This window comes from Methanoregula sp. (assembly GCF_041645475.1).
GTDB lineage: Archaea > Halobacteriota > Methanomicrobia > Methanomicrobiales > Methanospirillaceae > Methanoregula.
Genome location: NZ_JBAZQA010000006.1, coordinates 1 through 57671, shown reverse-complemented (window position 1 = coordinate 57671; position 57671 = coordinate 1). Strand labels below are relative to the sequence as shown.

At 53.9% G+C, this 57671-nt stretch carries 50 protein-coding genes (1 of these 50 running past the window's edge); 24 read left to right on the top strand and 26 right to left on the bottom strand.

Annotated features, from left to right (window positions below; all coding sequences use genetic code 11):
* The 10 genes from WC598_RS06860 to WC598_RS06815 form a co-directional block, all read left to right on the top strand.
* A protein-coding gene (locus WC598_RS06860; protein WP_372960736.1) for a CHASE4 domain-containing protein crosses the window boundary here: on the top strand, positions 1-535 show its final stretch. 1586 nt of this gene lie to the left of the window's left edge; the window shows 535 of its 2121 coding nt (coding positions 1587-2121); the start codon falls outside the window, past its left edge; its stop codon occupies positions 533-535.
* A 267-nt stretch (positions 536-802) separates the two neighbouring features.
* On the top strand, positions 803-1261 hold the full coding sequence (locus WC598_RS06855) for a 30S ribosomal protein S15 (protein WP_372960735.1): 459 nt from the start codon (positions 803-805) through the stop codon (positions 1259-1261).
* Positions 1262-1292: 31 nt separating this feature from the next.
* The gene (locus tag WC598_RS06850; protein ID WP_372960734.1) at positions 1293-2522 is read left to right on the top strand and encodes a DHHA1 domain-containing protein; all 1230 of its coding nucleotides are present in this window, start codon (positions 1293-1295) and stop codon (positions 2520-2522) included.
* A complete protein-coding gene (locus WC598_RS06845; protein ID WP_372960733.1) occupies positions 2519-2761 on the top strand; it encodes a KEOPS complex subunit Pcc1 in 243 nt (80 codons plus the stop codon). The genes WC598_RS06850 and WC598_RS06845 overlap by 4 nt, the downstream gene beginning before the upstream one ends.
* A 4-nt stretch (positions 2762-2765) precedes the next feature.
* Positions 2766-3371 carry a 30S ribosomal protein S3ae gene (locus WC598_RS06840; RefSeq protein WP_372960732.1) on the top strand — a complete coding sequence of 202 codons (606 nt, stop codon included), beginning with the start codon at positions 2766-2768 and terminating at the stop codon, positions 3369-3371.
* A 91-nt stretch (positions 3372-3462) separates the two neighbouring features.
* Positions 3463-4881 carry an MFS transporter gene (locus WC598_RS06835; RefSeq protein WP_372960731.1) on the top strand — a complete coding sequence of 473 codons (1419 nt, stop codon included), beginning with the start codon at positions 3463-3465 and terminating at the stop codon, positions 4879-4881.
* 289 nt (positions 4882-5170) lie between these two features.
* Positions 5171-6406 (top strand): 2,3-bisphosphoglycerate-independent phosphoglycerate mutase, encoded by a 1236-nt coding sequence (locus WC598_RS06830; protein ID WP_372960730.1) that lies wholly within the window; start codon positions 5171-5173, stop codon positions 6404-6406.
* 17 nt (positions 6407-6423) lie between these two features.
* Entirely contained in the window at positions 6424-7272 is an 849-nt protein-coding gene (locus WC598_RS06825) for a polymer-forming cytoskeletal protein (protein ID WP_372960729.1), read from the top strand.
* Positions 7269-8105 (top strand): hypothetical protein, encoded by an 837-nt coding sequence (locus WC598_RS06820; RefSeq protein WP_372960728.1) that lies wholly within the window; start codon positions 7269-7271, stop codon positions 8103-8105. Before WC598_RS06825 ends, WC598_RS06820 begins: the two co-directional genes overlap by 4 nt.
* A gap of 91 nt (positions 8106-8196) precedes the next feature.
* Complete coding sequence (locus WC598_RS06815; protein ID WP_372960727.1) at positions 8197-9036, top strand: GyrI-like domain-containing protein; 840 nt, start codon at positions 8197-8199, stop codon at positions 9034-9036.
* 63 nt (positions 9037-9099) lie between these two features.
* On the opposite strand, the gene WC598_RS06810 is transcribed toward WC598_RS06815, so the two are convergent.
* The 4 genes from WC598_RS06810 to WC598_RS06795 all read right to left on the bottom strand — a co-directional run bounded on the left by WC598_RS06810 (position 9100) and on the right by WC598_RS06795 (position 12805).
* Complete coding sequence (locus WC598_RS06810; protein WP_372960726.1) at positions 9100-9309, bottom strand: hypothetical protein; 210 nt, start codon at positions 9307-9309, stop codon at positions 9100-9102.
* A 115-nt stretch (positions 9310-9424) separates the two neighbouring features.
* Positions 9425-11503: a DEAD/DEAH box helicase gene (locus WC598_RS06805; protein ID WP_372960725.1), complete on the bottom strand. Its 2079-nt coding sequence runs from the start codon at positions 11501-11503 to the stop codon at positions 9425-9427.
* Positions 11500-12309 (bottom strand): winged helix-turn-helix transcriptional regulator, encoded by an 810-nt coding sequence (locus WC598_RS06800; protein WP_372960724.1) that lies wholly within the window; start codon positions 12307-12309, stop codon positions 11500-11502. Before WC598_RS06800 ends, WC598_RS06805 begins: the two co-directional genes overlap by 4 nt.
* On the bottom strand, positions 12293-12805 hold the full coding sequence (locus tag WC598_RS06795; protein WP_372960723.1) for an ArsR family transcriptional regulator: 513 nt from the start codon (positions 12803-12805) through the stop codon (positions 12293-12295). The genes WC598_RS06800 and WC598_RS06795 overlap by 17 nt, the downstream gene beginning before the upstream one ends.
* Before the next feature lie 57 nt (positions 12806-12862).
* On the opposite strand from WC598_RS06795, the gene hypF reads away from it, so the two are divergent.
* Complete coding sequence (gene hypF / locus WC598_RS06790; protein ID WP_372960722.1) at positions 12863-15097, top strand: carbamoyltransferase HypF; 2235 nt, start codon at positions 12863-12865, stop codon at positions 15095-15097.
* Positions 15098-15171: 74 nt separating this feature from the next.
* Positions 15172-15606: a primase-like DNA-binding domain-containing protein gene (locus WC598_RS06785; protein WP_372960721.1), complete on the top strand. Its 435-nt coding sequence runs from the start codon at positions 15172-15174 to the stop codon at positions 15604-15606.
* Positions 15607-15664: 58 nt separating this feature from the next.
* Here WC598_RS06785 and WC598_RS06780 read toward each other — a convergent pair whose 3' ends face one another.
* The 6 genes from WC598_RS06780 to WC598_RS06755 all read right to left on the bottom strand — a co-directional run bounded on the left by WC598_RS06780 (position 15665) and on the right by WC598_RS06755 (position 21190).
* On the bottom strand, positions 15665-17974 hold the full coding sequence (locus tag WC598_RS06780) for a PAS domain S-box protein (RefSeq protein WP_372960720.1): 2310 nt from the start codon (positions 17972-17974) through the stop codon (positions 15665-15667).
* A 284-nt stretch (positions 17975-18258) separates the two neighbouring features.
* Positions 18259-18564, bottom strand: coding sequence for a 50S ribosomal protein P1 (rpl12p, locus tag WC598_RS06775; RefSeq protein ID WP_372960719.1), 306 nt, complete (start codon positions 18562-18564; stop codon positions 18259-18261).
* 28 nt (positions 18565-18592) lie between these two features.
* Positions 18593-19441 (bottom strand): 50S ribosomal protein L10, encoded by an 849-nt coding sequence (locus WC598_RS06770; RefSeq protein WP_372960718.1) that lies wholly within the window; start codon positions 19439-19441, stop codon positions 18593-18595.
* Positions 19441-20085, bottom strand: coding sequence for a 50S ribosomal protein L1 (locus WC598_RS06765; RefSeq protein WP_372960717.1), 645 nt, complete (start codon positions 20083-20085; stop codon positions 19441-19443). The genes WC598_RS06770 and WC598_RS06765 overlap by 1 nt, the downstream gene beginning before the upstream one ends.
* 52 nt (positions 20086-20137) lie before the next feature.
* Positions 20138-20614: a 50S ribosomal protein L11 gene (locus tag WC598_RS06760; RefSeq protein WP_372960716.1), complete on the bottom strand. Its 477-nt coding sequence runs from the start codon at positions 20612-20614 to the stop codon at positions 20138-20140.
* Between the two features lie 90 nt (positions 20615-20704).
* The gene (locus WC598_RS06755) at positions 20705-21190 is read right to left on the bottom strand and encodes a hypothetical protein (protein WP_372960715.1); all 486 of its coding nucleotides are present in this window, start codon (positions 21188-21190) and stop codon (positions 20705-20707) included.
* Positions 21191-21380: 190 nt separating this feature from the next.
* On the opposite strand from WC598_RS06755, the gene WC598_RS06750 reads away from it, so the two are divergent.
* The 4 genes from WC598_RS06750 (at position 21381) to WC598_RS06735 (ending at position 28146) form a co-directional block, all read left to right on the top strand.
* Entirely contained in the window at positions 21381-21638 is a 258-nt protein-coding gene (locus WC598_RS06750) for a hypothetical protein (protein ID WP_372960714.1), read from the top strand.
* Between the two features lie 722 nt (positions 21639-22360).
* Complete coding sequence (locus tag WC598_RS06745; protein ID WP_372960713.1) at positions 22361-26677, top strand: PAS domain S-box protein; 4317 nt, start codon at positions 22361-22363, stop codon at positions 26675-26677.
* 146 nt (positions 26678-26823) lie between these two features.
* Positions 26824-27381: a ferredoxin domain-containing protein gene (locus WC598_RS06740; protein ID WP_372960712.1), complete on the top strand. Its 558-nt coding sequence runs from the start codon at positions 26824-26826 to the stop codon at positions 27379-27381.
* Between the two features lie 270 nt (positions 27382-27651).
* Complete coding sequence (locus tag WC598_RS06735) at positions 27652-28146, top strand: ROK family protein (RefSeq protein WP_372960711.1); 495 nt, start codon at positions 27652-27654, stop codon at positions 28144-28146.
* A gap of 50 nt (positions 28147-28196) precedes the next feature.
* Here WC598_RS06735 and WC598_RS06730 read toward each other — a convergent pair whose 3' ends face one another.
* From WC598_RS06730 to WC598_RS06720, 3 genes are all read right to left on the bottom strand, one after another.
* Entirely contained in the window at positions 28197-28748 is a 552-nt protein-coding gene (locus tag WC598_RS06730; protein WP_372960710.1) for a GNAT family N-acetyltransferase, read from the bottom strand.
* 230 nt (positions 28749-28978) lie between these two features.
* Positions 28979-31618 (bottom strand): PGF-pre-PGF domain-containing protein, encoded by a 2640-nt coding sequence (locus WC598_RS06725; protein ID WP_372960709.1) that lies wholly within the window; start codon positions 31616-31618, stop codon positions 28979-28981.
* A gap of 352 nt (positions 31619-31970) precedes the next feature.
* Positions 31971-32387: a nuclear transport factor 2 family protein gene (locus WC598_RS06720; RefSeq protein ID WP_372960708.1), complete on the bottom strand. Its 417-nt coding sequence runs from the start codon at positions 32385-32387 to the stop codon at positions 31971-31973.
* Positions 32388-32544: 157 nt separating this feature from the next.
* Here WC598_RS06720 and WC598_RS06715 point away from each other — a divergent pair, with 157 nt between their 5' ends.
* Both WC598_RS06715 and WC598_RS06710 read left to right on the top strand, forming a co-directional pair.
* Positions 32545-33738, top strand: coding sequence for a M24 family metallopeptidase (locus WC598_RS06715; protein WP_372960707.1), 1194 nt, complete (start codon positions 32545-32547; stop codon positions 33736-33738).
* A 121-nt stretch (positions 33739-33859) separates the two neighbouring features.
* On the top strand, positions 33860-36133 hold the full coding sequence (locus tag WC598_RS06710; protein WP_372960706.1) for a PAS domain S-box protein: 2274 nt from the start codon (positions 33860-33862) through the stop codon (positions 36131-36133).
* A gap of 59 nt (positions 36134-36192) precedes the next feature.
* On the opposite strand, the gene WC598_RS06705 is transcribed toward WC598_RS06710, so the two are convergent.
* The 4 genes from WC598_RS06705 to WC598_RS06690 are packed head-to-tail and all read right to left on the bottom strand — an operon-like array spanning position 36193 to position 39349.
* The gene (locus tag WC598_RS06705) at positions 36193-36720 is read right to left on the bottom strand and encodes a transcription elongation factor Spt5 (protein ID WP_372960705.1); all 528 of its coding nucleotides are present in this window, start codon (positions 36718-36720) and stop codon (positions 36193-36195) included.
* A gap of 11 nt (positions 36721-36731) precedes the next feature.
* Positions 36732-36941, bottom strand: coding sequence for a protein translocase SEC61 complex subunit gamma (locus WC598_RS06700; RefSeq protein ID WP_372960704.1), 210 nt, complete (start codon positions 36939-36941; stop codon positions 36732-36734).
* A 6-nt stretch (positions 36942-36947) separates the two neighbouring features.
* The gene (gene ftsZ, locus WC598_RS06695; protein WP_372960703.1) at positions 36948-38039 is read right to left on the bottom strand and encodes a cell division protein FtsZ; all 1092 of its coding nucleotides are present in this window, start codon (positions 38037-38039) and stop codon (positions 36948-36950) included.
* Positions 38036-39349, bottom strand: coding sequence for a D-aminoacyl-tRNA deacylase (locus WC598_RS06690; protein WP_372960702.1), 1314 nt, complete (start codon positions 39347-39349; stop codon positions 38036-38038). Before WC598_RS06690 ends, ftsZ begins: the two co-directional genes overlap by 4 nt.
* Before the next feature lie 87 nt (positions 39350-39436).
* Between WC598_RS06690 and WC598_RS06685 the strand changes: the two genes are divergently transcribed.
* A complete protein-coding gene (locus WC598_RS06685) occupies positions 39437-39613 on the top strand; it encodes a hypothetical protein (RefSeq protein ID WP_372960701.1) in 177 nt (58 codons plus the stop codon).
* A 15-nt stretch (positions 39614-39628) separates the two neighbouring features.
* Here the strand turns inward: WC598_RS06685 and WC598_RS06680 are convergent, their stop codons facing one another.
* From WC598_RS06680 to WC598_RS06665, 4 genes are all read right to left on the bottom strand, one after another.
* The gene (locus WC598_RS06680; RefSeq protein ID WP_372960700.1) at positions 39629-40093 is read right to left on the bottom strand and encodes a TIGR00725 family protein; all 465 of its coding nucleotides are present in this window, start codon (positions 40091-40093) and stop codon (positions 39629-39631) included.
* Positions 40094-40182: 89 nt separating this feature from the next.
* Positions 40183-41616, bottom strand: coding sequence for an aldehyde dehydrogenase family protein (locus WC598_RS06675; protein ID WP_372960699.1), 1434 nt, complete (start codon positions 41614-41616; stop codon positions 40183-40185).
* Between the two features lie 227 nt (positions 41617-41843).
* Complete coding sequence (locus WC598_RS06670; RefSeq protein ID WP_372960698.1) at positions 41844-43370, bottom strand: PKD domain-containing protein; 1527 nt, start codon at positions 43368-43370, stop codon at positions 41844-41846.
* 130 nt (positions 43371-43500) lie between these two features.
* Complete coding sequence (locus WC598_RS06665) at positions 43501-44505, bottom strand: mechanosensitive ion channel family protein (RefSeq protein ID WP_372960697.1); 1005 nt, start codon at positions 44503-44505, stop codon at positions 43501-43503.
* 153 nt (positions 44506-44658) lie between these two features.
* Here WC598_RS06665 and ileS point away from each other — a divergent pair, with 153 nt between their 5' ends.
* A complete protein-coding gene (gene ileS, locus WC598_RS06660; RefSeq protein WP_372960696.1) occupies positions 44659-47841 on the top strand; it encodes an isoleucine--tRNA ligase in 3183 nt (1060 codons plus the stop codon).
* A 541-nt stretch (positions 47842-48382) separates the two neighbouring features.
* Here ileS and WC598_RS06655 read toward each other — a convergent pair.
* Entirely contained in the window at positions 48383-48514 is a 132-nt protein-coding gene (locus WC598_RS06655) for a hypothetical protein (protein WP_372960695.1), read from the bottom strand.
* A gap of 627 nt (positions 48515-49141) precedes the next feature.
* On the opposite strand from WC598_RS06655, the gene WC598_RS06650 reads away from it, so the two are divergent.
* From WC598_RS06650 to WC598_RS06635, 4 genes are all read left to right on the top strand, one after another.
* The gene (locus WC598_RS06650) at positions 49142-50614 is read left to right on the top strand and encodes a radical SAM protein (RefSeq protein WP_372960694.1); all 1473 of its coding nucleotides are present in this window, start codon (positions 49142-49144) and stop codon (positions 50612-50614) included.
* 47 nt (positions 50615-50661) lie between these two features.
* The gene (locus tag WC598_RS06645; protein ID WP_372960693.1) at positions 50662-51768 is read left to right on the top strand and encodes an SPASM domain-containing protein; all 1107 of its coding nucleotides are present in this window, start codon (positions 50662-50664) and stop codon (positions 51766-51768) included.
* Complete coding sequence (locus WC598_RS06640; RefSeq protein WP_372960692.1) at positions 51761-53434, top strand: ABC transporter ATP-binding protein; 1674 nt, start codon at positions 51761-51763, stop codon at positions 53432-53434. The genes WC598_RS06645 and WC598_RS06640 overlap by 8 nt, the downstream gene beginning before the upstream one ends.
* A gap of 156 nt (positions 53435-53590) precedes the next feature.
* The gene (locus WC598_RS06635) at positions 53591-54439 is read left to right on the top strand and encodes a UbiA family prenyltransferase (protein WP_372960691.1); all 849 of its coding nucleotides are present in this window, start codon (positions 53591-53593) and stop codon (positions 54437-54439) included.
* Here the strand turns inward: WC598_RS06635 and WC598_RS06630 are convergent.
* The 4 genes from WC598_RS06630 to WC598_RS06615 all read right to left on the bottom strand — a co-directional run bounded on the left by WC598_RS06630 (position 54417) and on the right by WC598_RS06615 (position 57603).
* The gene (locus tag WC598_RS06630) at positions 54417-55208 is read right to left on the bottom strand and encodes a helix-turn-helix transcriptional regulator (protein ID WP_372960690.1); all 792 of its coding nucleotides are present in this window, start codon (positions 55206-55208) and stop codon (positions 54417-54419) included. The genes WC598_RS06635 and WC598_RS06630 overlap by 23 nt on opposite strands.
* A gap of 77 nt (positions 55209-55285) precedes the next feature.
* Complete coding sequence (locus WC598_RS06625; RefSeq protein WP_372960689.1) at positions 55286-56131, bottom strand: helix-turn-helix transcriptional regulator; 846 nt, start codon at positions 56129-56131, stop codon at positions 55286-55288.
* A gap of 402 nt (positions 56132-56533) precedes the next feature.
* The gene (locus tag WC598_RS06620) at positions 56534-57265 is read right to left on the bottom strand and encodes a tRNA(His) guanylyltransferase Thg1 family protein (RefSeq protein WP_372960688.1); all 732 of its coding nucleotides are present in this window, start codon (positions 57263-57265) and stop codon (positions 56534-56536) included.
* A gap of 71 nt (positions 57266-57336) precedes the next feature.
* Positions 57337-57603 (bottom strand): PRC-barrel domain-containing protein, encoded by a 267-nt coding sequence (locus tag WC598_RS06615; protein WP_372960687.1) that lies wholly within the window; start codon positions 57601-57603, stop codon positions 57337-57339.
* Positions 57604-57671 lie beyond the last annotated feature (68 nt).

Genomic DNA, 57671 nt, shown 5'->3' with positions numbered 1-57671 from the left:
AACCATAAACCGTCAGATCTGTTTCACCCGCGATTACCAGGGAATGGGGGACAAGAAACCCGTCTGGCAGAACGTTTGTACAAGTATCATAGCAATATCCCACACGCTTCCCTTGGGATCAGTAAAGATCAGGGTCGGGTTTTCAGACCTGGAAGTCTATGCAGACCCGATGTTCGAGAAAGTCTTCTACAACCTCATCGACAATACCCTCCGGCATGGCGGGAAAAAACGCTCAGTTATGACATTCTCGTGCGAACGTTCCGGAACGGGCTGCGTAATTATCTGCGAAGATGACGGCATCGGGGTTCCTGACGAAAACAAGAACAGGATTTTCGAACAGGGGTTTGGCAGCAATACCGGTCTTGGGCTCTTTCTGTCTAAAGAGATCCTCGATATAACGGACATTTCTATAACCGAGAACGGGATACCGGGGAAAGGTGCACGGTTCGAGATCCTGGTACCGGAAGGCAGGTTCCGGTTCACCGGGGCTGAGGGTGAACACCCGAACTGCTCGCTCGACAACAGGGTACGATAAGACGTGGTTCAGCACCACAGGGATAGTGCCACATAATGGCCCCGGGTCGGAGCAGTATACAGAACGCGGAGCCGTCCCGTTCAGATACCCTTATTATACCTCCCGTCGAACTATGGTAAGCACTTTTCATATGTGCTGACAGATGTAAGTCCGACGTGCGACACCGCACTGCCTCAAAACTTCAGGCTTTGGGATTACAGGGAGTCAGTAACCAATACTCGACTTTTCTGGACTTACGTTCTCGTCTTATCTAGGAGGCTACAGACAATGGCACGAATGCACGCCCGCAGAAGGGGCAAGTCATGCTCCGTGCGCCCCTACCGGAAACAGGCACCCGCGTGGTCCAACACGGACACAAAGGCGATCGAGAAGATCATCCTGGAGCTGAGAAAGGAAGGCGCATCGAGCGCAAAGATCGGACTGGTTCTCCGGGACCGCTACGGCGTTCCTGATGTAAAACTTGCCACCGGCAAGCGCATCGGGGAGATTCTCCGGGAGAACAAGGCCGCATCCGAGATCCCCGAGGATCTCCGCGACCTGATGATGAAGGCACTGGGGCTCAGGAAGCACCTTGCCGAGAACAAGAAGGATCTGCACAACAAGCGCCAGCTCCAGCTGGTAGAGTCCAAGGTCCGCAGGCTTGTCAAGTACTACACGGGAAGCAAGAAGCTGCCCAAAGAGTTCGTATACAAGCCAGAGAACGCAGAAATTCTGCTGTCCCGCTAAACGTTCATCAGATCATCCACGAGAACCGCCCATGTTGCTTGAAACCGCCGCAGAGACCGTTGCCGGGAAGATCCGGAGGCAGGAGTTTGTCGAGGTGTTTGCTCACCACGACGCAGACGGCATAGCCGCTGCCTCGATCCTCTGCCACGCAATGCTCAGGGCGGGCATCCGCTTCCGGCTCCGGGTCCGCTCAGAGGTCACGGCAGCGGACATCACAGGTGACACAGCATACCTTCTCTGCGATATCGGATCAGGTATCAAAGACCTGCCGGAAACAACGATGGTGGTTGACCACCACCTGCCGGAATTCGGAGGCGAGTTCCACGTCAACCCGCGCCTCGCAGGAATCGATGGCGACCGGGAGCTCTCGGGAGCCGGCACCGCGTATTTCGTTGCCCAGCAGCTGGGGGACAACCGGGACCTTGCCGGTCTCGTGATACCGGGTATCATCGGCGACGGCCAGGAAATGGCAGGCAAGAACCTCGAGATCTTCAATGAGGGCATAGCAAACGGGATCATCGTCCCTGACCGTGGGCTGAAGCTTCCGGGCCGGGACATGACCGAGCGGTGGTACATGGCCACAAGCCCGTACCTCGACGGTATCAGCGGTGCCGAACCGGTCATTACCGGCATCCTGGACCAGGCCCGCGATCTGGCAAAAGGCCAGAACGAGACGAGGCTCGATACCCTGCTCTCACGGGTGGTACTCGAAACAGCCCAAAAAACGACCCTGCCGAGCCTGATGGCGCTCTATGGCGACACCTTCCACCTCCAGCGCGAGGTGATAGAGGACGCCCATGCGCTTACTGCGGTCATCGATGCCTGTGGTAAGACCGGTCATGGCGACATAGGGGCAACCCTTTGCCTCCGGTCCTCCCGCGACCTCGACGCTGCCTGGGAGATCACCCGCCAGCACCGCGTCAGGGTCATCGACGCAGTGAAAGGTGCACGGCCGCACGAAGGTGCAGCCGGGGTGTTCGAAGTCCAGGGCGCCACGCTCTCAAGCGATGTCGCGGACATCCTTGCACGGGATCTCCCTCACGAGGTCCCGATTCTCGTCTACGCACAGGGCCAGGGCATGTGCCATATCTCGGCACGCAGCCCGGGCGGCAGGAGCGCAAGTCTCGGGCTGGTTGTCCGGGAGATTGCTGCGGCTTGTGGCGGAACCGGCGGCGGACACCTGATCCGGGCCGGGGCAACCATCCCCTGCGACCGGATCGCCGACTTTACCAGAGGCTGGCAGGAGGCGCTCGCCTCATGATGCAGATCGAGGGCCGGATTACCACGGTCCATGCACAGGCCGGCTGCATTGCAGCAGCATTAAAGCCGGATAACCTGCGCAGCATGACAACGACAGCAGAGGATGACCGGGTTGTAACAACCATCACCGGAACACAGCTCCGGTCGGTCATCGCATCCGTGGATGATTACTTAATGAACCTGGCAATTGCGGAGGACGCATGTTCCGTCCGCACTGACCGGACAATCAAAGAAGAGTGATACTATGGCAAAGAAGAAACAGGTTGGAAGAAGAGTTGAAGGCTGGAAAGCCAAGAGCTGGTACAAGGTGCACGTCCCCGACAACCTCGGCAAGGCATACATCGGCGATACCATTGCAAACGATGCTGAGAGCGTTGTTGGCAGGATCATGACCGCAACGCTCGGTGAGATCACCAACGATTACGCAAAACAGCACGTCAAGATGAGCTTCAAGATCGCAACGGTCACAGGCGACTCTGCCTATACCGAATTCGTGGGCCACGAAGTCACCCGCGACTACCTCCGCTCGCTCGTCAAGCGCCGGAGCTCCCGCGTTGACTGCCACGTCCCGCTCCTGACAAAGGACGGCAAGAAAGTCCAGCTGACCATCAGCTGCTACACCTTTGCCCGGGCAAACATTGCCCAGGAACACGCAATCCGTGGTGTCATCACCCAGGCGGTAACCACCCAGGCACAGGCATGGGACCTGACAACGCTCCTCAACGGCATTGTCTCCGGCGAGATCTCACGGGATCTCTTCAAGGCAGTCAAGACCATCTACCCCACCCGCAGGGTCGAGGTAGTCAAGTCCAAGGTCGAGCCGATCGCAGCACCGGTCGACACCAGCTAATCCCTTTTTTTTATTCCAGATCCAAAATGGGTCCGTCCGGCAGGTCCGGTGTACCGAACGTTAATGAAAACGCCCGCCAAAACTCTATCCCATGTCCTCCATCATCACCGATCCCGTAAAGCAAAAGCTCCTCTTAGGAGCAGTAGCTCTCGGTGTCGTGATGGACGGGATCGACGGTTCTATCGTGAACGTGGCGCTCCCGACCATGGCCACGTACTTCGACACCGATACCGGGACGATTGCGTGGGTCATCATCACCTACCTCCTGATGATGGCGGGGTTCCTCCTCGTCTTCGGGAAACTCGCGGACCGGGGACTTGCAAAAAAGCTGTTCCTTCTCGGGTTTGTGATCTTCACACTCGGTTCTGCAGCCTGCGGGATCGCACCCTCCCTCGACGTCCTGCTCGCCTCGCGGCTCGTCCAGGGACTGGGCGCAGCAATGATCGCGGCCGTTGCACCCCTGCTCTGTATCCGGTATCTCCCCCCGGAGATGCTCGGTACTGCCCTCGGCGTTATCGTGGCAACCAGTTCCATAGGATTCGCAGCCGGGCCGGCAATCGGTGGTATCCTCACCCAGCACCTCTCGTGGCACTGGATCTTCCTCGTGAATATCCCGATAGGCATTGTCGGGATTCTGTTTGCGGCCCGGGTGATTCCCCACGATGAACCGGAGGACCGCACGGTCTCCTTCGATTACCCGGGGGCAGTCACGCTCTTTGGCGCCATGGTCTTCTGCACCTTTGTGCTGGAAGAGGTAGCCGCCCGAGGGATAACGGACCCGCTGATCCTCTCCTGCGGTGCACTCTGCCTGTTGTGCTCGGGGCTGTTTGTCGCACGGGAACTCACAACCCCGGAGCCGTTTGTGAACATAAGGATCTTCTCGAAGTGGCAGTTCACCGCGGTACTGGTGGCATACCTGCTGGTCAATATCATCTTCATGGGCATCCTGTACCTGCTCCCGTTCTATCTCACGCTTGAGATGCACTTCGATCTTGCAACCAGCGGCCTTTACCTCCTGATTCCGCCGGTGGTGATCGCCCTTATCAGCATCCCGTTCGGGCAGTGGTCGGACAAGCGTGGCCGCCGGGTGTTTGCCGTGGGAGCCTGCGGGTTTGTCATCCTCTACAACGCCATCTTTGTGATTATTTCCCCGGAGACCGGGATCTTCCCGCTGTGTGCCGGTCTCATCCTGATGGGTGTTGCCTTTGGGATCGCGGCCGGGCCGGCCTCCAGCAGGATCATCGAGAGCGCACCCCCGGGCGAGGGGGGCACCGGGTCCTCGCTGATGGTAACCGCCATCTATTTCGGCGGCGTGCTCGGGACGGCGATCTATGCAATGTTCTTCACCTTCGCTACGGCAAATGCCACGGGTATTGTCGCCTTCGCCGATCTCGATTCCGCAACATTTTTGTCCGGGTTTCACCTGACCATGGCGATCGGGCTCGTACTTTCAGTTCTCACACTGGCACTGTCGGCAATCGTGCCGGACGAGCGGAAGAAAGGTGCGTGACCGGCACTCAGGGTCTGTCGAAAATTTTTCAAGCGCGATCATGGGGTGTGAGATAACCTGCCAACTGTTGGATAATTATCTGACAAATTCTTTTTTCTCCGGCGTGTGCGATCGGACAGAGCAACCAAACCCTGCCGGAAAAAATATGAGCAGGGGATAAGGGGGTGGTTGAAAATTTTTTTGGCGAGCGGGATGCCCAGGGATCCGGAGCAGCGATTATGACGCCAGCGGAATTCCAGAAAAATACCACGAAACCTAATTACCCCTCCCAACCAACCATTCCATAAGAATGACCGCAAACAAGATTCTTTTCATCGTCCTTGACGGGATCTCCGATCGCCCCTGCCCGGTGCTCGGGGGAAAGACCCCGCTATCAGCAGCAAAAAAACCGGTCCTGGACAAACTGGCGGCAGAAGGGATCTGCGGGATCATGGATACCATCAGTGCCGGTATCCGCCCGGGATCGGACACCGCCCATCTTGCCCTGCTCGGCTACGACCCGTACAAATCCTACACCGGTCGGGGGCCGCTCGAATGCGAGGGCTCGGGCATCCACATGGAACCGGGCATGATCGGCTTCCGCTGCAACTATGCAACCGTGTCCAAAGAGGGGCTCATACTCGACCGCCGGGCCGGCAGGATCCACGACACCGCGGCCCTCAGCGCCGCCATCCAGGAAGGGGTGGACCTCTCCAAGTTCGGCGTTGAGTTCACCTTCCGCTCCGGCGCCGGGCACCGGGCGGCCCTGGCCCTCAAAGGCGAGGGGCTCGGCCACTGCGTCTCCTCCAATGATCCCAAGAAGGAGGGCGTGGCCCCCTTAACCATCAACGCGGTTAAAAAAGAGGGAAAACACGAGAAGACTGCCGCAGTCTGCAACGAGTTTGTCCGGCAGGCAACCCCCATCCTCTTCAACCACCCGATCAACCGGGAGCGGATGAAGAACGGCGAGAACCCGGCAAATATCGTCCTGATGCGGGGCGCTGGCGAGATGCCCCATCTAGAACCGTTCACAGAGAAATACGGAATCTCAGGAAGCGTCATCTCGGCAGCGAGCCTGATCACCGGGATCGGCAATGCCGTTGGACTCCCCCATGTGGACGTTCCCGGCATAACCGGCTCGGTGAACAGCAATGTTCCCGGAAAGATCGCCGCAGCCATTCACGAACTGAAAACCAAGGATTTCGTGATTGTCAATATCAAAGGGGCAGACGAGTCGGGCCATGACGGGAAAGCCGAGCAGAAACGGGATTTCATCGAAACGATCGATTCCGCTCTCGAACCCCTGCTCGCCTGCCGAGACTGCATCATCATCATCTGCGGCGACCATTCCACACCCTGCCCGATCAAGGACCATTCCGCCGATCCTGTCCCGGTCATCATCCGGGGAGACGGCGTCCGGACGGATGACGTGGTCAGGTTCGATGAATTCTCCTGTGCAAAAGGCGGCCTCTGCCGCATCACAGGTTCAGCACTGATGCCGATCGCCCTTGACCTGATCAACAGGTCGCACAAGTATGGCGCCTGAGCCGCCCACGGGGACCAATGAGAGAACGAACCGTAAAAGACTGGTATAACCACTGCCTCCTGCCGGACGGGACCGAACTTCAGGAGCACAGCATCAAAACCGACCGGAATATTGTGATCGGCGAATTCTGCCAGATCGACTACGGCCTCCGGGGCGCTAATGTCTACGTGGGAGAGTCTACGAAGATCCGGGAGTACGTCTGGGCGAGTGGCGATGCCCGGATAGGAAACTGGTGCGAGATCGGAAGCGATGTTATCGCAAAAGCGGACGCGTATATTGGAGAGGGCGTGAAGATCAACGGCAAACTCTCTGTTCTCGGAGCACTCGATATCGGCGAGAAGGTCGAGATCCGGGACGGCTTCGAGGCAAAAGGCGCAATCGAGGTGCGGAACCCGATGCCGGTCTTCATGTTCATCATCATCTACTTAATGACCCTGCTCCGGATCGAGAACGAGAAGGAACTCGACCGGATCCTCGACAATCTCTTCAGCGATGACGAGGAGGAGAAGATGGAGATCCCGCTCATGATCCCGGCCCGCTCGAAGCTCAACATGAAACTCTTCTCGGTCCCCTCAACAATGAAGATCGGGAAAGGGTGCCGGCTCCACGGCAACATCCGGGCCGGCTCCATCGATGTCCAGCAGAACTCGGTCATCTTCGGCAGCCTTCGGGCAAGGAACCGGATCACGGTCGTTGACGGCGTCACCGTCCATGGGAACGTGGAGAGCGGCAGCATCGTCCACGTGAAGAAAGGTGCCCATATCCTCGGGGATGTCAAAGCAAAATCCATTGTCCTGCACGAGGATGCGAAAGTGGACGGGACCATAGAAGCTCCGCACGGGCTGCGGATCGAGCGTGGATCATGAAAGCAGCAGACATTCTTGGCGTGGACGAGGTCGTATTCGTTGAACCGCAGTTCTCGGTACTGCCCGATCTCCGGTACAACACAACACTCACCCTGGCAGGTGGAGACCAGGGCCGGTTCCTGCTTGACGAGAAAGAGGAGCCGCTTGCCCTTGCGTTCAAAAACGGCGACTGCTGGGTGGCGGGATCGTTCCTTCACCGGAACCCGAGTGCAACCCTTATCGAGAAGTTCGAGAATATGAACGGGGAGATCTATCAGGAGGACCGGGTGATCTGGGCTGCGGCGATGCGGGAGTATTACAGCCTCCAGCTCAAAGCAGAGATCCCACCGGCGCTCGAAGATCTCAACCCCAAGCGCCGGGGGATCCTGAAAGATCTCATTTCAGGATTCTGGAAACCAGGTTCGGGCGAGACCTGTATCGACTGTTGCTGCGGCTCGGGGGTTGGATCCCTCGTGCTCCGCGACCTTGGATTTTCCCCGCTGTCGTACGACAACGACGATGCTCTCCTCTCGCTCGGGCTTTCCACCGGCCGGCTCCTTCCGGAAGAGACGATGTGGCTCGATGCCATGAAGACCTCGCACTATATCGAGCCGGTCCCGAAAGGGATCGGAATCATGATGGGCGAGATCAACTCCTTCTCGCAGGAGATTTGGCAGCAGATCGTCAGCGAACTCTTCACGGTTACAAAAGAAACGCTCATCACGGTCGGGACGGAACCGGAAGCCCTGCTCATCAGGGGCTGGGGTGAGGATATGGGCCGCAGGGTCGAGGTAACCGCAAACCCTGCCGATCCCATCTACGATCTCTGGGTCTGCCGGGCGTTCCCGGAATAAACGCTTTTTTTAAGAGGATCTCCCCGGTACCTTTCCCCGAGGGAGACTGCGGCACCCTATATCGTTTCCGGCATCATACTGGTGTGTAACCATGGCAGTAGACCGGATCCCCATCGGGAAGTTCTCGCTCATCACGCGCCTCTCGTCAAAAGCGCTCCGGCTCTATGACGAGCGGGGGCTGCTCGTCCCGGAAGTGCGGGACATCATTACAGGATACCGCTATTACACGGGGGACCAGATCCCCCGGGGCGTCTCCATCAAGACGCTCTGCACGCTCGGGTTCCCGCTCACCGAGGTAGAAACCATCCTTGCTGCAAAGGAGCGGCGGGACAACGAAACTATCCACCAGCTCTTTGCCCGGAGGAGAAGGGATATCCGGTCCGAAGTCTGCCGGTTACAGCAGATCGAGGCGATTCTGGAAACGCCGGACGTCTCGTTAGAGGTTGTTTACATGTCACTTGCTGAACCAGTAGTAAAAGAAATCGCACCCCTCCGGGTGATCTGCAAACGGGACAAGGGCGTCTATGCCGAAGTCATCTGCAAGCTTGCCCGGGATCTCTGCGGCCAGCTGGAGATCCCCGAGAACCGGTCACCTGCCGTCACGGTCACCGGACCGTTCATGTCAATCTACCACGACAACGAGTACCAGGAAAAGGACGCCGACATTGAATGCGCTATCCCGGTCTCGGGCCGGGTGGTAGTCACCGATCCCGCTATCGGGATAAGGACAATTCCGAAGAATACCTGCCTCTCGGTAGTGTATAAGGGGCCGTACCAGGGTCTCCACGAAGCCTGGAGCCGTGTTCTGGCCTATGCCGAGGAGCGGGAGTTCCCGATAGCCGGCGATGGAAAAGAGCTGTATTACAATGAGCCGGGCAAAGTGCCGGACGAGGATCTCTTAACCGAACTGCAGCTCCCGATTACACGCTGATAAGAATTTTTTAAAAAACCCGGCTCCGGCTCCAGGGTATTGCCTGATGCCGTTACGGGCGACTCACGGAGTGTGGGGCACTCGGATGCGCTTCAGCCGTTCGCTGACATGAGGACCTGCACCCGCAGTTGCTGCAAACGAGGGGGTACAGGAACGGATACTCCGATCCGGGGCAAACATCAGCCCGATATCGATATTGTCGGAGGTCAGGGTCCGGGTAAGGTACTGGAGATCATGCTTTACCTGGAGACCCTGTTCATCCTGTGAACGCATAGTCATCACTTGAACATCCAACTATATATATCCTTTGAACGGGTGAAAACTCTTTAAATTGAAGATATTTGCAAAAACAGATTGATTTAAGATGATACAGGGCAATTCCGGGCCTTCATCTTCGCCGGCTTTTCTGGTGCCCTTTATCCTTGTCCTTTGCTTTTGCCGGGGACTCTTTCTCCTTGTGCACGGCCTCGCTTTCCAGTTCCGCGATGATATCCACCGGATCTTTCATGGTCTTGGTGAGCCGGAGGATCTCAAGCAGCCGCTCCATACCGATGAAGTGCTCCGCCATCACCTTTGCAAGCGGGGTCATGACCAGTTTCGTGCCACGCTTCTCCACGAGTTTATGGGCCATAAGCTCCGGCAGCACCGGTTCCATGCTGCCGACCATGAGCCCGTTGATCCGGTTGAGATCGGCCTCCTCGCCATCACAGGCAATGGCATTGGCCACGTACTCTTCGGAGCTCGCTTCCAGGTCGTGTACCGGTGCAACCTCCTCCATCTCACCCTTGAGGAGCCGGATGGCCACCTCTTCTTCGGTAAAGGGATTCTCCCTGGAATACGAACCGCCCGGTTCAGCGAGGATGACCACGCGGCCGAGGTCATGGAAATCCGGCCTGCCGGCCCTCCCGCCCATCTGGTTGAATTCCTGTACCGAGAGCCAGTCCCGGCCCATGGCCAGGGCATCAAAGATCACCTGCGAGGCAGGGAAATCCACACCAGCACCGAGTGCCGCGGTGGTGACAACGGCCATCAGTTTCCCATTCAGGAAACGGGTTTCCACATCCCTGCGTTCAACGGCGGAGAGCCCCGCATGGTACGCAGCCGCACGTATGCCGAGAGCATCGGCAATCGTATGGCACCGGGCCCGGGCATTGGTGAAGATGATCGTCTGGCCGCGGAACCCTTTGGAGGACGTCCGCTTGTACTCGTCGGTCGTCATCTGCTTGATGGTCGGGATCTTCTGCTTGCGCTCAACAAAGAGCAGGTAGCGTTCGAGCCCCACCGGGCGGTCGGCATACCGGACCAGCGTGCAGTTCAGTTTCTTGGCCAGCACCTTGGGCGACCCGATCGTTGCCGAGAGATAGAGGAACTGGGCCTGCGGGCAAAGGTATTTGAGCCGGGCGATCATCCCGTCAAGCCGGTGGCCCCGGTCCTTGTCCTCGAGCATCTGGACCTCGTCGATCACGACCGTTGCGATGTTCTTCATCTTCTGGCCGCACCGGATCATGTTGTCCACTCCCTCGTACGTCCCGACAATGATCGGCGCCTGGGGGTTCCTGTCCCCGACCTTGCGGGTGTCGGGGAGGTTGAGTCGGGAAACACCGGTCAGGAGTCCCGTCTTTGCCAGTTTCCCGTACCGGTCGGTGAACCGCTCGTACTTCTGGTTTGCGAGAGCAACGAGCGGGACCAGGAAGAGCGTCCTGCCCCGGCCTTCGAGATAGTTCTTGAGCCCGGCCATCTCGCCGATGAACGTCTTGCCGCTCGCGGTTGCCGCCACCACGAGCAGGTCTTTTCCATAAAGCAGGCCGGCTTCAACCGCAAGCTGCTGGGCAGGCATCAGCTGCTTGACCCCGCAGGCCTCGATGAACGGCCGGGGCAGGGGCAGCTCGTTGATGGGAGCGGTGACCATGACCGGGTGGGCCTCGAGCTTGTCGAAGAGGGCCGAGGCCATCGTGATCTTCTCGGGCATGAGCGTTGCCAGCACCCGGTCCAGGTTCCGGAACTGGAGAAGGAGTTTTTCCAGGTGGGTGATCCCTTCTCTCCCGAGCCTGCCGATATGCGAGACCTCCCGCCGTAGCTCCCGCCTCCCGCAATCAAGGCAGATCCGCTCCCCTTTGCCAAACGTCACGGCATTCTCGTCATTTATCGGGGTGACCTTGTCGTCCAGCAGGCACATGCGGCAGGCATCGATAGTCCCGGTCCGGACCTGGAACGCACCCAGGAACTCAGAGAACTGCTTGTCCGGTTTGACCAGCAGCACCGTGGATTCCCGGAGCTGGGCAATGAGTTCCTTTGAGGGGGTGTGCTTGTACTCTTTCTTTCCCCCCCACCGGACGCGGTACTTGGTGGGGCGGGGCCCCCGGGGTGTCTCCATCAGCTCGACAAAACCGGCGCCCCGTGTATTTTTACCATCAAAAAAGATGAGCTTGTAGGAGCCCCCTTTCTGGAGCTGGACAATAATGTTCATGGCGCAATCAGGTCGTGGATCACGTAGGTGAGCTCCACGCTCTCGAGCCTCTTCAAAAAGTCCGTGAACTCTTCATCAACGATCACAATCGCGCAGTCTATCCCGTGAAACGCGGCCTCGATCACGCCTTCCCTTGCGCCAAAGAACATGTCGGGTTTGCGCCCTGCGGCATTCAGGGCGATGTAAGCTTCAAGGCCGACTGCCGCCACCATGCCGGCTTTGGAACATATCTCCAGCATCTCCTCTCTCCGGATCCGCCGTGATCCCCCGTACAGCACCCGGGGAACCTTGCAGACATGAACTTTTCCTTCCTTGTGCTCGATGATCCCGTTGAGCCGGGAAACACCGACGTCCTCGCCTTTTTTCGTGTCGGCAATGACCGAGCCCGTTGCGGCCAGGGCTTTTTTACCGGCATAGAGGAAACCCTCTTTCATGAAGACGCCAACCTCGTCGCCCTTTTTTACGTCTTCGGCGGCAATCGCAGTCCAGACCGAGACCTGCTGGATGATGTCGCGCCGGATGTGCCGGGCATAGGATTCGAGCGACTCCGCATTCTCGAGCACCCACTCGATGCCGGACTTCGTCACCTCGTAGTTGCCCCGGCCGCTCGCGTCGACCATCCCCTCGTCAACCAGTTCGCGGATATATTCCGAGATCGCCTGCGGGGTAACTCCCAGCTTCTCGGCAATCTCCTGCTGCCGGACTGCCGGCTGGTGCTCGGCAATCTCAACGAGAATCTGCAGGCGCGAGACTTCGCGTTTGCTGCGCAGAATAGAATAGAGGGGATCTTTAGCGCCCGGTGTCAAGCAGCACCAGTCCCTGTCCCTTGACGTCCATGTGGGTTATCCTCTTCGCAAGCCCCTTGATGAAGATCGGACTGACACTGAACTTCCTTGACAGGTCGTTGATGGAACTGTTGCCTTTCCCGAGTTCGCCCTCGATCTGTTCGACCACCTGCCGGAGGTTTTCGTCGTTTGAGAGCGAGATATACAGGATGTCGGAGAGGTCCGAGAGATTGCACTGGAAATTCGCACGGAACTTGTTATAGGTGGCTCGGAACTCTTTCTCCGGTTTGGCGCCGGGCTTGGGCATCCGCCACTGCTCTTCCACAAGGTTGCCCTTCTTGAGGATCTGGAGACATAGGGATACGCAGTCGCCATCCACCTGCGCCCGGATCTCGTCTTCGGTCAGCCACGATTTGTTCAATAGTTCATAGACCTTCTTAAACGAAGGATCGTTGAACGTCATCAGGAGAGGAACTAGCTCTACGGGATCATTTACAATTCGAATATGGCCCGGCACAATGAAAACCCTATAATTATATCGCTCTGGGCATCAATAAAATTTTGCGACAAAACCATGGAGAAAAAGGGCAAAATTACCGTTCGGGGCATTGTCCAGGGGGTCGGGTTTCGCCCTTTCGTCTATGCACAGGCATGCGCTCTTAAGATCGCCGGCACCGTAAAGAATCTCGGCAGCGAAGTGGAGATTATTGCCCGGGGCGAGAACTTCGACGCGTTTGCAAAAGCGGTCTCACGGGGACCGCCGATGTCACGGATCGATTCGGTAGTCATCGCGGAAACAGCCGCGGAAATTCAAGACGGCTTTCTCATCCTTGCCAGCGGAGCGGGCACGTTCTCGGGCATGATCCCGCCGGATATTGCGATCTGCGATGATTGTGTTGCCGATATCTCCCGGCCTGGCGGGAGATACGAGAAGTACTGGGCCACGTCCTGCGTGAACTGCGGGCCCCGGTACAGCATCATCAACGATATCCCGTACGACCGCGAACGGACCGCAATGGCGGAGTTCCCGATGTGCCCGGCCTGTGCCGGGGAATACCAAAACCCCGGCTGCCGGCGCCATCATGCCCAGACGATCACCTGCGGGAGCTGCGGACCGGAACTCAGTCTCTTTGACCGGCTTGGCCATACGGTTGACTGCAAGGATCCGGTTGAAGCAGCGGCAGGACTTCTTGACAGGGGGAAGGTCCTGGCGATCCGGGGTATCGGCGGGTTCCACCTTGTCTGCATCGAGGAGTCGGCAGATCTCCTCAAGCACCGGCTCGGCCGGATCGAGCAGCCGTTTGCCATCATGGTGCACCCGGACCACCTCGATGCACTGGCACATGTCAGCGATGCGGACCGGCGCCTGCTTAAAGGACCCATCCACCCCATTCTTGTCCTGGAGAAACGCGACCCGACAGCCCATGCCACCATCAGCAACCTCCATACCCTCGGGTGCATGCTCCCCTACACGGGCCTCCACCACCTCCTCTTCTCCCACCTTAAGCACCCGCTCCTGATCATGACGAGCGCCAACATGCCGGGTTACCCGATGATCACGGAAACCGATGTGGCCATGGCCAGACTGAACCGGGACGCGGACTTCTTCTTGACCCACAACCGGACGATCGTGAACCGGGTCGATGACTCAGTGATGCGGGACGGCTACATCATCCGGCTCTCCCGGGGCATTGCCCCGAAGAGGACCGCCATCGATCTCGGGAACCCCTGTATCCTTGCAGTAGGCCCCGAACTGAACGCGAATGCAACGATCTACAAAAACGGCTTTGCGGTGACATCGCCCCACGTGGGCAACGTGCGGAACCCGCCAACACTCGCGTATCTTGAGGAGACCGTCAGGAACGTGGGACGACTGCTTGGTGCAAAGTACGATGTCGTTGCCCACGACCTCCACCCCCAGTTCCTCTCCACCCGCTTTGCCCGCGAGATCGCGGCGGACAGCGGGCTCGAACTCATCCCCGTCCAGCATCACCGGGCCCACATTGCCGCTGCGACAACGGAGCCGTGCGTGGGTATTGCCATCGATGGCGTGGGATACGGCGATGACGGCAGCGTCTGGGGATGCGAGATCTTCTCCGGGCAGGTGCCGGACTTACAGCGCGTTGCCCATCTCGAACCGATGGCAATGCCGGGCGGGGACCTTGCCACCCGGTTCCCGGAGCGGATGCTCTACGGGATCCTGCCGGATGAAGAGATCCTTTCGCTTCTGGCCCGGCGCGGCTGGTCGGATATTGAGCTCGGCGTGCTCAGGAGGCAGGTAGCATCCGGGTTCAACGTGACGAAGACAACGAGCACCGGCCGGGTTCTGGACGCAGCGAGCGCCCTGCTCGGGATCTGCCGGGAGAAGACGTACGACGGCGAACCGGCCATGAAACTGGAAGCAGCCGCCGCCAGGGGGACAGCGGAAGCGTGGGATCTCTCCTTCTCGGTGCAGGACGGGTGCGAAGTTCTCTCTTCCCGCAGCCTGATAGAGACCGCACTGGCCAGGATGCCGAAGGAACCGGACCCGGACCGTCGGGCGATCCACTCGATCGCCGCCGCCTTCCAGTACAACCTGGCCCGGGGCATTGCCCGCATGGCAATCCACGCAGCCGGACGGGACGGGCACCGGACCGTCGCGGTCAGCGGGGGGGTTGCCTACAACCACGCGATCCGCGAGACGATCCGACGGGAGATCGAGGCAGTGGGATTAACCTGCTGTATCAATGCCGGGTACCCGCTCGGGGACGGCTGCGTCTCGTTCGGGCAGTGCGTATATGCGGGAAAACTGCTGGAGCAGCGTTCCTGAAGTATTTTTGCCATACAATTGCTGTACAGGCGAGCAATTTATCAGTGCCAACGGATAAATGGAACAGCAGGAAAATGGAGCCGGCTGACCCGCATCCCGACAATGAGCTGAACAAAGAGCAAAAACTCAAAAATCTCGAACTTGAGCTCAACGATCTCCGCCAGGGACTCACTCTTGTCGCCGACTATTACCAGGATCTCGAAAAAGCTTCGCGGCAGCAGGACGCGATGGGGACCATTGACGAGGAACTCTTAAAGCCCCTCGTGGATGATGACCTGGAGTTTGAGGGCATCTGGAAGTTCCACGAGGAGATCCTGGTTGCCGATCCATCCGCCCGGGTTCCCTGCACGCAGATGTACGAGGCATTCCTTCGGTTCTGCGAGGCAACCGGGCGGCAGGCTGTGGAGCGGGAGGCCTTCGAGTTTGTCTTCTCCCGGATGGAGAATCCCGAACCGGCCTGCGACCGGGGCGAGTGGACCGGCTACCGGCTTCGTTCCACTCTGTCGTAAGATTTGGTGACATTGCAATAATCCCGTCCCATCAGATTCCGGAGACAGAAACCCGGCACTACTCCCTGCACCAGTGCAGTCCCGTTTTACCACCCTTCCGGGCAGAGAGATCGATCACAACTCCCCGGTACCCGTCCGGCTTCTGGTTCTTCTGCAGGGTATCGAGCACAACAAGGGCCGGAAAGACCGTCCCGTCACTGCGGACAAGACGGAATTCGCTTGCGGGTGCCGGGCCGGTCTGCAATGCTTCCTGCATGCAGCCCCGCAACCGGTCGTGCTGCAGCGGATCAATGAGCAGGAATGCATCGATTCCCCGCACGATCTCCTCCGCCGGATATCCCAGGGTTTTTCGGGCACAGCGGTTGGCATAGGTAATCCTGTAGCCGGTGTCCATCTCGAACACTATGTGGGGGAGGGATTCCAGGAACCCCCGGTAATTGCATTCGCTGTCGGAAAGAGCCGACTCCGCCTTCACGCGGTCCGTGATATCATGGAGAATTCCTTCAACCCCGCCAAATCCACCGTCTTCGGTATAATACACGTGGCTCGATGCCGAAACGATAACGGGGTCCCCGTTCCGGCGTTTTAAGGTTATGCGGAACTCCTCAACCTTGCCCTTCTCCAGGATCCGGGCCAGGAACTGGTCACGTTCAGAGGGCGATAAATAAAACGTTTCCCGGATATTCCTGCCGAGAACCTCCTGGATATCCATATACCCGAACTGATGCGCAAATGAGGGGCTGATCAGGATGAGGTTTCCCGCAGCATCCGTCCGGTAAAAAGCATCCTGGATATTTTCAATGATCGAGCGGTAGTCCTTCTCACTCTTCTTCAATGCATCTTCCGTGCGTTTGCGGTCGGTGATATCGACTAGGGTGGCAAGGCCGGCCATTGTCCCACCGAACTGGATCTTCCCGACCGAGATATCAGCCCAGCGGACCTCACCGGATTTCGTGAGGTACTTCACCTCGTACTGGCTCGGCACGTCCTCGCCGCGGAGCCGGGCAAGCCCCCGGGTCCGGAGGAGCTCCTGACAGTCGGGATGGATGCCATCCCAGAAATTCATGGTGGTGAGTTCTTCCTTGGAACGCCCGGTCACCCGGGACGTATAGTCGTTCACGTACACGTCATGGTTCCCCTGGAACACGATGATGGAGACAGGAATCGTTTCTGCGAGCACCCGGAACTTCTCCTCGCTCTCGCGAAGCGCTGCCTCTGCAGTTTTACGCTCCGTAATATCGATGAGAACACCGTTCCACAGGGTACTGCCATCGGGCCGCCGCTTCTCCGGAATTGAGCGCCCGAATATCCACATGATCCGGCCCCGGATCGTTGCCCGGAACTCCATCTGCCAGGGCTCCATGCTCACTGCCGATTGGGCGATAGTCCTGTTCATCTCGGCAAGGTCTTCAGGAACGATCCTGGTAAAAACAAGGTCCGGGATCTTCATGGACTCACTGGGATCCAGATCGAAGATCTCGCTCCATCGTCCGCTGATGAACGGGAACCGGTATTTCCCATCGGCCATGAGTTCGAACTGGAAGATAACCCCGGGAAGGTTCTGGCCGAGATCCCGCAGACGTTTGTTGCTCGCTGCAAGAGATTCTTCGGCAGTCTTCCGGTCCGTGATATCCTTGCCAACCGACTGGTAGCCGACAAGGGTTCCCGCCGGGTCAAAGATAGCCCGGTCACTCCACCATTGCCACCGCATGCTTCCATCGGACATGATGACCCGGTGTTCCAGTTCCGCCGAGGGATGATCCGGCGTGAGGGCTGCAAAATGGGCACGGACCAGGTCACGTTCCCCCTCGGGAATCCGGGGGTGGAACGAATGGCCGAGGATCTCCTGGCGCGGCCTGCCAAAATACCGGCAGTAGGCCTCGTTGACAAAGAGGTGGGTTCCATCCGGACGGAACCGGGTGATGAACTCGGTCTGGGTCTCGACCACCTCGCGATACCTCCGCTCGCTCTCTTCCAGGGCAATGTCAGCGTTTCGCCGGTGAACTGCCTGACGGATCTTGTGAGCCAGCTCGGCAAACTGGGACTCGGACTCGCCGCCTTTCTGGAGGTAAAAATCCGCCCCGCGGTTGAGGGCGAGGATGACAACCTCTTCCCGGCCCCGGCCGGTGAACAGGATGAAGGGGATCTGCCCGAACTCCTGGCGGACCCGTCCGAGGAACTCAATGCCGTCCATCTCAGGCATCTGGTAATCGGAGATGACTGCATCGAAATGGACCGTCCGCAGCAGATCGAGGGCCGCAGATGCGGATTCCTGCAACACTACGTTAAAGTCCCCGGTCATTTCAAGGAATATCTTCCCGATTTCTAAAAGACCAGGTTCGTCATCGACATACAGAACTTTGATCATTGCTGCCACATACGATGATCAAAAGGGTATACCGTTCCCTAAAATACATTCCGGTCTGCCGTTCAGAACAACGGGAAACCGGCAGATAACGTACAATTCGATCCATTTTCCAGACAAATGAATGGGTGGCGTTATTGGGAGAAGAGATCAGAGAATTGCTCCTGCCACATTGCTTTTTTTGGAAGATTCTCACATCATTAAAAAGGTCAGACCGGCCAGCCGCTCTGCTCTCCGATCAATAATGGAAAACCGTGTGTTTGTACCTGAGAAGAGAAAAAAAAAGATTAGCCGAACAGGGCACCAAGCCCTGCCATGCCGCTCTCTTCGTCTTCCTTCTTGTGCTCTTCCTTTGGCTCTTCCTTGGCGGGTGCTGCGTGGCCTGCTGCTGCGGGTGCTGCAACTGCGACCGGTGCTGCGGCTGCTGCCTTGATTGCGTCCTCAATGTTGACGCCTTCAAGAGCTGCAATGAGTGCCTTGACACGGGATTCGTTAACTGCTACACCTGCGGCGGTAAGGACTGCCTTGACGCCGTTCTCGTCTACCTTCTTGCCTGCTTTGTGCAGGAGAAGTGCTGCATAGATATACTCCATCTTAATTCACCTCAAATATTCCAAATGATTATTTCACCAGGTTTGAAATAACCTGGCCTTCTCTGTACGCTTTACCGATAATCGCATCGACAACGTCTTTCTCGTAGATTGCGGCTTCGATTGCAACGCCGCGTGCATCCCTGACAGCCTTGGTCAGGAGTGCATCCATCGAGTCTTTCGTCGGGATCGCTGCCTCGAGAGAGAGGGCGAATGCCTGCCTGCCTGCAAGCGCGATCTGTCCAAGGAGGACCGTTTCATCAATCGAAAGCACCGACGGTTCGTAGATGCTGCCATCATGGAACGCTGCCTGCAGTGCAAGACCAACGTCCATAGGCTTGATGTCGAGCTTGGCGAGCACCGTGGCGAGTTTTGCCGAGATGACGCCGCCCTTCTTGACAACCGTCTTGGTCTCTTTGATCCTGACCTTGCCGCCTTCGATTGCTGCGGGGATGCCTGCCTGCTGGAGCTCACCGACAATCGGGCCCGGCTTGAAGCTGGTCGGACCGCTCGGGATGACGATATCTTCCGGTGCTTTCTCACCGGCTTTTGCCGACATCTTGGTCTTGGTCTTTTCCAGCTGCTTGAAGAGCTTGAACGGGTTGTCGTTGGTGAAGATGATCGCCGAGTGACCGGAGATGTACTGCGAGAGGTTCTTGGTCTCTCCGCCGATCTCCTCGAACGCGTGCTTGATTAAGGTGTTCCTCGTCACCTTGATGACAGCCTTTCCGCGGAGGTTCCGGCGGATCTGCTGCACCTGCTGTGCGGGGATACCGTACATGTCGACAAGCCCGATGAGCTTGTACTGTTTTGCGTTCTTCTTGATGTCTGCGACCTCGTCCTTCTTCCATGCGGGAAGGTGGTGGGTATATAACGCCATTATTCCAGCCTCACTGCGGGACCCATCGTGGTCTTGACGAAGATGGAGCGGACGTTCAGCGGACCCTGTTCAAGAACAGACTCGATCCTCTTGACGATCGTCTCGATGTTTTCAGCAACCTGTTCCGGCTTCATGGAAGTTGAACCGACCTTACTGGAGAAGACCGTTTTATCCTTGGTACGGATCTTCACCGAGTTGCGGAGACGCTCGACAATCGGGCGGATATCCTGCCCGCCGACAATCGGCATCGGCATCCTGCCCCGCGGACCGAGCCGGGGACCTAAATACCGTCCGACACCGGGCATAACCGCGGTTTCTGCAAGGAAGTACCGGTAAGAACTGGCAACTTTCCGTGCTTCGCGGGGTGCACCGCCGAGACGTTCAACTTCTTCAGGGCCGATGATCAGGTCGACTTTGGCATCCTTTGCCTGCGTTACGATATCGCCTTTCCCGATGACACAGATACCGATCTTTTCACCGGTGCCGTGGGGGAGCATTATCGTCTCGTCGATACGATTTTTCGGCTGCGCCATATCGATATTCTTGAGATTGATGGTAATATCGATGCTCTCAGAGAACTTACGCTCTGGCGCTTTCTCAATCGCCGTTTTTACGGCTTCCAAAATTTTGGCCCTATCAACCATCAGATTCCTCCATAGTTCTGCGACCTTTCGATCTCCTATGGTTTTCTCCTGTTTATTTCACGAGAGCACTGTCGTACTTGCCTTCATTGATGAGGGCGAAGACATCCTTTGCCTTCTTGCCGTCAATCGTAACTCCCATGCTGACGCACGTGCCGACGACTTCCTTTACGGCAGTCTTCAGCTCGTAGGAGAGCATGCCTTCGAGTTTCATGTTGGCAATTCTGACAGCGGCCTCGAATGGCAGATTACCTGCCACTTTGACGTTGGGCTCTCCGGAACCTTTCTCGATACCGGCCTCTTTCTTGATGAGTGCCGTTGTCGGGGGTATACCGACTGTCAGCGTGAAGTTCTTCTTTGCGTCGACTTCGATCTTGACCGGGACCTGCATTCCGTTGAATGAGGCGGTCTTCTTGTTGATCTCATCGACTACAGCCTTCACGTTGATACCGAGTGGTCCCAGCGATGGTCCTAATGGTGGACCTGCTGTTGCCCTTCCGCCGGGTACTAAAACCTCGACCACTTCTGCCATAGTCTTTGCACCATGCCGTCCCGTATTTGCGGGTTCCGAGCCTGGGTCTGTAAATATTGATGGGAAAGGAAATAAAGGTGATCGTAACTATCAAGGGCTGTACGGATTATACGGGTAATACAGTGGCTCGTTGTTATAAAGGAAAGTACGGGTAATTCCGATTTGGGGATTGTTCTTGGATGTGATATTCACGGTATAGAAATTATACGGGAGGATTTCGGGCTTTTTAAGGGTAAAATTCCAGGAATACCCATTCCCATCATGAGCCACGGGAATCGTGGAACTCACCACCTTACCGGAATCTGAGGATACCGTGAGGAGGAGCCGTTCGTCCGGCCCGTTGCCGGTATTCACCTGGCCTGAAAGCAGAAGTGCATTTGAATTGGGATCGTTCTCCGGGAGGTTCAGGGTCAGGTTGGGTTGAGGGAGACCGTTCACTATAAAAACACTGCCGTTCAACACGAGACCATCTCTCCCGCTAGCAGAAAGGATATACTCGTGGTCTGCCTGGAATCCATGCTGCGATGTATTGACATCCCACGACCAGGAACTGATGCCGCAAGGCCCTTCGATCACGGGAACCGTATCGCCGAACCCACCGCAACAGGTACGAACCTGTCCCTCGCAACCCGCGGAGGATTTGGGGCATGGTATGAATTCACCGCTATAAATCTGTAATTGTATCGTTTCCCCCCGTGGAAGGTTCGTAGTCCCATCGAACGTGATGTTTTCACCGATATAATTATGGGAAACAGGGCTGATCAGGATGAACGGTTCTCCGGCTCCTGATGAGAATGAGCCGTTGCTCTTCCCGGAGCATTGGACAGAGGGCCGTGTTGTTATGGATGGATCTATCGTCATTGGCAGTGCTGATGACGGAGAGACATTGATAATGCCTCCGGAACCGGACGGGATGTGCTCTGAGGATACGCATCCGGTTGCCAGCAGGATACTGAAGAGAATAATCAAGAGAGAAAATATTTTCCTGGACAACGTCATGGGCACACCGGAACGGTTCCAATGATCACGTCAACTCATGTAAAGAAAAATATTTTGTATTTTATCTAATGTAATCCATCCAACATCCGGTTTTTTGAGATCGTGCGGGCAGATCCCTGCCACTATGGCATATCCTCACGGGGAGTGTGAATTGTCATATCGACTCCCACGCCCAGCGGGGCCCCGACGAAGCATCGCGCCGATCCCCATCAGCGGGGGACAAACTCACTCCATGTGGAAAGGTCAGGGAGTACCCCCAATCCGGGGCCAAAATGACCTCCGTTACCCCACTTTTTTCACCCGTACGACACTATATCGTCAAAAAATGACACAGTAGTTTTGAGATACGTTCATTTTGGCTTCTGTTAAGGATATAAATGGCTTTTCCGTGCCCGGAAATTGAGGGCGATAACACTAATACAGCAACGGTTAATCCGGAAAACATCCTGTACTGCCGTACGGGAAACCACGGAAAATCACCCAGCAAAAAGACGCCCATAGATACGGCCGGTGGGCAGATCGGATGCCAGTACGGGTTACAGGACAGGGAAAGGGCAATCCGCGATCTTCATTTCACGTCGGAGGAGGGCCCCGGGGCGGATACCGGACGGGTCACCGCGAAAATTCTTCGTCGGAGAATGAAGTCATGGGGAACACCAGAACCGATGTCCTCCCAGAGATCCAGGGAAATATGCTTATTAACAACCTGTGTAACAATATCCCATTGCCATACGCGGATAAGGTATCATGTATACCGTTCTCTATGTTGATGATGAGCAGGATCTTCTGGACCTTGGAAAGATGTTTCTTGAACGATCCGGAACGATTGCCGTAGAGACCGCCATCTCGGCAGATGAGGGCATCCGGACAATCAAAAAAACTGCAATCGACTGCATTGTTTCCGATTACCAGATGCCGGAAATGAACGGCCTCGATTTCTTGAAAATATTAAGGAAAGAAAACAGCGTAATCCCGTTTATCCTCTTCACCGGCCGGGGACGCGAGGAGGTTGTCATCGAAGCGGTGAACAGCGGGGTTGATTTCTACCTCCAGAAGGGAGGTGATCCCACTGCACAGTTCGTAGAACTGGAGCATAAGATCAAACTTGCCATAGAACGCCGGCATACAGAGGATGCGCTGAAGGAATCCCGGCAGAGAATGACCGACATCATCGACCACCTGCCTGACGCCACTTTTGCTATCGACCTTGACGGGAAAGTTATCACATGGAACCGGGCTATGGAGGAGATGACCGGCGTAAAAAAAGAGGAGATCCTGGGAACAGGGGATCACGCCTATGCCATCCCGTTCTATGGAACAAGAAGACCCATCCTGCTCGATCTTGTTTTGCGGCAGGAGGATGAGACCTGGAAAAAGTATCCCCATATCACCAGAAAGGACAACAAGCTGGTCTCGGAGATCTTCATCCCCATTCTCTATTGCGGAAAAGGGGCCTATCTCTGGTTTATTGCATCCCCGCTCTATGACACGCACGGCACCGTCATCGGGGCAATCGAATCCATCCGGGATATCACGGACCGGAAGATGACGGAGAATGAACTGAGGGCTGCATATGAACAGATCACTGCAGCAGAAGAAGAACTCCGGGAGCAGTTCGATCAGCTCAAAAAGAGCGAGGACGCGCTCCGCGTGAGTGAAGCAGATTATCGCAGCATCCTTGAAAATATTCAGGATGCTTACTACCGGAGCGACGCTGCGGGAAATCTTATCCTGGCAAGCCCATCGGCAGCGCACCTGCTCGGGTTCAATTCGGCATCAGACCTGCTCGGGAAAAATATTGCACAATCTCTCTATTACAATCCGGAAGAACGCTCCAGACTCCTCGCTGAATTAACCAGCAAAGGATCGGTCACTGATTACGAAGTGACGTTGAGAAGGCGGGATGGAACTCCGGTACTGGTTTCTACAAGCAGCCACCGGTACTATGATCCTTCCGGCAATTTCCTTGGGGTAGAGGGGATCTTCAGGGATATTACCGGACGAAAGCTCGCGGAAGATGCACTGAGAGATAGCGAAGAACGCATCAGGACCATGATCGAGCAGTCCCCGCTGAGCGTGCAGGTTTTGTCACCGGATGGCCGGACCGTGCAGGTCAATCGTGCCTTTGAGGAACTCTGGGGGCTGACCCTTGAGAATCTGAAGGACTACAATATGCTCACGGATGAACAGATCACCAGCCTTGGAATAATGCCCTATATAAAGAAGGGATTTTCCGGAGAGGTATCGGTGATTCCCGCGGTGTACTATGATACGAGCCCGGTTATAGGAGCCGGGCGAAAACGGTGGGTACTGGGTCATATCTACCCGGTCCGGGATGCAACCGGGACCATCCGCAACGTCATCATCGTGCATGAAGATATCACCGAACGCAAACGGGCAGAAGATGCGCTCCGTGAGAGTGAGCGTAAATTCCGGGCAATATTTGACCAGACGTTCCAGTTCATCGGTCTCCTGACACCGGATGGCACGCTTATTGAAGTGAACCATACCGCATTGAAATTCAGCAGGACAGAAGAATCCGCGATATTAGGTAAACCATACTGGGAAACGCCGTGGTGGACACATTCCGTGAAGCTGCAGGAAAAACTTCGCAAAGCAATACTTGATGCAGCAAACGGGGAATTCGTGCGGTTTGAAGCGACACACAGAGCTGCTGACGGCAGTCTGCATTATGTCGATTTCTCACTAAAACCAGTGAAGGATGAAAAGGGTCATGTCATTCTTCTAATTCCGGAAGGAAGGGACATCTCCGAACGCAAAAAGATGGAGGATTCACTCAGGGAAAATGAAGAGAAATACCGCTCTCTTGTGAATAACCTTAATGTGGGGGTGTACCGGACCACTGCAGAATTTCCGGGCAGGTGGCTATGGGCAAACCCGGCATTTGTCAGGATATTCGGGTATGATTCTTTATCAGAATGCCAGGAACACCCGGTCACGGATTTCTATGCCACTATCGAAGAGCGGGATAAATTCGTTCGGGATCTCACGACCAATGGCTTTGTCAGGGATCATACACTGCAACTGAAAAAGAAAGACGGTACGATCATCTGGGTGTCAGTCAATGCAAAGACTAAGAAGAACCCGGATGGAACGATTGCCTGGATTGACGGGATTTGTGACGATATTACCGCATTAAAGGAGGCAGAAGAGAGGGCCAGGAGGTACCAGCTCGATATGTCACAGGCCATCGATTATCTGCCTGATGCCACCTTTATCATCGACCGGAAGGGCACGGTTCTTGCATGGAACCGGGCAATTGAAGAGATGACCGGGGTCCGTGCCAAGGATATCATCGGCAGGGGGGAATACGAATATGCCATCCCGTTTTACGGCCACCGCCGTCCGATCCTGATCGATCTCATCTTTGCACCAGAGAATGAGTTGGAGAAAGGAGATTACCTTGAGATCCAACGGACCGGGGAGATCCTTTCTGTCGAGGCTCCAAATCCGATACTGAAAGGAAAACCTTCGGTTGTAAGGGCTTCGGCCGCCCCCATATATGACGAACAAGGGAACGTTGCCGGTGCTATCGAAACACTCACGGATATTACCGAGCTGAAACGGGTCCAGGAAGATCTCAGGGCGTCTGATAACAGGTACCGGACCATATTCGAGAACACCGGGACTGCTGCCGTCCTCATTGATGAGAATACCAAAATAGCCATTGCCAATGCTGAATTCAAGCGGATGTCTGGATATTCGGGAGAGGAAATTGAGGGTAAAAAGAGCTGGACGGAATTTGTGGTAAAAGAGGATCTGGAAAGGATGCTTGCCCAGCATCGCATGCGGCGGGAAAAGCATGAGACAGCCCTGAGACAATACGAGTTCCGGTTTGTCACGAAAACCGGTAAGATACTCAATATATTCCTGACCATCGATACCATTCCCGGAACGAGAAGTTCCGTCGCCTCTCTTGAGAATATTACCGAACGCAAACAGGCCGAAGAAGCATTAAAGGAGAGTGAGGCGCGTCTGAATTCTATTGTACATGGTTCACCCATGCTGCAATTTGTCATCGATAAAGATCACCGGGTTTTTTCCTGGAACAGGGCACTCGAGGAGTACAGTGGGATAAAAGCCGAAGATGTCGTGGGTACAAGCGATCAGTGGAAGGCATTTTACGAGACAAAACGGCCAGTTCTCGCCGACCTGCTGGTAGCCGGAGAGACTGAACTGCTCCCCGTATGGTTCCAGGGTAAGTTCAATAAATCCCTCTTTGTCGAAGGAGCTTACGAAGCTACCGATTTCTTCCCGAAAATGGGGGTCGGGGGAAAATGGCTTTATTTTACCGCTTCGCCAATCCGGGATGCAAAGGGTATGATTATCGGTGCAGTGGAAACACTCGAAGATATCACCGAACGCAAACGGGCAGAAGAAGGACGGAACCTGGCGTTCAGAAAAATGAACCTCCTCTCCAGTATCACACGTCATGATATCAGGAACCAACTCACCGCCCTCTCGGGATATCTTGCATTATCCAGCGAATCTCTTGGGAATCCGGCCCGCACATCTGAACTCATCAACAAGGAGAGGCGGATCACGGACACCATTGCCCACCTGATCAATTTCACCAGGGACTATGAGGATATGGGTATGAAGGATCCCGCATGGCAGAATGTCCATGCAGTGATCGGTAACCTTATTCCTCTTCTTCCGATGCAGGATATCCGTGTTGAGGCCGGTGATCCAACCCTGGAGGTGTTCGCTGATCCCCTCATGGAGAAGGTCTTCTACAACCTTATCGACAATGCCCTCCGGTATGGAGGGAATCAGATGACCACTATCCGGATCTCATCGTACAAAACCGGTGATGGGGTTGTTATAGTATTCGCGGATGATGGTGCAGGAATAGCCGATCAGGATAAATCACGCCTCTTCGAGAAGGGATTCGGTAAAAATACCGGCCTTGGGCTTTTTCTTTCCCGGGAGATCCTGGGGATAACCGGCATTACCATCATTGAGAACGGTGAACCGGGCAAAGGTGCGCGATTCGAGATGGCGGTTCCTGAGGGGGCATACCGGTTCAATAGCGGGACATAAGTGTTCTTTTGTTAACAGGATTGTTCATACGTTTGTTCGATCTCCTGGTGGGGGGAGACTTGTCAGGACATCATATTCACCGGAAACAGATGATTACACTTCTGTTACTCGCCGTTTTTATACGTCCCGTGTCGTAATACTTCGATATGTCTGCTGAAACCGAAGCAGTAAAAACTGTAGCCGGGCTCATGGCCCTTGCTGCACGAACCGCACCGAAAGCCGTGGGGCTCGACTCGATCACAATCGAGATCATTACCGGTAAAGACCAGGAGAAGATCGCTGAGAAGATGATCGCGATCGCAGAAGAGAAAGGAATGGATTTCTTCCGGACCAACGGCGAACAGGTCAGGGCAAGCGATGCGCTGGTTCTCATCGGGGTCAGCGGTACAAAACCGCTCGGGCTCAACTGCGGCGGGTGCGGGTATGCGACCTGCGACGCAATGGCCAAAGCCTGCACTGAAGCCAAGTCCCACAGGACCGATTATGCAGGACCGAACTGTATCTTCAAGGTAACCGACCTCGGCATCGCGGTCGGTTCCGCAGTCAAGACGGCAAGCATCCACAATGCGGATAACCGGATCATGTACAGCGCCGGCATTGCTGCAATGAAACTGGGGATCATCAAGGGTTGCAGCATTGTGTATGGCATCCCCCTCAAGGCCTCGGGACAGAACATCTTCTTCGCTGCCCCAATCGAGCACTAAAACCGGGTTGATCCGGCCAGGCCGGGGGAAGAGTTCATCCCTATTTTTCAGGTATGTGTAGAGTGGGCAGCTTCACAAAACCCTGTGGGTATGTTCCGGGTAATGTTCTATCGCCCAGCCGCAGGCAGGGGCAGGGATCGGCAGGAGCGCAAGGCCTGCTGGGGTCAGGGGGCACTCAACCCCCGTAGTGAGTCTTCTGGATTAGCCCCAGCCAGATCTTAAATAGCATTTTGCGCAAACGAACAATAAAAGGGAGGGACAGATTTGGCGATGAAGACACCCCGACTTGTTACAACGGTCTCGATCCTCACGCGAAGGCTGAAGGAGGGAAAGACTTACGAGGATTTCCGCAGAGCATGGTTTCATACCACGGGCTTTGGAGTCGCAGGCGATGAGAAGGAGGGAAGTGGCAACCGCATGTTCTCGATGATCAACATATTTGACCCGCGTGAAATCATTGTCATAGGGTTTTCAACCACCACGTTTGCGCAGCTTGAGGCTGCGCTTGATATTGACGTGAAAGTCAGGGGTGAGAACCCGCTCGACGAAGTCATTGAGCCCGGGATCGGCAGGAAATTCTGCGCCATGGTTGCGGAGGACGATTTTTCTCCCGCGGGAATCATCCCTTTCAAACCGGCAACGGTCGGGGGCAGGGAGACCGATATGGCAGAGTTTGCAAAGACTCTGCAGGTTCTGCAGGGCCTTTTCACCGCTGCATCAGAGAGGCGGGATGAGGTCAACAAGGCACGAAAGAAAAAGAGCTGATCCTGTCATCAGTTCCTTCTTTTCCCCATGTGACAGAATGTTGCGGGATTTCAGCGACCGTGGGGGGCATATTCCGCGGCAAGCATCCCATAATACCGGGTTGACCGCCAGTGGTCCCGGAGCCAGACATGCTCGCGAATCGTACCCTCGTACGTAAGACCGCCTTTCTCCAGAACATGGGCTGATGCATGGTTCAGCTCGTCGCACTTCCCGTACACCCGGTGGAGGGACAGGGTCTCAAAGCCAAACGCGAGGAGCGCCCGGAGAATCTCTGATGCGTACCCGTTCTTCCAGTAGGCCGGCAGCAGGATGCACCCGACCTCTGCGGTGCCTGGCTGATCAGGATCGATCTCGATGAACGAGAGGCCGGCGAATTCTCCTGTGGACGGAATCCGGGCCGCAAGAATGTAGTCCATCCGGTCAACCTGCAAGGATTCGTCCATGGCATGCTGCAGGAACCCGAGAACCTGCTCGTTGTTCTCAAGCCAGATCAGGACATATCTCATCACAGCGGAATCGCCTGCTATCCGCTGGACATTCGCGAGATCCTCATCGGTCAGATTTTCTAAGATCAGTCGCTCGGTTTTCAGGGAAAAAACCATCGCAATTCTCCGCAGGGAATACCCGTATACCTGTTTCGCTTCAAAAGGGTGAAATCTTTTTGCACCAATAATCCAGAGCGGTCACAGCAACCGGATTCCGGCGGGGTTTCCAGAAACATTCCGGAAAAGATTCCATGGCTCCCGTATCAGGAGGGGACGGTTATTCTCTATCGTTTCGCTCATGGACACATGGAAAAAGGTGCAGGGGCCCGGCTGCCATTCAATCAGTTTTATTTTTCAAAGAGCGCCGGGTTCTGCCGGCGTATCCACCAGCGCCGGATGAGGAAAATACCGACGGCGAGGATCACAATCGCTGCAACGGCAAGAGCGATGGTTGCAAACGGGAGATCTGGCGATGGCAGAACCGCCAGCGGGGCCGTAGTCCCGGTAACAACCGGAACGGACGTTGTCGAAGACACCTTGATACCAGGAGTTCCGGTACCGGTTGCCCCTGCCAGATCGCCCAGGATCTGTACGGTTCGCTGCGGGGTTACGTTCTGTCCGGGTTGCGTACTGTTGAGCTGACCGGTAATGGCAAACCGCGAGAACCCGGATCCTTCCGCAGTATAATACGCCTCCCCATCGCGTATTTCCATGAGGGTCGTGGGAAGAGCCTCCCACATCTTCCCGTCATGGTGATAGAGGACAATCTCCTGCGGGGTAAGGTAATGTTCGAAAATCCACGAGAGCGGGACAACAAAGACGATCTTCGCATCGGTTATCTCGGTGAAACGGGCCGGGGAAACATCTACGTACTCATAGACAATTCCCGGGGGCGGGGGAACGCCCGTCCCGGGCCCGTCCGCTTCAGTTGCGGTTATGACGGTGTCTTTTACTTCAACGCCGGTCACTTCCACCCGGACGATGGGAGTCCGGCCGATCTGGCCGACATTCACCGAAATCGTGGACACCGTCTTCTGCAGCGGGGATTTTGCTACGTGTTGCACGGGAGCCGGACCATCCGATCCACCATCGGGGCGGGGTGTCGGGGTGGGTGCAGGTGTCGTAAAGACATAGGCCTTCCCCTGGCCGATCTTGCCGGAAACAGTAGCGTTTTCAGCCCCGGTAACAATGGTGCTCCCGTTTGCTGCAATGGAAAAGCCAAAAAGACCGCTCTCTTCCCGATCAGAGGCCTGCAGGATCTGCTCCTGCCCCCAGTTGTCGGCACCATCAAGGTTTTGGGAGAAGAGGTAGGCCTTGCCTGTAGAAACCGCGTCGGAATCCGCAACGGGTGCCCCGACAACTGCCCGGATCCCGCTGACCGCTACAGCATAACCGAACCTGTCGCCTCCCATTTTATCCGAAGCGGTAAGGTTCTTCACCAGACCCCAGTTGTTGAGTCCGCCCGTATCCTTTGAAAAGACGTAGGCCTCACCCGTGTTGCTGCCGGAAACGCTGCTTCCGAAGGCTCCGATAACCGCGGTACTCCCGTCCACTGCCACCGAATTGCCAAACATTGCGTCAGCTTCGCCATCCGGCGCGGTGAGACCGGTCACCTGACCCCAGTTACCACTACCTCCCATATCCTTTGAAAAGACATAGGCCTTCCCCTGCCCGGTCTTGCCGGAAACCGTGGTATTGTCCGCACCTATTACGGCCGTTACTCCGGAGATGGAAACGGACTTGCCGAAATTATCGCCAAAAGTCCTGTCCGAGGCATTGAGGATTGCAACCTGACCCCATGTATCCAGACCGCCCTTATCCCGGGAAAAGAGGTAGGCCTGTCCCTGATTCGTGGAGCCGGCACCGGCATCTGCATGCGGGGCCCCAACGATAACAGTAGTTCCTTCAATATCAACCGAAGTACCGAAGTACGCACCCGCAGCCTTATCCGAGGCAGTAAGGATCTTCACTTCACTCCAGTTGTTGGCACCCAGATAATCCTGGTAAAAAACATAGACCTGACCCGTATGATCGGAACCCGCACAGATTCCCCCGACAACAGCAGTACTCCCGTCTACTGCCACGGACTGGCCAAAACAGTCGCCACTTGCCCCGTCAGAAGCATTGAGGATCTTTATCTGACCCCAGTTACCGGTACCACCATAGTTCATTGAAAAAACATAGGCCTGACCCTTATCCGTACTATCGATATCTGCATTGGGAGCCCCGACAATCACGGTATCACCGCTCACATCGATGGAAGTACCGAAATGATCCTCGACTTTCCCATCCGAGGAGGTCAGGATCTTTGCCTGCGTGACCATAGGGTCGATCGTGACCGGGTAACGAGCGCCAGTGTCATCAACCTCCCAGGTGAGGACGGTTCCCGAGAGGAGCATCCGGGTCGGGAGAACCCGGCCGGCAGTATCCCGGGCAATCAGGCCTGAATACTTAAATACCGGGCCATCCCGGCCTGAAAAGAGGAGTGTCTGCCACTCGAGGGACGGGGTAAGATCCCCGGAGAGGCCATACAAGACCTGCACCCTGCCATCGCCTTCGGGGCGGGCTAAGAGGGTCATGCCCTGCTCAATTCCGTCATCGCGGTTCAGGTACCATTCTGTATACCCGGTCCGCCGGATCTCAAGCACCCGCCCGTCTGCACCAATAACGCCGGGGTTGGCCGGCACGGGCCGGGTGTCCCTGCCAACTGCAGCAAGCTGCATTCCGAATGAGCCGTTTCTGCAGGTGAGCGTAATGTCCCCGTTCACGGTTACCCGGATAGTGGTATCCTGGCCGGCATTTTCTGCCATCCAGTTGCCGGATCCCACATTATACCGGAAGATATGCCGGGCCTCCGGCAAGTTCAGATCAGAATTCCCGGAGGTAATGAACAATCCTGGAATCCCCGCCGTATCCGGAAGGGATACCATCCCGGCGGACACCGGGGCAATGAGGAAGACCAGCGCAAGAATAACGGACAGACGCATAATCCATGACGGGCAAGGAGGATTATGCCTGCACATCATCGTTAGCCGGTCCTGGATGGAAAAACCGTTGGGGTTCCTGCTCGGGGTCATCGGTACGTATCAATCCTGGTTGTAGTGCACGAAAAACCGGATAAGAGCCGAATTTTTTTTTAATTTGCTCTTAATCCCTGCGAAAGGATTTTCCGGACTTAGTAGGTGAAGTTTTTTACGAGATTATATATGTATTGAAATATTTCTGGCGACCCACCCGTGAATTCTCAAAGGATCTCAACCAGTAGATCTCATTATGGATGTGGTTCGATCTTTGGGATATGATTCATGACGGGGGGAGCGAATATTCCGGACCGTTAAATTACCGGATTTGCACGGGTTCGTTCTCATCCAACAGGTTCTGCACGAGCGCCGAGTCGAGATACGCCCTGACCTCAACAATCTGCCCCGATTCAAACCTGCAGATCCAGCAGTACCGGTTGCTAAAGGGCTTCCCGTTGAGTGCTGTCGAGAGCGCTTCCAGTTCAACAGCTGCGGTGTCACCGCTTACAAGGATACCGGTGACCCGCAGCAGCACGCCTTCCTTAAGAACCTTGTTCAGCCGCCGGAAGGTGCTGGCAAGGAAGGTGTCCTTGTCATGGTACGTGCCTGCGAGCGGGTGGGTTCCCATCACGGTCCAGTTCACATCCCGGGCCACATACCGGAAAAATGAATCCGTATTTCCCTGTTCAAGGTTTGTGAAGAGCGAACGAACGTAATCGGGAGTAATGAGGTGCATAGACAGACTCCGTTTATGAATGAATAGTTTTTATTCCCTGGATGAAATGAAGGTTGTTGTTCGGGCTTCTTATTCGGATGCGTTCCCAGCGAATGCAGGAATCTGAAAGCCGGGCCAAACCACCAGTTATTAGGAGCGGCAACCCAATAGTAAGGATATGCAGGCAAAGGTCCCGCAGAGCGAACTCAAGGAGAGACTCCGGAGGTTCTATGCCCGGATGGATGAGACTCATCCGGCATGGGAACTTGCAATCATCTCCAGTAAAGTCAACCTCTACTATTTTACCGGAACAATCCAGGACGCCATCCTCGTCATTCCCCGTAACGGGGAAGCCGTCCTCTGGGTGCGCCGGAGCCATTCGCGTGCAGTGGACGACTCACATTTCCCCCAGATCCGGCCAATGCAGAGTTACCGGAATGCGGCAGAGGCACTTGCCTCGATTCCCAAAACCGTACATATCGAAAAAGAACAGATCACCCTTGCAATGTGCCAGCGGCTGCGCAGGCACTTTCCGTTTGATCAGGTCGTGGGAATCGACGATGTAGTGGCATATATCCGTTCGATCAAGAGCCTGTATGAGCGGGAACTCATGGAACGGGCAGGCACCATCCACCGCCGGGTTCTCGAGGACCTTGCCCCGGATATCCTCCGGGAGGGAATGAGCGAAGCAGATTTTTCCAGCGAACTCTACTCAGTCATGATGAGGGAAGGACATCACGGCATTGTTCGCTTCGGCATGTCAGAAGCGGAATTCATCCACGGGCTGACCAACTTTGGCGAGAGTTCTATCTATCCGACATTTCTCGACAGTCCCGGAGGGAATGCCGGAATGTCGCCCGCGGTTCCGCTGCTCGGGAGCCGGGAGCGGAAGCTGAAGAAAGGGGATCTCGTCTTCTGCGATATCGGCTGCGGGTACCACGGGTATCATACCGACAAGACCATGACATACGTATTCTGCGGATCCCTGCCGGACGAGGCTGTTGCTGTCCACGAGCAGTGCGTAGACATCCTGGATGCCATTGTACCGCTCCTCCGGCCCGGTGCAGTCCCTTCGGAGATCTACCGGACCATCACCGACAGTCTCGAACCCGCATTCCTGGAGAATTTTATGGGTTACGGGAAACGGAAAGTGCAGTTCCTCGGCCACGGGATCGGTCTTGAGATTGCGGAGAACCCTGTAATCGCCAAAGGATTTGACGAGCCCGTCAAAGAGGGGATGGTCTTTGCCCTCGAACCCAAGAAGGGGATTAAGGGGATCGGGATGGTTGGTACCGAGAACACGTTCCTGGTCACCCCCAACGGCGGACGAAGCATCACCGGCTCTCACCCGGGCCTGATGCCGGTCGGGTAAAGGGCCCGGTATCCGGGGTACCGCGGGGGATTCGTTCCAGAAAAAAATCAGCAGATCCCGGGATATATCCCAGGATGAAAACAACATCAATAAACGATCAGGAGGAGATGAAGATTACGTGATGGTAACCAACCCAGGGACATCATCCATCAACAGAATCCTGTATGTTGATGACGAACCGGGTCTGCTGGAGATCGGCAAGCTCTTCCTTGAAGAGGACAAAACGTTCACGGTCGATACTACCATTTCAGCACTCGCTGCACTGGAGCGCCTTGGTTCCATGCAGTATGACGCAATTGTCTCTGATTACGAGATGCCCAAAATGAACGGGATCGCCTTTTTAAAAGTACTCCGGGACCAGGGCAACACCACGCCTTTCATCATTTTTACCGGTCGCGGGCGGGAAGATGTTGTTATCGAGGCGCTCAACAGCGGGGCTGATTTTTATCTCCAGAAAGGCGGCGATCCTACAGCCCAGTATGCCGAGCTTGCGCACAAGATCCACCATGCCATATCGCGCAGACAGGCGGGCTGGGCCTTGAAGAAGAGCGAACAGGATTACCGCCAGCTCATCGACCATGCCAGCGAAGCTATCTTTGTCGTTCAGGATGAACGGCTCCGGATGGCGAACCCGCAGGCAACTGAATTGTCCGGGTACTCTGAACAGGAACTCCTCGACCAGCCGTTTGCCCGGTTCGTCCATCCGGATGATGGGGACCTGCTGCTCGACAGGTTAAGGAACCGGATTGTCGGATCCACAACCCCCACGCGCCATACATTCCGAATAATCCGCAAAGACGCAACAATCCGGTGGGTTGAACTGACCGTTATTGGCATAACATGGGATGAGCGCCCTGCCATCCTGAACTTTATGACCGATATCACCGAGCGCAAGATCGCCGAGGATGCTTTCAGGGAGAGCGAAGAGCGGTACCGGAATTTTTTCAGGACAACACTCGACGGGCTCTTTATCACAACTCCTGACGGCCGGTGGATTGATTTCAATGAGGCCGTCGTGGACATGTTCGGCTTTACCACTCGGGAAGAAGTCTTTGAGAGGCCCATCATTTCGCTCTACGTGCATCCTGAAAAGCGGGCAGTCTTCGTTGATCTCGTTGAGCGGGAAGGATATGTCAAAGAGCATCCCGTGTTGTTCCGGAAACGGGACGACACCGTCATCAACACCCTCATGACGGTCGTGCCGCAGAAGAACCCCGATGGTTCAACCAGGGTGTTCATTGGTACAATCCGGGATATCACCGAGCACAAACTTGCCGAGGACGCACTCAGGGAGAGCGAGGAGCGGTATCGGCTTTTTTTCAAGACCAGCCAGGACAGTGTCTTTATATCCGGGCCGGATCGGCGGTATATCGATTTTAATGATAAACTGTTCCAGAAACTCGGGTGTGCAACCCGCGAAGAAGCGCTCGCAGTCGATGTTGCATCCACGTATGCGCATCCGGAAGAGCGGGATGCATTCCTTGAACACGTCAGAAGGGATGGCTACGTCAAAGAGCATCCCATCCTGTTCAGGAAGAGGGATGGTACCGTCATTGATTGCCTCATCTCCATTGTTGCCCAGAAAAATGCCGACGATTCAATCAAAGCATTTTTTGGTACCGTCAGGGATATCACCGAACAGAAACGGATCGATCAGGCGCTCAAGGAAAGCGAAGAACGCTACCGCCATATCTTTGAATCGTTCGAGGATCTGTATTACCAGACGGACAACAACGGGATTATTACGATTCTTTCCCCATCCCTGTTCCGCCTGACCGGGTATAAACGGGAAGAGTTGATCGGAAAACCGGTGACCACAATGTATGTCAACCCGGAATCACGGATCCTCCTGCTCGAAGAGCTCGTAAAAAGCGGGCATGTGAAGGATTACGAGGTGCTACTGCGGAAACGGGACGGCACGGGTATACCGGTATCGCTGAGCGCAAACCGGCTCTTCCACCCGGATGGGACACCGGCAGGTGTTGCCGGAATCCTTCGCGACATTACACGGCGCAAGCAAGCGGAAGAGGAACTGCGCAGGAGCGAGGAGAAGTTCCGGTATCTTGTCGAGTATGCCCTTGATGGGATGCTGATTCTCGATCTCCAGGGAAATGTCCTGTTTGCCAACGCGGCTGCTGCACGCACGGTCGGGCTCGATAATGGTACGATCCTTATTGGCAGAAATGTTATGGAGGTCATCGCACCTGAATCACTGGAGGAGGTCCTGCGGGACTTTGCCGAAGTGGCCCGGGGTCACGACGGGTTTTTAGCCCATTATACCCTGCTGTCGGCCAATGGGGAAAAAGTCCCCGTTGAGAGTATTGGCAAGGCCATAACCTATGAGGGTAAAACCGCAGATCTTGTCTTTATTCGTACGGGTACGGGGAAGAAATAGGGTACTGCCGGTCTTATCCCGGAGCGGACAGGTGAAACCCGATAACAAAAGGGAGATTATTATTTCTGGTCGGAGTACTTCTCGACCACCCGGACATTGTCGCCGCGGACCGTGATCGGGATCGGGACAACGCTCTCATAGAGTTCGACCGTGATCTCTTCTTTTGCAGAGTCGACCCTCTTGACGATTGCCTTCTCGCCCTTGAAGGGCCCGGCAATGAGTTCAACAATGGTCCCTTCTTCAATACCGGATACAACCGGTTTCGGGATCAGGAAGTGACCAACTTCTGCAAGACTCGTCTCACCGGCCAATACGGTCCGGGCATGAGCGATCAGCTCCACCAGCTGCTCGATCCGGTTCAGTTTCTCAGGGGTTTCCACGAGCACGTAGCCCTTGAGCTCGTTCGGGACGATGATTGAGGTCACCTTGACATCGGTTGCCTTGGTGTCAATGGCCTTGAGGATATTGTCTGCTACCGTGCGCTCCTGCTTGGACGTGGTCTTGATGGCAAAGATCCGGTTGGTAAAGACCTCCGGTCCTGTGGGAGCTAATGGCGCTGCCGGTGCGGGGGGGGTTGGCTGTGTCATAGGAACCGGGATCAGAATCCGAAGAGCATCTTGTGGTCGAAGAACATGTAGATGATAAATCCGATCAGTCCGATAACGAGGATACCGGCGGCTGCAACCGTTGCGATCTTGGTGAACTCTTCCCGGGAGGGAGTGCGCGCGAGTTTTAAGACCCGCAGGTATTTGCGGAACAACTCTTCGTGGATGACGTTCGTTTTGAAATCAGGCTTTGAAATTTCCATATCGTATCACTTGAGAAAATCGATCTCATACTGTTTCTGTACTTTGGGGGTAAGCTTCTCATTACGACCATATATTTGTGGCGACCGTACGCCCGTGACAACCAAGAGGGTGCGCATCTTGTTCTGCATGGAGGGGTCCACCTGAGCACCCCAAATGATACGCGCGTTCTCGTCCACACGGGCATAGACTTCCTGGACAACCCCTTCTGCCTCTTCCATGGTCATGTCCGGGCCACCAACCACGTTGACGAGTGCAGCGGTTGCACCGCTGATATCCACATCGAGAAGCGGGGAACGGATCGCTTTCTTGACCGAGTCTGCCGCCTTGTCCTCGCTGTCGCTTTCACCCATACCGATCATGGCCACGCCACCGCGTTCCATGACCGTGCGCACATCGGCAAAGTCGAGGTTCACAAGTCCTGGCATCGTAATAAGTTCGGTGATCCCTTTGACAGCCCGCATCAGGACTTCGTCAGCTACCTTGAAGGCAGCACTGAGGGGCAGCTTGGGAACGACTTCGAGGAGTTTGTCATTGGGCACTACAATGACGGTATCCGCCACATCCCGCAGGCGTTCGAGACCGGCCTCTGCATTCTCCATGCGGATGGCACCTTCCGCACCAAAGGGCAGGGTAACGATAGCGATAGTGAGCGCCCCCTCTTCGCGGGCCGCTTTTGCAACAACCGGGGCAACACCGGTTCCGGTGCCCCCTCCGAGGCCGACAGTGATGAAGACCATGTCACAACCGGAGACTATTGCCCGGATCTCCTGCTCGTTCTCGAGTGCAGCTTCCTCACCGATCTGCGGAATGGATCCCGCACCAAGACCCCGTGTCCGCTGCCGGCCGACGAGAATACGCTGATCCGCCCGTGTGCGAATCAGGTGCTGAGCATCGGTATTAATGGCGATGAGTTTTGCGCCGTGGATACCCTCCTCCATCATACGCGAGATCGTATTCGAGCCGCCGCCCCCGCAACCAATCACCGCTATCTCAGTTTTGAGCTCAGCGAGGATCTGGTCCAGATCTTCGTTATTCTGCGAGGTGGACACGGTTTCGTCCCTCGCCTTGGTGAGTGCCTCTTCAACAATTGACCTCATGAAAACTTCTCCAACCCCGGGATGTGGATGTTAATCTCACTGCTGGAAGAGACCATTTCAGGGGTGATTACCCTGCCGTTGATCTCAACAGCCTGGCCGGAAGCCAGCTGTTTGTAAAAAGGTCCGGGCAAAATCCCCTCATTGCGCGCTTTATGGGGATCGAACCGTACCTTAGATATGATCAGATGATCTTTCTCCGTAGCAGTGATCTCTTTATTACGTATGATTTTTACGCACAATGTATTTAAATCATGTATTAATTCAGGCAAATGTTCCTCACACGTGATAAATTCGGGAAGCAGGCGGTTATTCGGACTGGATAAATGAACCACGGGTAATTTTCCGAGATCCTTAATCAACCCCGGCTCGTCCGCTCTGGCTGTTTCTGCCAGTAAAACCGGGTTTACCCGGGCGGGAACCAGTGTGCCGTGCTCCGGGAGATTGTGGATATAGCACCGGGAGCCGGGGGATAAGGTTTCTGCAAGATCCCGGACCGCCCGGTACCGCTCCCAGGAAAGATGCCCGAGCGACGCGATCTCGCTCTCAGAGAGCCGGGGGATACGGAGTTCATCAAGGATTTGGGTCAGCCGGTCCAGTTCGCCACGGGCGAGGGCTTTCCGGTCAATGTAGGCGGCAACTGCCCTGCTCTTCGCGAGCATTGCCCGGACCATGTCCGGTTCAACCTGCGATACTTCGCGGGTGTGGGCGATATGTCCGAATGCTCCCCGGGAGGTCAGGGCGATCTCAGTCTGGCGGGCAGCATAGTGGGTACCCCCAAATCCGATGAGGGGGAGGGGGGTTTCCGGGTGTGCAGAGAGCACGGCCATCGCTGCGGCCCTCCCGGCAGCCGGGTCATCCCATTCCTTTTCCGTGCTGCCGATCTCAACAAAAAACGAGGGGTGAACAATGGCGGTAGGCCCGTGGTGGGTCACTTCATAGGAGATCCGGTAACCCTCAGGGCAGAACCGGGCAAGGGCCCGGAGGGTTGCCTGCATCATAACCGGTGCAGCTGGGGCAAGCGTGCGGGGTGATCCTCCCAACTCCGCAGATCGGAAGTTCCCGGTAACGTGAACAGTAAGGATCGGAACCGGGTTTACGCTGGCATGGCGCGAGAGGAAGATGACAAGATCCGTATCAATTGCCGCATCAGTGTTCTCTGCATGAATCAGCCGTCCGTCCACATCGTGAAACGTGTAGGTCCGGCCCGGCACCTGCCATTCTCCACCGGGAGATTGCAGTAAATCCTCAATGTGGTGCCGTATATTGACACCTGCCCGGTCCTGCCGGGAGTTGACCAACGCAATCCTCATTGATGATCTGTTAAGACTTCCTGAACGATTAATCGTACCATGCAGGAACGATAAACCCTATGAAGAAGCACAGGATACATTGTAACCATGACAGCCGATAAAATTGCCAAGGTCTTCAAGGAAGAGGGTATCGAAAAACAGATCACCTGCCCGCAGGCATTCGTAATTGCAGAAAAACACAAGATCTCCAAGGACGCCATCAGCACGTACTGCAATGAGCACGGGATCAAGATCCGCGCCTGCCAGCTCGGCTGCTTTAAGTGAAGCGGGCCACTCTGATCAGTCTCTTCCGGTAGCGTTCATGGATGACGAGCGGGCAGCATTCACGGCCCGGGCCACCGCATCTTCCGGTGTTGTGCAGGAAACTACCCCGGGAATGTCCCAGGTCTGCAACCCGAAAACGGGGATATTCATTTTCAGGGCAACGGCGATCTCCGAGAGCGTGCCATAGCTCCCGCTGATGGCGATGACTGCATCGGCCGATTGCGCTACGAGAACATTCCGGGCATGGCCAAGACCGGTCCGGATCACGATATCGAGATAATCGTTCCCTTTTCCGGTGTCGGATATGATACCAACGGTGAGACCACCGTTCTCGCGGGCACCTTTGCATGCGCCTTCCATCACCCCGCCCAACCCTCCGCAGACCAGGACACCTTTCCCTGCGATGTTTTTTCCGGTCTCGTAGGCACGCTCATATTCTTCCGGGGTTGCCTCTGCTGCACCAATAACCGCAATCTGCATCTCAATGGGAGTATGGTAAGATGTGCTATAACACAGTATGGATCACCGGCCCATTACCAGTTCAATGCAGGCCGGGATCCCCTGCGCAGTTACTCGATGCCACCCTCGCGGTTGACAACCATGAGCCGGAGGGAGGACATCTTCTCGATGGCAAATCGGGGCCCTTCCCGGCCGAGTCCCGAGCCTTTCTCCCCGCCGTACGGCATCGAGTCTGTCCGGAACGTAGGGATGTCGTTCACGATTACCCCTCCAACATCCATTTCGCCATAGGCCCGCATTGCCCGGTTCAGGTTCTGGGTGAAGATACCGACCTGCAATCCGAACTCGCCGGTATTGGCAACCCGAAGGGCTTCAGGGAAATCATCGTAAGGGGTAACAGAGATGACCGGGGCAAAGACTTCCTCCCGGTTCACCCTCATGGATGGCGTGGTATCGACAAGCACGGTCGGGGCAAACATACTATCCTCGAGGGTGCCGCCCAGAAGGATCCGGGCGCCCTGTTTTACGCTGTCCTGCACTTTCCGGTAGGCCTCCTCGGCCTTCAGACGGTCGATCATCGGGCCCACATCGGTTGCAGGATCCCGGGGATCCCCTACGCGGAGGGCCTTTACGGCAGCGATGATCTTCTCAAGCATCAGGTCGTACACAGGGCGGTGCACCAGCACCCGCTGGACCGAGATGCAGACCTGCCCGGCATTGATGAACCCACCGGTGGCAATCCGTTGTGCGGCATAATCGAGATTTGCGTCCTCGTGGATGATCACGGCCGCATTGCCCCCGAGTTCCAGGCCGACTTTCGTCCGGCCGGCAATCCCGCGCAGGTGCCACCCGACCGAACAGCTGCCGGTAAAGGAGAGGTACGCCACCCGGGGATCCTTGACCAGCTGCTCTGCCCGTAGTCCCGTGCAGGGAACAACGCTGATTGCCTCCGGGGGAAGACCCGCGGCAAGGACCATATCCCCGAGGATCAGGCTGGATACGGGAGTTGATGACGAGGGTTTCAGGATGACAGAATTTCCCGCAGCAATAGCCGGTGCAAGCTTGTGGCAGGCAAGGTTGAGCGGAAAGTTAAACGGTACTATACCGACAACCGGGCCGAGCGGGAACCGCTTCAGAAAACCAGTCCTCCCTTTCGTGTCCCCGGTAAGATCGAGCGGCAGGATCTCGCCGTACATCCTTTTCGCTTCCTCAGCTGAAATCCTGACCGTCAGGGCGGCACGGGATACCTCGCTTGCGGCAAACTTCCTCGTCTTGCCGCCTTCCATAACCATTATTTCGGCAAGCTCCTCTGCCCGCGTATCGATCTCGCTCGCGAGCCGGAAGAGGATCTCTGCCCGTTCATAAGATGAGAGCTGCTTTGTCTGTTCGAACCCCCGGCACGCGGCAGTTACCGCAGCCTTGAGATCGTTTGGGCTGGCCTGGCAGACATCAGCGTAAATTTCGCCGGTGTAGGGGAACCGCACGTGGGCGATCTCCGCAGTCTGTTTCTTCTCCCCGCCAAGGAGAATCGGATAGGGTGACATACTGGATCAATCCTGAAATTGTCTGTACGCTAGTGTACACGGGGGGAATAATAAAACCATACAGAAACTCAAAAAGCAGGGTGTCCGGTTCGAGAGCCACATACCACCCGGCAAGTTCCGGTTTCCCTGATTCATTGGGATAACCCGTTCTCAAAACCGGATCCCAGCGTCATTTTCATATCAATTCATACGAGGATCCGGAAAAAGCCTGAAAAAGAGGGATGAACCTACACGAACACGTAGGTGAACAGGTAAAACCCGAGCAGGGGGAGGAAGATTACCAGGTACACCGGGCGATTCCACCGCCAGATGGCAAGCCCATCCATGGTCTCGATCGGGATAAGACTGTAGACCGCAGTTATCAGGTTGATGGTAAAGCCAAGGCCCCCGGCAACTGCCCACAGACCCCCGAAGGTCATCATTGCAAGGAAGAGGAACATCAGGATGATGCTGACGAGAGGGCCGGCCATCATCTCGATACCGAGCTCCCGGGGTTCATCCTCTCCCTCACGGTTCACCAGGTTCCGGTAGGACTGGGCAAAGGCACTCCCGTAGAGCCATGCCGTGAGGAACATGATGACCGTCCCGAGTCCCCAGAAGCGGGTATCGGCATCATGACCGTGCCGGGTGGCAAAGTAGCGGTGCGCGAAATCGTGGAGCACCACCGAGATAGCACCGACCACGATATAGATAAGTACGGTCTCGAGCGTGAGTTCGGCCCGGTCAGCGAGGATGAACGCGAGCGCCACCATGATCACCGCAACCTCGATGACCAGTATCTCCATGGATGAGAAACCGAAGATGTGCTGTTCCAGCTTGCGTGCAGCGATCCTGCGGGCGGTAATCTCCTTCTCGCTCAATTTTTCCACGGCATGGCCACCCGTGATGTCAAGGAGGAACTTCCCGCCCTTCATGGCAAACTGGGAAAGAGTACTGATATTGGCGAGAAGGAACTGGACGAGAACGACCCCGAGGCTCGTGAGCACTGCTGCTATGGCCATGAGCTCCGGGGGAATGATCCCGGCGGTCGGAAGGTTCTTTGCGGCAGTCGATCCCTTCGCATCCCGTATTAGATCAATAAACCCTTTGGGCATCTCCTCGGATACGGGGGTCTGGTTGGGCTGCACGGCCGGTGCCGGTGCATTTACACGGATGAGACCGGCACGGGAAACGGAATTACTCCCATAGGGATTCGACACCAGCAATGATACCGAATAATTGCCGGGCCGGTTGTAAACGTGGATTGGATTTCTGACCGATTCCGTGCTTCCGTCACCGAAATCCCAGGACCAGTTCGTTGGCACATTCTTTGACGTATCTGAGAAAGGCACAGTAAATGGAGCGATTCCTTCCCGCGAAGGTACAGTGAAATCAGGCTCCGGGGGATTACCCGCACCGATATACGCGGCCCGGCTCAGGGTATTCGAACCATACTGGTTTGTGACCGTCAGCCGTACCGTATATTCCCCGTTTTTGAGGTAGGTATGGGTCGGGTTTTCCTGCGTGGAGGTTGCACCGTCACCAAATTCCCAGAGGTACGTGCGGGGTTCTGCACCAAAAGAACGGTCGGAGAAACTGACCGTGAGCGGTGCGCCGCCATAGCGGGTGCTGGTGAAAAAATCTGCAGTAACGGGATTCGTTACCGTGATGTAGCCGGCATCAGGTGAGCTGACAGCTGGACCGGCCCCGCATACAGGAGCGGCACAGCAGAAGAGGACCAGCGCGGCCAGGATCCACAGAACATGGTATTTCATGGTGTATTCCCTTGGGACAACTGAATAAAAGCAGAGGTTTTTACGCCCTCACTTCATGGTTTGCAGTGTATCTTCGTGGTGTTAATTAAAGCCATCTGCCACGGCCATGGAACCGGTAAGGTCTCCCGTTTCAGGCAAGGGTAATACCCTCATTTTTGAGCCGCTCGACAATCCGGACCATCATGAAATCCTGGATAACGCTGTTATACATAAAGCCGCTGGCATACACCGTGACCATAAAGGTCATGGTTGCTTTTTCTGCTTTCACCATGAAGACCGTAGCGTGGGGCTCCTTTGCCAGCACATCCGTCCGGGTCTTCACCGCGTCTTCCGTGATCTCTTCAAGAAGGGTTTTGATCCGGGAGATATCCGTGGATACGGGAACTGTGATCGGCATCTGGATCCGCACGAGGGGGTTCGGGAGCGAGTAATTGTGGACAACACTTGTCACGATCTTGGTGTTCGGGATCGTGACGATGTCCCGATCGAGCGTTATGATCCGGGTGCTCCGCGGGCCGATCCTGATGACATCCCCCAGCACATCGTTGATCATGACCCGGTCCCCGACCTGGAATGGCTGGTCGGTGATGATCACCGCTCCTCCGAAGAAATTGGAGAAGAGATCCTGAGCGGCGAGGGCAATGGCAATGCCCGCGACACCTGCACCGGCAAGAAGCGGGGTGATGTTGACGTTGAAGAGGGAGAGAACGTACAGGAGCCCGGTGAACCAGATAAGGTACTTGGCAATCTTCTGAAGGATATCGATGATCCGGTCATCCAGGTCGGTCTCGGTCTGCTGGGCGAGGGTTGTCCCGTAGGTCCTGAGGAGGTCGTCAACAAACGTAGCAACAACCCAAGTGCCGATCACGGTATAACAGGTGAACAGAATCCGCGGGTCGGCGAGCCATGGGAGATCCGGGAAAAGGCTGATTGCCTGCTGTAATGCGAGGATGAGAGGAATGAAAAACGCGAGCATAACGAGAGGGCCCGACAGGGAGTGAACTATCAGATCATCGAGTTTCGTCTCGGTGAGTTCCACCTTCCTCTTCAGAAACGCGAAGAGGAAATGGAGGATTGTCGCGGCAATGACACCGGTTGCCAGATAAATGATGATCGTTACGTATGAGGGATCCATGCTCCTCAACTATTCATGTTCCCACCTCATCTATTTTTTCAAAATTTTTTTAGTTTTCTGCGGTATTGATCACGATAATTACTTTGTGCTATGGGACAAACATTCACCTACGCAGCCATTTGCGTCAGAAAATAGTCGCATACGAGGGGTTTTGTGAAGGAAGTCACCGCGAGCTTCAATGCAAAAGAGATCGAGCGTGAGGTGCAGGAATACTGGCGCACCAACGACACGTACCAGTTGGTAAAACAGCATCGCAGTACGGGAAAACCGTTCTTTTTTGTGGACGGTCCGCCGTACACCACGGGGCATATCCACATCGGTACCGCGTGGAACAAGATCATCAAGGACAGCCTCCTGCGCTACCACCGCATGAACGGTGAGAACGTTATCGACCGGGCAGGTTACGATATGCACGGCCTCCCCATTGAAGTCAAGGTCGAGCAGGCGCTCGGGTTCAAGTCCAAGAAGGATATTGAAAAGTTCGGCATCGACAACTTCATCATCAAGTGCCGGGAGTTCGCTGTCGAGAACAAGCTCTTAATGGACGACCAGTTCGAAAGCCTCGGGGTCTGGCTCGATTTTAAGAACGCCTACCAGACCATCAAACCGGAATATGTTGAGGCTGCCTGGTGGACACTTGCAAAAGCGCAGGAGAAGGGCATGCTCGAACGCGGCCACCGGGTCGTGAACTGGTGCCCCCGGTGTGAGACCGCGATCGCGGACGCTGAAGTGGAATACTGGGACGAAACCGACCCCTCGATCTTCGTCAAGTTCCCGTTGCAGGGAAAAACAAACGAGTATCTCGTCATCTGGACAACAACCCCCTGGACGCTGCCGGCAAACGTTGCGGTTGCAGTCTCAAAGGATTTCGAGTACGCACGAGTGCTCGCAAAGAAGGACGGGACAGAAGCCTATCTCTGGATAGCCGAACCCCTGGTGAAGGCCGTGCTGAAGAAGGCCCGGTTCAAGGATTTCACCATCCTTGAGACAAAGAAAGGGTCCGAACTCGTGGGCTGGACCTACGACTCCCCCCTCCGGGAGAACGTGCCGCTCCAGCGCGATATCGCCCACAAGGTCGTAACCGCTGACTTTGTTGCCCTTGAAAATACCGGTATGGTCCATATTGCTCCCGGCCACGGCTGGGATGACTACGTACTCGGGACAAAGGAAGGGCTCGCGATTGTCTGCCCTGTTGACGGCGCAGGGAAGTTCAAGGACGAAGCCGGGGTGTTTGCCGGCCAGTTTGTCCGGGACGCAAACGAGAACGTCCTCGTTGCGCTCGGCGATCACCTGCTTGCAAAAGAGATGATCGTCCACCGGTACGGCCACTGCTGGCGCTGCAAGACGCCGATCATCTTCCGGGCCACCTCGCAGTGGTTCCTGAAAGCCTCCGAGATGCGGGACCTGATGCTCTCGGAAGTCGAGAAAGTGACCTGGTATCCCGAGTGGGCGGGAAGTGCCCGCTTCTACGACTGGATCAAGGAAGCCCGCGACTGGTGCGTTTCGCGGCAGCGGTACTGGGGTATACCAATCCCGGTCTGGGTCTGCTCAAAGTGCGACAAATACCGGGTCATAGGCACAATAAAGGAACTTGAAGATGCGAGCGGAAAATCGATACCCGACCCGCACCGGCCGTTTGTGGATGCAGTCACCATCCCGTGCAGCTGCGGCGGCACCATGAAGCGGGTTGAGGACATCTTCGATGTCTGGTTCGACTCGGCGGTTGCCTCATGGGCAACCCTCGGGTTCCCGAACAAGACAAAAGAGTTCGAACAACTCTGGCCTGCGGACTTCATCACCGAAGGGCAGGACCAGACCCGGGGCTGGTTCTACTCCCAGCTGGGTGCAAGCACCATCGCATTCGGCAAGGCCCCGTACAAGAGCGTCTGCATGCATGGGTTTGCTCTCGATGCCGAGGGGAAGAAGATGTCGAAAAGCCTCGGCAATGTTGTCAACCCGAGCGATGTGATCGACAAAGTCGGAGTCGACATCCTGCGGCTGTACGTCCTCTCCTCCTCCGCCCCGTGGGACGATCTCAAGTTCAACTGGGAAGGGGTCGGGACGATCAACCGTACGGGAAACATCCTCTGGAACGTGTACCGCTTCCCGATGCCGTACATGATCCTCGACAAGTTCGAGCCCCGGTCCAACAACGGGGTCTGGGACGATGCCTATGTCCGGGCTCACATTAAGCAGATGCCGGACGAGGACCGGTTCATCATCTCGCGGATCAACTCGGTTGCAGTCGTTGTCGATGCGGCAATCAAAGAATGCAAACTCCACCAGGCAACCCGCGAACTCATCAACTTCATCCTGGAAGACCTCTCGCGCTGGTATGTCCAGCTCGTCCGGCCCCGCATGTGGCTCGAAGGCGAATCCGAGCAGAAGGTCTTTGCCTACGAGACGATCTACTACGTGATGCGCCGGCTCACGGGGCTCCTTGCACCGTTCTGCCCCCACGTCACCGAGGAGATTTACCGGAACCTCCGGTGCAAAAACGACCCGGAGAGCATCCACCTGCTGGACTGGCAGGCCGGCGATACTTTGCTTATCGACGCTACACTCGAAAGTGCGGTTGCCATTGTCCGCTCGTTTGACGAGGCTTCCGCAAATGCCCGCCAGACCGGGAAGCGGAAACTCCGCTGGCCGGTGGCAGAAGTGGTTGTTGTCACGAACTCCGAGGCAGTAAAGAGCGCAATAGGAAGGCTCAACGCGGTCTGCATGGACCGGGCCAATGCCCGGAAGGTCTCGGTCGTGATGGGGCGCTGGGACCGGATCGGCTGGCATGCGGAGCCAATTATGAAGGCACTCGGGAAAGGGTTCGGGAAGGATTCCTTCACGATCAAGGGGCTTATCGAGGCCGCAGACGGGAACCAGATAAAGGCAGAGATCGATGCCGGGCGGACATTCAGAATCGCCAGCGGCGATGCCGTCTTTGAGATTGGATCGGAACACGTCACCTTCACCGAGAAACTCCCGTCCGATCTCTTCTCAGCCCCCATGACGGACGCAACCGTGTATGTAGATGTGGCACTCACGCCGGATCTCGAAGCAGAGGGCTATGCCCGCGAAGTAATCCGGAGGATCCAGGAGACCCGCCGCCAGCTTGACCTCGCGGTCGAGGATTTCATCCGCGTGGAGTTGGCCGTGGCGGATACGAGAATCCAGTCCCTGCTCCACAACGATGCAACCATCGCAATGATAGGCGACGAAGTCCGGGCAAAGGTCTTTTCGTTCTGCAATGACGGGGCACAGCCGGATCCGGCACACTTCACCTCAGTGAAAGACTGGGACGTGGAAGGTGTGGCAATGACCATCGGTATCACAAAAGTGTGAAACCGGCAGAGTATTTCCTTTTTTTTAATGACCGATTAAAAACAGATTACCACGATTCTTCAATTCCCCGTCTCCGTTTTTAAAGATGCGAACACTTGCATCATACCTGTTTCGCCATTAAAGGACGGGCAGGAATCATAAAAGAGATAAAAAGGTATGCTGATTCCAGGCCACCCGGTTACATGGGAGGAAGGCTCTGCGCAATTGCCTGGAGAATTGCGATGATGATTTTCAGGAATACGGCCCAGTCAAACAGAAGATCACCTCCTTTTGTGGCATGATTCATAGTAAATTGGTATTGTATTTAAACATTGTTATTTTAAAATAGGCCCAAATTAAACCTGGATTTCTACATTTTATTATTATATTAATAATAACCACATTTTCCTAAAATCGACCACAATAAAAAGCAGGACGAATCAGATTCCGGCCGGAATTGGACATTCAGATAGTTCTGAACCCGCAGATATGGTATTTATGAGTACAGGGATTCTAAAAAAGAGGGCGGAACCTTCCCCTCATATTCCCGCAAGAAGGTTCCTTAAAAATTCCCGGCCTTCCGGGCTTGTGAAGAGGGCAAGTCTCCCTCGCTCGTGACCGCACTCCGCTCCACGACCACGATCTCCGGCGTTACCGGGTTGAACCCTTCCTTCTCGGTCGCCTTCTTGTACACGAGAGTTCCCCTGCGGCGGATCAGTGACGGAAAGCATATCTGAAAAAGGCCGTTACCCCACCGTGACACTCAAGAGTCACTGATGCGGGGAGCCATCTAGAAACCTCCTTTTTAATGTTTTTCTTGGTTCCGGTGTGAACCTATTGGAGTCATGTCTGTTTCATTAGTTATTGGTTAGCACCACTATAATTTTTTAATATAGTCAAAAAAAAATCCCCAGTTTAAAATATATGAAAATGGGAGTAAAAGCTGTCCGGCAGGAATATCTGTTACAGGAAAAACCTGATACATCGGATATGATGACTGTCAATGGTGTAGGACAGGTTCACCAAAGTTAGACACCCAATGAACCCGTGCCTGCCCGTAGGCATGAGACAATTGCCTTTATTCCTAATGAGGGTTTGGCCATGCCATGCAAAACATGAAGAAAGGAGGTAAAAAAAATGGAAATCGTTAGTGTAAATATTGGTGGAATCGAATCCGCGAGCAGCTGCACGTGCTATTGCACGTGTTCATGTGTCTATAGCAATGCCTATGACGCTTGGAATTACAATGCAACAAGCCAGAGAGTCAACACACTGCATGCGTAGATAATAAACCCATTTTTTTATTTTTTGAGGTCAAATCATGGAATTTGAAAGCATATCCGGAGTCAGGTATTATTACGATAACGAGATTGGCATTGCCTTTCCTTCACATCCCCTTATTGAAAAAATGATTCAAAACGTTCCACTGCAGGAAGAAGATATCCCTACGGTCAATACAGATGATGATGTTCTCTTTTATTCCAGATTTTTACAGAAACTCAACAAGATTCGCCCCAGACATAAAATTCCTAGAAAACACCCCATTCAGCCCGAAGAAGTTAAACAGATGGTGTTACATGATGGCCTCTACCAGATGATCCTAGGAATAACAGAAGATTGCAATCTCAGATGCCGGTATTGTGTTTATTCTGAAGCTTATACTCTCTCGCGTAAACCATCCAAAGTGAGGATGGAATTTACAACTGCAAAAAAAGCATTGGATTGGTATATCTCGCTGGTTATGGAAGGAAGGGAATACAATCCCGTAAGAAAACCGGCAATAAGTTTCTACGGGGGAGAACCGCTCCTGAATTTTGATCTCATAAAAAAGTGCGTCCAGTATGTTAAGACCACGTACCCAGACCTTGAGTTCACATTTTCCCTTACTACAAATGGAACCCTGCTTAACCAGGAACGGGAGGACTTCCTCAAGGAACATGGTTTTTTAATGAATATCAGTATCGATGGTCCTAAAGAAGAACATGACAGGAACCGGATTTACCAGGACGGGAGAGGGACCTTTGATGATGTCATGAAGAATGTCAGGAGATTTATGTCATCAGGATATGATAAGGATAAATTCAGCTCAATCTGTGTTTTCGACTGGAAATGCAATTTGTTCAGTCTGGATGCTTTTTTCCGCCAGCCGGATATCCCGAAACTTTCCCTGATGACCACTCCATCAGTGCATGACGGATGTGTATATTATGATCAGTTTTCAGATGATGACTTCCAGAATTACCTGACTTCTGAAAAAAAGGCTTTCCAGTATTACCTCGATCATGCCACAGATGATACAACCAGGCATTCTGTTTTTGAACAACTTTATCCGCTCTTTGCGAGCAGGTTCCTGTATTCGATACCTACCATGATTATGCCGGAAAATCGTGTTATCCCCTATTCCGGAGCCTGCATCCTGGGAAGGAAGATTTTTGTGGATGTTCACGGCATTTTTCATCCCTGTGAACGCATCAATCAGTCTTTCCCGATTGGTGATGAAAAGTCCGGGCTGGACTTTACGGCGATTGCTTTGATAATGAACAATTATCTTGAACATCTGGATTCCTGTAAAACCTGCGCAATCAGCAAGACATGCGGATATTGTTACAACCAGTTTGCACAGAAGGGAACTTTTAACTATGCATCAGAAGTATGCAAAAAAGAAGAGGATATTAAAAAATTCGATTTTTCCAGGACATTTACTCTTGGCGAGCGTTATCCACACCTGCTCGATATGGTTGTAAAGGACTATTATACCTGGCTTTCGAAGGTATCTCCAACATTAGGTGATTAACAATGTACTTCCGACTGAATCCCGAATGTTATTATATTAAAGGTGACATGACCGGTGCGATATATGACCTTATTGATGGGGATGTCTACGCACTCAATTCACAAGAGTGCCGGACAATAGAAGTATGCGAAGACAATGGACTGGTGGATCCGGAGGATCCTTTTCTTTGCGAGTTGAAACAACGGACATTGGGGACCTTTTATGAGAAACGGGTATTTATTGAAAAAATAAGGCTGGGTTCTCCTATCGCAGAATACCAGCAAGGAAAACCCCCATTCCTTGCAAGAGCATTTCTCGAGATTGGCAACAGTTGCGACCGATCCTGCTGGTATTGCGGAAATAATGGTCTCTCCAGAAGCATGGGGTGCTTTGGCTGCAATATCTGGGACGAAAAAGGCTCACCCGTGGATATAAACCGGTGGAAAGAATTGATCGACGAATTGCACCGTCTCAACTGCCAGTCGCTCTTCATCAAAGGCGGAGATTTATCCAGAGATCGGGGAAAAACCCGGGAAATCCTGGAATATGCGAATCAGCAATTTGAAAAAATATTTATTATCGGCCACAAGACACATTTTTCTCCGGAAGACTGCGATTATCTGAAAAATAAAGCGAATCTGATCATACAGACCGACAGCCTTTCGGATATCGATAACCGGCACCTATATTTACTGATAACAGATTACCATGAATCCCGCGAATTACCAGAAAAACTCCCCGACAATGCTATCCTTGACATCGTATCCCGCAATTTTGATTCATTGCAACCGGACTCCCCCTTGAATTCCAAAAAGAAAATTATGAAAACAAACCTGGAGCGGTTCACGCATAATAATAAACTGCATCCGTGTCTTGCCAACAGCGTTACTATTGCCTGGAACGGCGAAGTTCTGCCCTGCCCGATGATGCGGAAACAATCCCTAGGAAACATCAGGGACCGGAAATTATGGACCTTTTTAAAGGGGCAACCGGACAGCATTCAGGAGTTCTGGAAAATAAACCTGAATACCTTAAAAAAGTGCGGTACGTGCGAGTTCAGGTACGTATGCACTGACTGCAGGGCCCTCGAAACAGCAAAAACCGGCGATCTATATGCCAAAGTGTTGTGCAATTATGATCCCTCAAAAGGAATGTGGCAACAACAAGATGCTTAAGGGTCTCACCCTTTCCCATCCATATGCAATAATTACCTTGTTACTCCTGAGTATCCTTGGTACCCTGTTTTCTCTTGCCACACCCCTGATAATGGGACTCTTAATTGATAATGTCCTGATTGGAAAGGACATCGCCTTACTTGTCCCAATCCTCCTGGGGATGTCGGGGCTATTTCTGATTTCAGCTCTATCAGATTATATCTCAAACAACATCCGGGGAAAGCTGAACCTGGTACTTTTCAAAGAACTTACGCACGATCTTTTTGGGGCGGTCCAGGAAGCCTCTTTGAAGGATCTCCAGAAGATAAAAACCGGAGATCTGCTGACAAGAACGATTGGGAACACCAACGTGGCAGTACAGACCGTAACCTCAATCATCCCGCAAATCGTGGTCACGGTATTTGGTTTTATCCTGCCATTATTGATAATGTTGTCATTAAATCCCAGACTTACGCTTATTTCTATGTTCCCCATAGTACTGTTTGTCATCTCATCGGTATACTATGGAAAAAAAGTAAAAGTATACCAGAGAAATTCACTGGATTCAACTGCCGGTATGAACTCCTTTTTAAAAGAGACGTATTCTATTGTGCCGTTAATAAAAGTGTATATGCTGGAACGATGGATGCACGGAAAATTTGACACATACCTGTCGAAGTACTATAATGCTTCCTGGGACGTGGTCAAAGTCTCATCAATGAGCAATGCTGTTGGGATGATAATCTATGGAGTACCGACATTGCTGGTCCTCACGTTTGGCAGTATTGAAGTCATTAATGGATCCATGAGTATTGGGGTATTTACCGCGTTTATAGGATATATCGGCCTGTTTTTTTTGCCCATCCAGATGTTATCGGTCTTATGGACGAGTTACAAAGGATCACTTGCATCATTCGACCGGATCGGAGAGATTTTCTCGCTCAAAAAAGAATCATGGGGTGAGAATCGCCTTACACCCGACGTGGAAAAAATTGAATTCAATAATGTCGGGTTTTCCTATGATACGAGGACCATTCTCAAAGGCTTCAATGCAACATTCATACGCGGCAGAAATTATCTAATCGGAGATAACGGTTCAGGAAAAACAACGCTCATAAAATTGTTGTGCGGGTTATATCATCCGGATCAGGGAACGATTTTAATCGGTGGCCAAAATCTTGTTTCACTGAGGAGAGACTCTCTCCGGGAATCTGTATCAGTTGTTTTTTCTGATGCACTAGTCTTCGATGGTACAATCTACGAGAACATCCTGATCGGAAATATCGCTGCATCGCGTGAAGAGGTTGTAAATGCGGCAAAAAAAGCAAAACTCCACGATTTTGTAATGTATCTAAAAAAACAGTATGAAACAGATGTCGGGGAATCGGGCCTGAACCTGTCCAGCGGAGAGAAGCAGAAGATCGCTCTTGCACGGGTCATATTGAGGGATTCGCCTATTATTATCTTCGATGAATTCACACGATCAATCGATGCCGAGTCAAAAAAATCCATTTATTCGGTGATCAGGCAACTGGATAATAAGATCATTATCATCATCACTCATGATATGAATGATATCGAAAAAGGATCGAGGGTCGTAACCATTGAGCGGAATACCGTTTCTGCAATCCACGACACGCACATTGTACCATCTGCCGCGGACCCGATGGCAGCATCAAAAGGGTAAGAATTAATTCTTTTTTGATAAACACCAGCACGAAATGATCGTTTCCTCAGGATTACCAAGAGTGTACCAAAGAGGACACCTAGCATAAAAACATTTTAACACCATTAAAATTTTATAACGCATTTAAAATTTTTCCCCTGCGTTCCCTTTTTTTTTATGAACCGTTTCAATGAGGCGACTCTTAAACTTTTAAATTCGGCATCCCTTGTCGGATTTTCTGGCGGATTACGATTTTTCCTCGCATTTATTCTTGCGGGCATTGCACCGAATCTTCTGCTGGTCATCGCAGCATCGCTGATCATCTATGCAACCTATACACTGGACCGGTCGCTGGACAACAAGGAGGATGAAGTTAATCACAAGGAGTTCATGGGAGCAAGTAAAGCCACCGGGCTTGCAGCAAGCGGCATCGCCATCCTGGTCGGCATATCGCTCTTTTTCTCCAAGCAGTTATTTTCCCCGCCGGTATTCCCGTTCATCATAGGAATTCTTTATTCACGTGGAATCCCGGTGGGAAACAGGAGCATCAAGCTTAAGGCAGGATTCGGGATCAAAAACCTAGTGATCGGGATCACATGGGGGGGAATGATCGGCCTTGTCATCCTTTCAACGGGGCTGGCAATCGCGGCGCTGGTGATCGGAATCTATTTCGGGATGAAACTATTCATCAATTCCACCATATTCGATCTCAAGGACGTGGAAGGCGATCTTGCTGCGGGAATACGGACACTCCCCGTTGTGCTCGGCGATAAAAAGTTGAAATATCTTCTCATTTCTATCTGTATCGTCCAGCATATGATAATCGCTATGGCAATGATGAGCGGTATCCTTGTCCATGCCGGTGTTTTTCTCGCGTACAGCTTCATCGTGAGCGGGACCGTGATCCTGTATTACTCGCCGGCATTCGAATCGGATTCGTCATGGTTGAGGCGAAAATTCCGGATCCTTGCCATCAATGGTGAGCCCATTGCCCTTGTGGCACTTAGTATTGTCCTTCCTTATTAATAGGACGGGATTTACTCAGGCAATGGGAGAACAATTCCTCCCCATACCTGATTGCTGAAGGATCTTTACTCACAATATCTCTTGTCGAGTCAAAAATGCCATTTTTCATGAAGAGGCCCATCGAGAAATAAATATCGGTAACAATGTAGGCAAACCGGGCATCATCATCGTAGATCGACAGCCGGGCATTCTCATACTGGAGACATTCAAGGAGCATATCGAAGTACTCCTTTTTGATCTTTTTATAAGCACTTTTCGTGAGGATCAGGTTTACTTCGTGTCCCTGCTCGGCAAGGGTGAGAAAAAATCGGGGATATATCGGATGGACTAGGGGGGATACCCCCGCAACCTTTTTTGACTGGAGGATCATTTCAAGGAACTGGCTGTGCGGTTCGAAGCTGTCTTCTAATCCTGCCTCGATAACATGAGGATTTTTTATCTCGCCAACCCTGACGAAAAATTCGGGAGGGAGAGCTTCGATATCATGTTCCTGCCAGAATTTTTTTTGCTGGTCAATTACCTTGAGGGTTTTATCAAAGGGTTCAAGATGATATACCACCAGACGTCCGAGATCCGTAAGCTGGAACAGCCCCCTCTCCTTGATAATTAATCCTTCATCTTCAAGGATTTTAATCTGAGGGAGCATCCCGGAAGCAGTAACGTTCAGTTGCTTTTTGATCTCGTCCCATAACCGGGGACCATGACGTAATAAGATTAAAAGCCGTTTTCGTTTTTCCGAGGTTGTGACAATTGCGATCAGGTCTGACATACAATTATTTCACTCACATTACGATGATTATACTAAAATTTTATAATACCAAAATTCAAATGCTTCACAACTACATATCAGGAATGACTTCTTTGCTCCCTATTCTGTTGTATTAAGGATTTATATCGGGAGTCAAATGTTCCATCCATATTTACAGGAAGGGATTTTTTCAGGAAATGAGAAAACAGATCCTCCCCATACCTGATTGCTGAAGGATCGTTGCTCACAATATCCCTGGTTGAATCAAAAATGCCGTTTTTCATAAAGAGACTCATCGAGAAATAAATATCAGTAACAATGTAGGCAAACCTGACATCATCTTCGTAGATCGACAGCCGGGCATTTTTATACTGGAGTGCTTCAAGGAGCATGTCATAGTACTCCTTTTTGACCTTTTTGTATGCGCCTTTGGTAAGGATCAGTTGAACATCGTGTCCTTCCTGAGCCAATGTGAGGAAAAAACGAGGATATATCGGATGGACAATGGGCGATAATCCCGCGACCTTTTTTGATTGCAGGATCATTTCAAGAAACTGGTTGTGGGGTTCGAAGCTTTCCTCTATTCCTGCCTCGAGAATCTGAGGGTTTTTTATTTCGCCAATTCTGACGAAAAATTCTTGGGGGATAGCTTCGATATCATGTTCCTGCCAGAATTTTTTTTGCTGGTCAATTACCTTGAGGGTTTTATCAAAGGGTTCAAGATGAAAAACCACCAGGCGTCCGAGATCCGTGAGATGGAACTGCTTTCCCTCTTTAAAGATCAATCCTTCATCTTCCAGAATCTTGATCTGGGGAAGCATACCAGAGGGTGTGACGTTAAGTTGCGTTTGGATCTCATTCCATAACCTGGGACCATCCCGTAGTAAAATCAAAAGCCGTTTTCTTTTTTCTGATGTTGTGACAACTGCGATCAGGTCTGACATAAAATAATTACTCTCACGCCACGATGACTGAATGAAAATTTTAATTACTCTACAATTTTTTAATAATATTAAAATTTAGTATTGGTTTTTATTAGTACCAACAGGCATAAATCTTTTTAAATTAATTTTTCATTTTTACCATTAATAATCGCTATCCTGACTGCAGGATCACAACGAAAGCGGGCAGGGCTCCATTCATAATATGCATCACCGCATAGTACAAGGAAATCCCCCAGTTCTAATCGGGACAACAATAACGGATGTTGCGGGGTAAAAAAAATCCTGAAAACCGGGTGACAGAATCAGCATTAATTCACGATCAGGCGAGAGCGGGTGTCAGCCATGAAAAGTGACAGGAAGATTCAGGTATCGCACCCGCAAACACGAATGTGGAACGTCAACTCATGAGCTGGGTAATATTTTTTTTATGAATTCCCTGCCTTCCGGGCTCGTGAAGAGCGGCAGGTCCCCCTCGCTCGTGACCGCACTCCGCTCCACAACAACAGTCTCCCGTGTCACCGGGTTGAACCCTTCCTTTTCCATGGACTTCTTGTACACGAGCGTTCCCCTGCGCTGCCAGGCCGGGGTTTCGGCAAGATTGAACCCCCGCACATGCATCATCTCGTGCAGATCTTTTGCCGGCAGGCCCCGGAGCTGTTCGGCTACCTCCTTCGGACTTTTTCCTTCCTCGATGAGAGCCTGCTGGCAGTAGGCGTTGATGTGGTTGCGCCAGGCCTCGCTCTGACGGTTGATCATATACTCGAGGGCAAACTCGGGCGTTGCCGGGATCACCCGGGCATCGAGCGAGAGGAGCGTGGTACCGCCGAACGCAAGCGTGAGGGAGCTCGCCGCGTATGAGGCTGAAACCGAGTCGATCTTCTCAACCCTGCCGCCAAACGGGAGCCGGGAGAAATAGAGGCTGATCTCATCGGAAAAGGTATAGGCAAAGTCCGGGTTGAGCCCGCTCTCGGCAACAAGCGAAGTACACGCCATCACCATCGACTTGTGGAAAAATTCATCGAACGGCTTCTCAAGGCCGAGACATTCCGTGAGCCGGTGAAACGTCCTGCCGTCCAGACGGACAAAAACCGGAGGAAGGGTGGTTATAGCTGCAAATATTTCCCGGTTTTCCATACGAATACCATGCAGGAACACAAAAGAAAATCTGGGATTCGTGTCTCCCGCTTAAATGTTGAGATATTGTTCTACTCTTCGGTTGTGCCGCTGCCCGTAAAGGCACCCGGAAGGTGACGAATCAGAACGATATCGTCAATCGCGCTGATGATGCGGTAGGGGATCTTGAGGCCTTTGAAGCTCTTGAGTTCGAACAGCTGGTCATTGACCTTGCCGACCACGATTGCCTCTATCTTCTTCGAATCCACATCAATGACAACATCCTCGACTTCGCCGATAAACATGCCTTTGTCCGTATAGATCTGAAGCCCGAACAGCTCTGTAATCTGGGTTTCCATCGTTATCAGATGAAAGTATATACTTAAGAGTTAAAAAGATAACCCTTTTTATGGACGGATCTTTTCGG

Coding starts and splice junctions, on each gene's coding strand:
- WC598_RS06715 (WP_372960707.1), top strand. CDS start 32,545: ATGCAGGCAAAGGTCCCGCAGAGCGAACTCAAGGAGAGACTCCGGAGG.
- WC598_RS06635 (WP_372960691.1), top strand. CDS start 53,591: ATGAACCGTTTCAATGAGGCGACTCTTAAACTTTTAAATTCGGCATCC.
- WC598_RS06680 (WP_372960700.1), bottom strand. CDS start 40,093: ATGCAGATTGCGGTTATTGGTGCAGCAGAGGCAACCCCGGAAGAATAT.
- WC598_RS06815 (WP_372960727.1), top strand. CDS start 8,197: ATGGCAGTAGACCGGATCCCCATCGGGAAGTTCTCGCTCATCACGCGC.
- hypF (WP_372960722.1), top strand. CDS start 12,863: ATGGAGAAAAAGGGCAAAATTACCGTTCGGGGCATTGTCCAGGGGGTC.
- WC598_RS06645 (WP_372960693.1), top strand. CDS start 50,662: ATGACCGGTGCGATATATGACCTTATTGATGGGGATGTCTACGCACTC.
- WC598_RS06765 (WP_372960717.1), bottom strand. CDS start 20,085: ATGGTTGATAGGGCCAAAATTTTGGAAGCCGTAAAAACGGCGATTGAG.
- WC598_RS06700 (WP_372960704.1), bottom strand. CDS start 36,941: ATGGAAATTTCAAAGCCTGATTTCAAAACGAACGTCATCCACGAAGAG.
- rpl12p (WP_372960719.1), bottom strand. CDS start 18,564: ATGGAGTATATCTATGCAGCACTTCTCCTGCACAAAGCAGGCAAGAAG.
- WC598_RS06740 (WP_372960712.1), top strand. CDS start 26,824: ATGTCTGCTGAAACCGAAGCAGTAAAAACTGTAGCCGGGCTCATGGCC.
- WC598_RS06690 (WP_372960702.1), bottom strand. CDS start 39,349: ATGAGGATTGCGTTGGTCAACTCCCGGCAGGACCGGGCAGGTGTCAAT.
- WC598_RS06840 (WP_372960732.1), top strand. CDS start 2,766: ATGGCAAAGAAGAAACAGGTTGGAAGAAGAGTTGAAGGCTGGAAAGCC.
- WC598_RS06620 (WP_372960688.1), bottom strand. CDS start 57,265: ATGGAAAACCGGGAAATATTTGCAGCTATAACCACCCTTCCTCCGGTT.
- WC598_RS06675 (WP_372960699.1), bottom strand. CDS start 41,616: ATGTCACCCTATCCGATTCTCCTTGGCGGGGAGAAGAAACAGACTGCG.
- WC598_RS06720 (WP_372960708.1), bottom strand. CDS start 32,387: ATGCACCTCATTACTCCCGATTACGTTCGTTCGCTCTTCACAAACCTT.
- WC598_RS06760 (WP_372960716.1), bottom strand. CDS start 20,614: ATGGCAGAAGTGGTCGAGGTTTTAGTACCCGGCGGAAGGGCAACAGCA.
- WC598_RS06770 (WP_372960718.1), bottom strand. CDS start 19,441: ATGGCGTTATATACCCACCACCTTCCCGCATGGAAGAAGGACGAGGTC.
- WC598_RS06830 (WP_372960730.1), top strand. CDS start 5,171: ATGACCGCAAACAAGATTCTTTTCATCGTCCTTGACGGGATCTCCGAT.
- WC598_RS06665 (WP_372960697.1), bottom strand. CDS start 44,505: ATGGATCCCTCATACGTAACGATCATCATTTATCTGGCAACCGGTGTC.
- WC598_RS06855 (WP_372960735.1), top strand. CDS start 803: ATGGCACGAATGCACGCCCGCAGAAGGGGCAAGTCATGCTCCGTGCGC.
- WC598_RS06730 (WP_372960710.1), bottom strand. CDS start 28,748: ATGGTTTTTTCCCTGAAAACCGAGCGACTGATCTTAGAAAATCTGACC.
- WC598_RS06850 (WP_372960734.1), top strand. CDS start 1,293: ATGTTGCTTGAAACCGCCGCAGAGACCGTTGCCGGGAAGATCCGGAGG.
- WC598_RS06670 (WP_372960698.1), bottom strand. CDS start 43,370: ATGAAATACCATGTTCTGTGGATCCTGGCCGCGCTGGTCCTCTTCTGC.
- WC598_RS06710 (WP_372960706.1), top strand. CDS start 33,860: ATGGTAACCAACCCAGGGACATCATCCATCAACAGAATCCTGTATGTT.
- ftsZ (WP_372960703.1), bottom strand. CDS start 38,039: ATGAGGTCAATTGTTGAAGAGGCACTCACCAAGGCGAGGGACGAAACC.
- WC598_RS06785 (WP_372960721.1), top strand. CDS start 15,172: ATGGAGCCGGCTGACCCGCATCCCGACAATGAGCTGAACAAAGAGCAA.
- WC598_RS06615 (WP_372960687.1), bottom strand. CDS start 57,603: ATGGAAACCCAGATTACAGAGCTGTTCGGGCTTCAGATCTATACGGAC.
- WC598_RS06735 (WP_372960711.1), top strand. CDS start 27,652: ATGAAGACACCCCGACTTGTTACAACGGTCTCGATCCTCACGCGAAGG.
- WC598_RS06650 (WP_372960694.1), top strand. CDS start 49,142: ATGGAATTTGAAAGCATATCCGGAGTCAGGTATTATTACGATAACGAG.
- WC598_RS06745 (WP_372960713.1), top strand. CDS start 22,361: ATGTATACCGTTCTCTATGTTGATGATGAGCAGGATCTTCTGGACCTT.
- WC598_RS06750 (WP_372960714.1), top strand. CDS start 21,381: ATGAACGGTTCTCCGGCTCCTGATGAGAATGAGCCGTTGCTCTTCCCG.
- WC598_RS06725 (WP_372960709.1), bottom strand. CDS start 31,618: ATGCGTCTGTCCGTTATTCTTGCGCTGGTCTTCCTCATTGCCCCGGTG.
- WC598_RS06625 (WP_372960689.1), bottom strand. CDS start 56,131: ATGTCAGACCTGATCGCAGTTGTCACAACATCAGAAAAAAGAAAACGG.
- WC598_RS06640 (WP_372960692.1), top strand. CDS start 51,761: ATGCTTAAGGGTCTCACCCTTTCCCATCCATATGCAATAATTACCTTG.
- WC598_RS06630 (WP_372960690.1), bottom strand. CDS start 55,208: ATGTCAGACCTGATCGCAATTGTCACAACCTCGGAAAAACGAAAACGG.
- WC598_RS06845 (WP_372960733.1), top strand. CDS start 2,519: ATGATGCAGATCGAGGGCCGGATTACCACGGTCCATGCACAGGCCGGC.
- WC598_RS06810 (WP_372960726.1), bottom strand. CDS start 9,309: ATGCGTTCACAGGATGAACAGGGTCTCCAGGTAAAGCATGATCTCCAG.
- WC598_RS06825 (WP_372960729.1), top strand. CDS start 6,424: ATGAGAGAACGAACCGTAAAAGACTGGTATAACCACTGCCTCCTGCCG.
- WC598_RS06705 (WP_372960705.1), bottom strand. CDS start 36,720: ATGACACAGCCAACCCCCCCCGCACCGGCAGCGCCATTAGCTCCCACA.
- WC598_RS06805 (WP_372960725.1), bottom strand. CDS start 11,503: ATGAACATTATTGTCCAGCTCCAGAAAGGGGGCTCCTACAAGCTCATC.
- WC598_RS06780 (WP_372960720.1), bottom strand. CDS start 17,974: ATGATCAAAGTTCTGTATGTCGATGACGAACCTGGTCTTTTAGAAATC.
- WC598_RS06835 (WP_372960731.1), top strand. CDS start 3,463: ATGTCCTCCATCATCACCGATCCCGTAAAGCAAAAGCTCCTCTTAGGA.
- WC598_RS06685 (WP_372960701.1), top strand. CDS start 39,437: ATGACAGCCGATAAAATTGCCAAGGTCTTCAAGGAAGAGGGTATCGAA.
- WC598_RS06820 (WP_372960728.1), top strand. CDS start 7,269: ATGAAAGCAGCAGACATTCTTGGCGTGGACGAGGTCGTATTCGTTGAA.